Annotated in this window: 40 protein-coding genes (1 of these 40 running past the window's edge); 18 read left to right on the plus strand and 22 right to left on the minus strand. The window is 70.4% G+C overall.

Going from position 1 to position 50,997, the window contains the following annotated elements:
- On the minus strand, positions 1-1,949 hold the 5' portion of the coding sequence (locus tag AB0I81_RS33860) for a TIM barrel protein (RefSeq protein WP_360665014.1). The gene continues 874 nt to the left of window position 1, outside the view; only the first 1,949 of its 2,823 coding nucleotides appear in the window; the start codon lies at positions 1,947-1,949; its stop codon lies beyond the left edge, outside the window.
- A 264-nt stretch (positions 1,950-2,213) separates the two neighbouring features.
- Between AB0I81_RS33860 and AB0I81_RS33865 the strand changes: the two genes are divergently transcribed.
- Complete coding sequence (locus AB0I81_RS33865; protein WP_360665017.1) at positions 2,214-3,773, plus strand: polysaccharide lyase family 1 protein; 1,560 nt, start codon at positions 2,214-2,216, stop codon at positions 3,771-3,773.
- Here AB0I81_RS33865 and AB0I81_RS33870 read toward each other — a convergent pair.
- From AB0I81_RS33870 to AB0I81_RS33880, 3 genes are all read right to left on the minus strand, one after another.
- Positions 3,761-4,411 carry a DUF4386 domain-containing protein gene (locus AB0I81_RS33870; RefSeq protein ID WP_360665020.1) on the minus strand — a complete coding sequence of 217 codons (651 nt, stop codon included), beginning with the start codon at positions 4,409-4,411 and terminating at the stop codon, positions 3,761-3,763. The two genes, AB0I81_RS33865 and AB0I81_RS33870, sit on opposite strands and share 13 nt — an antisense overlap.
- A gap of 98 nt (positions 4,412-4,509) precedes the next feature.
- Positions 4,510-7,257 (minus strand): tetratricopeptide repeat protein, encoded by a 2,748-nt coding sequence (locus AB0I81_RS33875; RefSeq protein WP_360665024.1) that lies wholly within the window; start codon positions 7,255-7,257, stop codon positions 4,510-4,512.
- A 125-nt stretch (positions 7,258-7,382) separates the two neighbouring features.
- The gene (locus AB0I81_RS33880; RefSeq protein ID WP_360665407.1) at positions 7,383-8,321 is read right to left on the minus strand and encodes a GNAT family N-acetyltransferase; all 939 of its coding nucleotides are present in this window, start codon (positions 8,319-8,321) and stop codon (positions 7,383-7,385) included.
- A 216-nt stretch (positions 8,322-8,537) separates the two neighbouring features.
- On the opposite strand from AB0I81_RS33880, the gene AB0I81_RS33885 reads away from it, so the two are divergent.
- Both AB0I81_RS33885 and ilvA read left to right on the plus strand, forming a co-directional pair.
- On the plus strand, positions 8,538-9,671 hold the full coding sequence (locus AB0I81_RS33885) for a ring-hydroxylating oxygenase subunit alpha (protein ID WP_360665027.1): 1,134 nt from the start codon (positions 8,538-8,540) through the stop codon (positions 9,669-9,671).
- A gap of 57 nt (positions 9,672-9,728) precedes the next feature.
- On the plus strand, positions 9,729-10,979 hold the full coding sequence (gene ilvA, locus AB0I81_RS33890; RefSeq protein WP_360665030.1) for a threonine ammonia-lyase IlvA: 1,251 nt from the start codon (positions 9,729-9,731) through the stop codon (positions 10,977-10,979).
- A 16-nt stretch (positions 10,980-10,995) separates the two neighbouring features.
- Here the strand turns inward: ilvA and AB0I81_RS33895 are convergent, their stop codons facing one another.
- Together AB0I81_RS33895 and AB0I81_RS33900 are read right to left on the minus strand one after the other, a co-directional pair.
- Positions 10,996-12,351 carry a gluconate:H+ symporter gene (locus tag AB0I81_RS33895; RefSeq protein ID WP_360665033.1) on the minus strand — a complete coding sequence of 452 codons (1,356 nt, stop codon included), beginning with the start codon at positions 12,349-12,351 and terminating at the stop codon, positions 10,996-10,998.
- Positions 12,352-12,368: 17 nt separating this feature from the next.
- Positions 12,369-14,102 carry an IlvD/Edd family dehydratase gene (locus AB0I81_RS33900; RefSeq protein ID WP_360665036.1) on the minus strand — a complete coding sequence of 578 codons (1,734 nt, stop codon included), beginning with the start codon at positions 14,100-14,102 and terminating at the stop codon, positions 12,369-12,371.
- Between the two features lie 95 nt (positions 14,103-14,197).
- Between AB0I81_RS33900 and AB0I81_RS33905 the strand changes: the two genes are divergently transcribed.
- A complete protein-coding gene (locus AB0I81_RS33905; RefSeq protein WP_360665038.1) occupies positions 14,198-14,833 on the plus strand; it encodes a GntR family transcriptional regulator in 636 nt (211 codons plus the stop codon).
- A 96-nt stretch (positions 14,834-14,929) separates the two neighbouring features.
- On the opposite strand, the gene AB0I81_RS33910 is transcribed toward AB0I81_RS33905, so the two are convergent.
- On the minus strand, positions 14,930-16,069 hold the full coding sequence (locus AB0I81_RS33910) for an NAD(P)/FAD-dependent oxidoreductase (protein WP_360665040.1): 1,140 nt from the start codon (positions 16,067-16,069) through the stop codon (positions 14,930-14,932).
- A 121-nt stretch (positions 16,070-16,190) separates the two neighbouring features.
- Here AB0I81_RS33910 and AB0I81_RS33915 point away from each other — a divergent pair, with 121 nt between their 5' ends.
- Positions 16,191-16,769: a helix-turn-helix domain-containing protein gene (locus AB0I81_RS33915; RefSeq protein WP_360665043.1), complete on the plus strand. Its 579-nt coding sequence runs from the start codon at positions 16,191-16,193 to the stop codon at positions 16,767-16,769.
- 211 nt (positions 16,770-16,980) lie between these two features.
- Entirely contained in the window at positions 16,981-17,979 is a 999-nt protein-coding gene (locus AB0I81_RS33920; RefSeq protein WP_360665046.1) for an LLM class flavin-dependent oxidoreductase, read from the plus strand.
- 58 nt (positions 17,980-18,037) lie between these two features.
- Here AB0I81_RS33920 and AB0I81_RS33925 read toward each other — a convergent pair whose 3' ends face one another.
- The 3 genes from AB0I81_RS33925 to AB0I81_RS33935 all read right to left on the minus strand — a co-directional run bounded on the left by AB0I81_RS33925 (position 18,038) and on the right by AB0I81_RS33935 (position 21,352).
- Positions 18,038-18,925 (minus strand): carbohydrate ABC transporter permease, encoded by an 888-nt coding sequence (locus tag AB0I81_RS33925; protein WP_360665049.1) that lies wholly within the window; start codon positions 18,923-18,925, stop codon positions 18,038-18,040.
- Complete coding sequence (locus AB0I81_RS33930) at positions 18,922-19,848, minus strand: sugar ABC transporter permease (RefSeq protein WP_360665052.1); 927 nt, start codon at positions 19,846-19,848, stop codon at positions 18,922-18,924. The genes AB0I81_RS33925 and AB0I81_RS33930 overlap by 4 nt, the downstream gene beginning before the upstream one ends.
- A 148-nt stretch (positions 19,849-19,996) precedes the next feature.
- On the minus strand, positions 19,997-21,352 hold the full coding sequence (locus tag AB0I81_RS33935; protein ID WP_360665055.1) for an extracellular solute-binding protein: 1,356 nt from the start codon (positions 21,350-21,352) through the stop codon (positions 19,997-19,999).
- 124 nt (positions 21,353-21,476) lie between these two features.
- Here AB0I81_RS33935 and AB0I81_RS33940 point away from each other — a divergent pair, with 124 nt between their 5' ends.
- Positions 21,477-23,099 carry a glycoside hydrolase family 43 protein gene (locus tag AB0I81_RS33940; RefSeq protein WP_360665058.1) on the plus strand — a complete coding sequence of 541 codons (1,623 nt, stop codon included), beginning with the start codon at positions 21,477-21,479 and terminating at the stop codon, positions 23,097-23,099.
- 52 nt (positions 23,100-23,151) lie between these two features.
- On the opposite strand, the gene AB0I81_RS33945 is transcribed toward AB0I81_RS33940, so the two are convergent.
- A complete protein-coding gene (locus AB0I81_RS33945) occupies positions 23,152-24,180 on the minus strand; it encodes a LacI family DNA-binding transcriptional regulator (RefSeq protein ID WP_360665061.1) in 1,029 nt (342 codons plus the stop codon).
- A gap of 84 nt (positions 24,181-24,264) precedes the next feature.
- Here AB0I81_RS33945 and AB0I81_RS33950 point away from each other — a divergent pair, with 84 nt between their 5' ends.
- On the plus strand, positions 24,265-24,573 hold the full coding sequence (locus tag AB0I81_RS33950) for a sensory rhodopsin transducer (protein ID WP_360665064.1): 309 nt from the start codon (positions 24,265-24,267) through the stop codon (positions 24,571-24,573).
- Here the strand turns inward: AB0I81_RS33950 and AB0I81_RS33955 are convergent.
- A complete protein-coding gene (locus AB0I81_RS33955; protein ID WP_360665067.1) occupies positions 24,570-25,772 on the minus strand; it encodes a DUF418 domain-containing protein in 1,203 nt (400 codons plus the stop codon). The genes AB0I81_RS33950 and AB0I81_RS33955 overlap by 4 nt on opposite strands.
- A 3-nt stretch (positions 25,773-25,775) precedes the next feature.
- Entirely contained in the window at positions 25,776-27,434 is a 1,659-nt protein-coding gene (locus tag AB0I81_RS33960) for a CocE/NonD family hydrolase (protein ID WP_360665070.1), read from the minus strand.
- A 162-nt stretch (positions 27,435-27,596) separates the two neighbouring features.
- Here AB0I81_RS33960 and AB0I81_RS33965 point away from each other — a divergent pair, with 162 nt between their 5' ends.
- Positions 27,597-27,941, plus strand: a complete 345-nt coding sequence (locus tag AB0I81_RS33965) for a PadR family transcriptional regulator (RefSeq protein ID WP_360665072.1) — start codon at positions 27,597-27,599, stop codon at positions 27,939-27,941.
- On the opposite strand, the gene AB0I81_RS33970 is transcribed toward AB0I81_RS33965, so the two are convergent.
- Positions 27,919-28,374, minus strand: a complete 456-nt coding sequence (locus tag AB0I81_RS33970; protein WP_360665075.1) for a tetratricopeptide repeat protein — start codon at positions 28,372-28,374, stop codon at positions 27,919-27,921. The genes AB0I81_RS33965 and AB0I81_RS33970 overlap by 23 nt on opposite strands.
- Before the next feature lie 99 nt (positions 28,375-28,473).
- On the opposite strand from AB0I81_RS33970, the gene AB0I81_RS33975 reads away from it, so the two are divergent.
- Positions 28,474-29,655 carry an erythromycin esterase family protein gene (locus AB0I81_RS33975; RefSeq protein WP_360665078.1) on the plus strand — a complete coding sequence of 394 codons (1,182 nt, stop codon included), beginning with the start codon at positions 28,474-28,476 and terminating at the stop codon, positions 29,653-29,655.
- Here AB0I81_RS33975 and AB0I81_RS33980 read toward each other — a convergent pair.
- The 3 genes from AB0I81_RS33980 to AB0I81_RS33990 form a co-directional block, all read right to left on the minus strand.
- Entirely contained in the window at positions 29,652-31,118 is a 1,467-nt protein-coding gene (locus tag AB0I81_RS33980) for an MDR family MFS transporter (protein ID WP_360665081.1), read from the minus strand. The genes AB0I81_RS33975 and AB0I81_RS33980 overlap by 4 nt on opposite strands.
- A 317-nt stretch (positions 31,119-31,435) precedes the next feature.
- Positions 31,436-32,209: an SDR family oxidoreductase gene (locus AB0I81_RS33985; protein WP_360665084.1), complete on the minus strand. Its 774-nt coding sequence runs from the start codon at positions 32,207-32,209 to the stop codon at positions 31,436-31,438.
- Positions 32,210-32,252: 43 nt separating this feature from the next.
- A complete protein-coding gene (locus tag AB0I81_RS33990) occupies positions 32,253-34,544 on the minus strand; it encodes a polysaccharide lyase 8 family protein (RefSeq protein WP_360665086.1) in 2,292 nt (763 codons plus the stop codon).
- Between the two features lie 280 nt (positions 34,545-34,824).
- On the opposite strand from AB0I81_RS33990, the gene AB0I81_RS33995 reads away from it, so the two are divergent.
- Positions 34,825-38,157, plus strand: a complete 3,333-nt coding sequence (locus tag AB0I81_RS33995; RefSeq protein ID WP_360665089.1) for a family 16 glycoside hydrolase — start codon at positions 34,825-34,827, stop codon at positions 38,155-38,157.
- Positions 38,158-38,256: 99 nt separating this feature from the next.
- On the opposite strand, the gene AB0I81_RS34000 is transcribed toward AB0I81_RS33995, so the two are convergent.
- A complete protein-coding gene (locus tag AB0I81_RS34000; RefSeq protein WP_360665092.1) occupies positions 38,257-39,198 on the minus strand; it encodes a LacI family DNA-binding transcriptional regulator in 942 nt (313 codons plus the stop codon).
- Between the two features lie 165 nt (positions 39,199-39,363).
- Here AB0I81_RS34000 and AB0I81_RS34005 point away from each other — a divergent pair, with 165 nt between their 5' ends.
- The 5 genes from AB0I81_RS34005 to AB0I81_RS34025 are packed head-to-tail and all read left to right on the plus strand — an operon-like array spanning position 39,364 to position 44,055.
- On the plus strand, positions 39,364-40,155 hold the full coding sequence (locus tag AB0I81_RS34005) for an ABC transporter permease (RefSeq protein ID WP_360665095.1): 792 nt from the start codon (positions 39,364-39,366) through the stop codon (positions 40,153-40,155).
- Positions 40,152-40,943, plus strand: a complete 792-nt coding sequence (locus AB0I81_RS34010; protein WP_360665098.1) for an ABC transporter permease — start codon at positions 40,152-40,154, stop codon at positions 40,941-40,943. Before AB0I81_RS34005 ends, AB0I81_RS34010 begins: the two co-directional genes overlap by 4 nt.
- On the plus strand, positions 40,940-41,917 hold the full coding sequence (locus tag AB0I81_RS34015) for an ABC transporter ATP-binding protein (RefSeq protein WP_360665101.1): 978 nt from the start codon (positions 40,940-40,942) through the stop codon (positions 41,915-41,917). The genes AB0I81_RS34010 and AB0I81_RS34015 overlap by 4 nt, the downstream gene beginning before the upstream one ends.
- A gap of 24 nt (positions 41,918-41,941) precedes the next feature.
- Positions 41,942-42,985 carry an extracellular solute-binding protein gene (locus tag AB0I81_RS34020; protein WP_360665104.1) on the plus strand — a complete coding sequence of 348 codons (1,044 nt, stop codon included), beginning with the start codon at positions 41,942-41,944 and terminating at the stop codon, positions 42,983-42,985.
- The gene (locus tag AB0I81_RS34025) at positions 42,982-44,055 is read left to right on the plus strand and encodes a hypothetical protein (protein ID WP_360665107.1); all 1,074 of its coding nucleotides are present in this window, start codon (positions 42,982-42,984) and stop codon (positions 44,053-44,055) included. The genes AB0I81_RS34020 and AB0I81_RS34025 overlap by 4 nt, the downstream gene beginning before the upstream one ends.
- A gap of 103 nt (positions 44,056-44,158) precedes the next feature.
- Here the strand turns inward: AB0I81_RS34025 and AB0I81_RS34030 are convergent, their stop codons facing one another.
- A complete protein-coding gene (locus AB0I81_RS34030; RefSeq protein ID WP_360665110.1) occupies positions 44,159-45,679 on the minus strand; it encodes a CYTH and CHAD domain-containing protein in 1,521 nt (506 codons plus the stop codon).
- Between the two features lie 210 nt (positions 45,680-45,889).
- Here AB0I81_RS34030 and AB0I81_RS34035 point away from each other — a divergent pair, with 210 nt between their 5' ends.
- Both AB0I81_RS34035 and AB0I81_RS34040 read left to right on the plus strand, forming a co-directional pair.
- On the plus strand, positions 45,890-46,453 hold the full coding sequence (locus AB0I81_RS34035) for a SigE family RNA polymerase sigma factor (protein ID WP_360665113.1): 564 nt from the start codon (positions 45,890-45,892) through the stop codon (positions 46,451-46,453).
- Positions 46,450-47,481, plus strand: coding sequence for a hypothetical protein (locus tag AB0I81_RS34040; RefSeq protein WP_360665116.1), 1,032 nt, complete (start codon positions 46,450-46,452; stop codon positions 47,479-47,481). The genes AB0I81_RS34035 and AB0I81_RS34040 overlap by 4 nt, the downstream gene beginning before the upstream one ends.
- A gap of 5 nt (positions 47,482-47,486) precedes the next feature.
- On the opposite strand, the gene AB0I81_RS34045 is transcribed toward AB0I81_RS34040, so the two are convergent.
- From AB0I81_RS34045 to AB0I81_RS34055, 3 genes are all read right to left on the minus strand, one after another.
- Positions 47,487-48,728 carry a low temperature requirement protein A gene (locus AB0I81_RS34045; protein WP_360665119.1) on the minus strand — a complete coding sequence of 414 codons (1,242 nt, stop codon included), beginning with the start codon at positions 48,726-48,728 and terminating at the stop codon, positions 47,487-47,489.
- A gap of 18 nt (positions 48,729-48,746) precedes the next feature.
- Positions 48,747-49,946 (minus strand): glycosyltransferase family 1 protein, encoded by a 1,200-nt coding sequence (locus AB0I81_RS34050; RefSeq protein WP_360665122.1) that lies wholly within the window; start codon positions 49,944-49,946, stop codon positions 48,747-48,749.
- Positions 49,885-50,997 (minus strand): SGNH/GDSL hydrolase family protein (locus AB0I81_RS34055; protein WP_360665125.1); only part of this gene is annotated, 1,113 nt, incomplete at its 5' end. The genes AB0I81_RS34055 and AB0I81_RS34050, both read right to left, overlap by 62 nt.

The raw sequence follows: 50,997 nt of genomic DNA on the forward strand, positions 1-50,997 counted from the left end.
GTGGTCAGGCGGCGTCTGCGGTGTGCGGCCATGCGTACCGCCGCACTGTCGCGCGCGCCGTAGCCGGAGTAGCCGCCGATCCGCTGCACCACCTCGAAGAAGATCCGCGCGCCGAGCATCTCGGTGTAGAAGTGCAGGTACTCGCCGTGCTGGTCGCGGTCGTACAGGATGGAGTGCTGCCGTAACGCGGTGAGCAGCCGCTCAGGCAGCGCCAGGCGGGCGTCGAGATCGTCGTAGTAGTTGTCGGGGATGTTCAGCAGCGGTGCGCCGAGTGCCCGCAGCGCCCTGGCGCTCGCGATCGCGTCGCCGGTGGTGAAGGCGATGTGCTGGGGGCTCGGCACCGCCGGCGACCAGTCGCCCCGCCGTAGCGGCGCGGTGTTGAGGCTGATCCGTACGTGCTGCTCCGGGTCGGTCGCGGCGCGGCTGTGGATCAGCCCGAACGGCGCGGGCAGCGTGGTGGTCCGCGTCGCCCGCAGGCCGAGCACCGCCCGGTAGAAGAGCGCGGTCTGGTCGAAGTCGTCGACCGACTCGGTGAGCGAGACATGGTCTGTGCCGATCAACAGGCCGTCGCCACGAGCCGTACGACCGGTGAGAGCGAGGTCGTGCAACCGGCCGTCGTCGCCCGCACTGCCGGTGGGAACGAAGTCGTGCAGCCAACTGTCGTCGCCGCCCGTACGGCAGAAGAAGATGGCGGTTCCGTCGGGGGCCGCCACGGAGGCGAGGTCGGCCTCCTCGGCCTGCCTGGCGCGCGGTAAGACGGGCGCGAGCAGCCGTTCGGCGCGCCGGGCCGAGCCGGCCGGGTCGGCGCTCTCCACCGCCAGCGCGCAGATGGCCGCGGTGCCGGCCGCCACCGTCCGCTGCGGCGCGTAGTTCAGCAGCAGCCGGGCCCTGCCCTGCGACCACAGCTGCACCGGCTTGGAGCGGTGCCGGCCGGTGTGAGTGAAGCCGAGCGCGGCGAGCGCCCGCGCGACGATCGGGCCGGAGATCTCGTCCACGGCCAGTTCGGTGAACACGTGGCCGTCGAGCCGGGGAGCGGGCGGCAGGCCGGTCGGCCGGATGCGCTCGCGGGCCGCCACCGGGCCGAGCGTGCCGACCGTCTCCTCCAGCGACAGCAGCGAGCGCATCGCGTCCACGGCGACATGGCGGGGATCGGCCTGCCGACAGACGTCGTTGAACACCTCGACCGAGAGCGGGCCGTCGTACCCGGTGGCCAGCACGTGGCCGACGAAGCCGGCCACGTCGAAAACGCCCTGGCCAGGGAACAACCGGTGGTGCTCGCTCCATTCGAGCACGTCCAGGTGCGGGGGCGGCGCGTCGGCGAGTTGCAGGTGGAAGATCTTGGCACCGGGCACGGCCCGGATCCGGGCGGGGTCGTCGCCGCGGGCGAACATGTGGAAGCTGTCGAGGCACAGGCCGAGCGCGGGATGGCCGGCGCGCCGTACGATCTGCCAGGCGTGTTCGATGGTGTTGACGAACCGGCCCCAGGCCAGGCCCTCGTAGGCGATGCGCAGGCCGCGCCGCGCGGCCCGGCCGGCCAGCGTGTGCAGTTGCTCCGCGGCGAGGTCGTCGTCGTCGAGGGCGTTCGCGGAGGTGGTGGAGCAGACCGCCAGCGTGTTCGCGCCGAGTTGCTCCAGCACGTCGAACTTCCGTTCCGCCCTGCGGAGGTTGGCGTCGAAGATCTCCGGCGGTACCGCCTCGAAGTCGTGGAACGGCTGGTAGAGGTGGATCGCCAGGCCGAGTTCCGCGCACTCCTGCCGGATCCGGCGCGGCGACCAGTCGCACACGATGAGGTCGCCCTCGTAGATCTCGATCCCGTGGAAGCCCGCCGCGGCGGCGGCCGCGAGCTTGTCCTCCAGGGTGCCGGACAGGCAGGCCGTCGCGAGCGCGAGCGGAGGGCTCGTGGAGCGGCGTCCGGCAGGAGTCGTCATGCCGTGGTCGGCGGTGAGCATAGCCGTCTCACCTTCCTAACGAACGAACTAGATACTTACTTATATGTCCTGCCGGTCACCGGCGAAAGAGGCATCAGACGGTCCACTACGTGGATTTCGCGAACTGCCAGGTAGAACCCCTTACGGGCTCGAAATGAAAGTTTCAGCGCGCATTGACACCCGGAAAGCGCTTTCCTACGGTGGCGCGTGAGCGGTGCGCACTCGCTGGGGGGAATCCGGAGCGCAGGTCAATCGGGCCTGCCGGACCAGCAAGGAGTTTCGGCTGTGGAGAGCAGGTTCGACAGGAAGAGACGAGTGGCCGGGTTGCGGCTCGGAGCCGCACTCGCCGCCGTGGCCACCGCGGCGGCGGTCGGCGTGGCCATTCCGGTGTTCCAGGCGTCGGCGGCGGCCGGCAGCGCCACCGGCTTCGCGACCGGCAACGGCGGGACCACCGGCGGCGCGGGCGGGCAGACGGTACGGGCCACCACGGGCACCGCGATCCACGCGGCCCTGTGCAGCCGGGCCAGCAGCAGCACCCCGATCACCATCCAGGTCGAGGGGACCATCAATCACGGCAACACCACGAAGGTGTCCGGCGACAGCTGCAACACCGCAGCCGGCGTGATCGAGCTGAAGCAGATCAGCAACGTCACGATCATCGGCGTCGGCAGCGGGGCCGTCTTCGACCAGCTGGGCATCCACATCCGCGAGTCCAGCAACATCATCATCCAGAACGTGACCATCCGGAACGTCAAGAAGTCGGGCTCGCCCACGTCCAACGGCGGCGACGCCATCGGCATGGAGAGCGGCGTGCGCAACGTGTGGGCCGACCACCTCACCCTGGAGGCGTCGGGCGGCGAGTCGGAGGGCTTCGACGGCCTGTTCGACATGAAGGACGACACCCAGTACGTCACCCTGTCCTACAGCACCCTGCGCAACTCCGGCCGTGGCGGGCTCATCGGCTCCAGCGAGAGCGACCGCTCCAACGGCTTCGTCACCTTCCACCACAACCTGTACGAGAACATCGACTCCCGCACTCCCCTGCTGCGCGGCGGCATCGCCCACATGTACAACAACCACTACGTGAACCTGCACGAGTCCGGCATCAACTCCAGGGCCGGCGCCCGCGCCAAGGTGGACAACAACTACTTCGAGGACTCCAAGGACGTTCTCGGCACCTTCTACACCGACGAGGCCGGCTACTGGCAGGTCGGCGGCAACATCTTCGACAACGTGACCTGGTCCAGCCCCGGCAGCGACAACAACCCCGCCGGGCCGAACCCGCAGTCCAACACCACCGTCAGCATCCCGTACTCCTACGGCCTCGACGGGGCCAGTTGCGTGCCGGCCATCGTCCGGCAGACGGCGGGCGCCAACAAGGGGCTGCAGGTGTCGAACGGCAACTGCACGCCGCAGACCCCCACGGCCACTCCGACCGTCACCCCGACGGTGACCCCGACCATCACCCCGCCTCCGACCGGGACCAACCTCAGCATCGGGGCCGGCTCCGACGGCTCCAGCAAGGCCAGTGGCACGAGCTACGGCAACGTGCGCGACGGCGACGCGAGCACCTACTGGTCGCCGGCCGGCTCGACCGGTGACATCTCGATCAAGTGGGGCTCGGCCACGACGGTCTCCAGGGTCGTCATCCGTGAGCCGTCCGGCTCTGCGGGCGGCATCGGGTCCTGGCAACTCGTCAACGCCGGCAACGGCGCCGTGCTGAAGTCAGGCAGCGGGGCGGGCACCATCACCTTCACCCCGACCTCCCTGAGCAAGATCACCTTCAGGATCACCGGCTCGACCGGCGCGCCCAGGGTCGCCGAATTCGAGACCTACGCCGCATAGTGCCCTGCGTGGCCGGGAGCCGTCAGACCGGCGGCCCCGGCCACCCGGCGCTCGTCGAAGCCTTTCACCAGCAGCCACACGGCCAGGACCAGGCCGTGCAGGGCCGGGGGCACATTCATGCCCAGGTAGAGCGGGGTGACGACCTCGGTCAGCCCGAACAACACCAGGAAGCTTGCCGACATGGCGAATGCGGCCCCGAGAAGTCCCCACACCGACAACCAGCGAGGGATATACCTCGACCGGTAGAGAACGGCGAAGAGCAGCAGATCGCCGAGACTCAGCGCGATGATCAACGCGACATGATTGACCAGGTCGCGGGCCGTCCGCAGCAGCTCGCCCACGGCCGGCTCCTGACCGGGCACGAGGAACAGGGGCAGGAGGATCACGCCGACGAAGTGGAAGGTCGCCGCGATCAGCCTGAATCCGACGAAGCCCAGGCTGAGGGCTTCATTCGCCCTCCGTAACGCCGGATAGAGGCACAGGGCGAACCCGAGATACGCGGGGATCATGACGAACTGGGCCGCCGCACCGGTGAGGATCTGACCCTCGTGCGCGGCTATGAGGTCGAGATGGCGAGGGTCCTCAAGGACGGGTACAACGCTCAGCAGCCCGGCAATCATGCCCACGATGATCAGCACACCGGCAATGGAAGTCGTCCGCACAAACACACCCCGCCCATGTCGGCCTTACGCTTGTAAGGACAGTACCCTTACGAGCGTAAGGCGGGCAAGGGCTCTCACTCGAGCAGCAATGCGAGAAGGCGCTTCAGCCTGCGGCTGTGCGGGAACTCCGCGCCACTTTCCGCCGCCTTCTCCACGGCGTCCCTGGCAGCGGCGACGCACGCGGGTTTCGCCGCCTCGTAGTCCGGCTCCAGGCGAGCCCGCGCGTGCGCCCTCTCCATCTCCTCCTCCAGCCCCAGGTACGCGTATGACCGGGCCACCTCCAGCAACCCGGCGGCGGCATCCTCGCTTCCCGGGACGATCCGCCGCTCCTTGCGCAGCAGTTCCACGCGCATGGCGGCGGTCAGATATTCGGGCTCTTCCGACAACGCGATCGCGTACATCACCTCGAGGGAGCTCGGCAGCCCCAGGTGGTAGAGCCGGTACGCCCAGTCGAACTCGGCATCCTCCTCCTCGGGCCGCCCGCCGTCGAACTGGGCCGCCCGCCTGAGGCCGCGGGCCCAGTCGCGCTCCGGCTCGATGCGCAGGACCTCATCGAGATCCGCCAGCACCGCCCGGTAGCGGCCGGCCGCGCGGTGCAGCAGCGCCCGGGACGCCAGTGCGACCACATCGCCGGGGTCCTCCGAGATCTCCTGGCTGAGGGTTTCGAGTTCCTTGGCGCACGCCTCCTCGTCCGCGGCGATCTTCCACAGGTTCGCCCAGCCGTCCAGGGCCTCGACGAACTCCCCGGGATCCTCGGCCGCGTGCGACCACGTACCCATCACCAGGGCGTGCGCGCCCAGCGCGAACATCTCGGCGGGACCGAGACACAGCAGAAACACCTGGTCGCGGAGCGACACGGCCACGTCGAGGTCCGGGTTCAGCTCGATCGCCCTGTCGAGGTCCGCGAGTGCCTCCTCGTAGCGGTGCAGGTCAACGTAGGTGAAGGCGCGGGAGACGAGGGCACGCGCATAGCCCGGATCCCGTTCGAGGGCACGGTTGTAATCAGCTACCGCTTCGTCGTGCATCTCCATCGACGCGTAGGACTGGCCGCGCACCAGGTACAGCAGGGTCGTGTCGTCACCGAGCTCGACGGCCCTGGTCAGGTCCGCGCACGCCTCCTCGTCGCGATCCAGCACGGAGTGGGTGAGCCCGCGCTTGCGCAGGGCGGAGCCGTTGTCCGGGTCGAGCTCGATCGCCCGGTCCAGGTCGGCCAGCGCGCTCTCGTAGCGTTCGAGATAGAAGTACGCATCGCCTCGCTCGGTGTACGCCTCGCTGCTGGTGGGGTCGAGCGCGACCGCCCGGTCGAGGTCGGTCAGCGCCTCCGCGTAGCGGCACATGTCCTTCAGCACGGTACCGCGCAGCAGGATGAAGGCGACGCCGTCATTTCCGCGAGCGATCGCCTTGTCCAGCTCGGACAGCGCCTCCTCGTCGCGGTCCTGGAAGTACAGGACCTCGCTGCGAAACAGGCGCGCGTCCGCCTGCTCCGGGTCGAGTTCGATCGCCCGGTCCAGGTCCGCGAGTGCCTCCGGCTCTCTTCCCAGGACCCAGTGGACACGACCGCGGGCCTTGTAGGCGTAGGCCGTCTCGAGGCCGAGTTCGATCGCCGTGGTGAGGTCGGCCAGGGCCTCCTCACCGCGTCCCACCGCGTCCAGCAGAGCGGCGCGCCCGGTGTAACTCCAATAGCGGTCCGGCTCCAGCTCGATCGCCCGGGTGTAGTCCCGCACCGCCTCCTCCTGGCGGTCGTCCCAGCAAATGCCTCCCCGCTCCTCGTACGCCTTGGCGTCATCGGGGTCGAGCTCGATGGCGCGGTTCAGATCCGCCAGAGCGTCCTCGGTACGGCCCAGTCGCTCGTAGAGGCAGCCGCGCTCGCGATACCCGTCACCGTCGTCGGGAACGCGGGCGATGTAGTGGTCGTAGTCAGCCATCGCCTCGTCGTGACGACCCAGCTCAGAGTAGACGTCGCCACGGTACAGGTAGGACGTGTCGAAGTCGGGGCGGAGCTCGATGGCGCGGTTCAGGTCGGCGAGCGCCTCCCCGTGATTCTCGACGCCGCTGAACATGAGAGAGCGTTCGACATGTGCGCTGAGATGATCCGGTTCGAGGTCGATCACACGGGTCAGATCCATGATCGCCTCTGGGCACCTGCCGATCATGGCGAAAGCCCGCGACCGTCCGAGGTGGGCCCCGACGTGGTCAGGGCTGAGCCTGATCGCCCGGGTGAAATCGGCCAGCGCCTCCTCCATGCGCTCCAGGAGCCGGTTGACGCGACCGCGTTCCACCAAGGTGGACACATACTCGGGGTCCAGTTCGAAGGCGCGGTCGAAGTCGGCGAGCGCCGGCTCGTACCGCTCCGCGAACGCGTGCATCCTGCCTCTGTCGTAGTGCGCCATGACGTCGTCGCCATCTAGCTCGATGGCCCGGGTCAGCTCGGCGAGCGCCTCCTCGTCCCGGTCCAGCAGCCAGCAGGCCAGCCCGCGATAGCGCCGGATGAAAGAGTCCTCGTCACCGAGTTCGAGCGCCTTGTCCAGATCCGCGAGAGCGTCCCGGTAATCTTCCAACCGGTAGCGAAGGGCTCCTCGCTCACCCCAGACCCACTGCAGTCCGGGGTCGAGTGCGATCGCACGGTCCAGGTCCGCCAGTGCCTGCGCGTCATGCCTCAGCGCCTTGTACGCCTGACCGCGCGAACCCAGTGCGTAGGCGTATTCGGGAGCGAGCTCGATGGCCCGCGTGAAACAGTCGATCGCCTCGGCGTGCCGCCCTTCCAGGCGGTGGGCCTCCCCCTGCTCCGCCAGCTCCTCAGGCCCCACATTACGAAAAATCATCCCCTTCACCCCCGTCGTTTGAACGATCGCCCGCACGAAATCATCCCCGGCACGATTTCGCTCCAGAAGTTCGTCTGAAGGGTGGCTGAGCTGGGCGGGGAGGTCTTCCCCGCCCATTTCCCGGCTCAGTTCCAGGTCATATGAATTGTTCGCTCAAAATCGAAGTATCCGGCGCGACGGAAGGCGTCAGCCATGGGAGTGTTGCCGAGATCCGTGGCCGCCCTGATGCGCGGCACGTCCTGCGCGGCGAGAATGCGGGTGCCTTCGGCGAGGATCTCGTCGATGTAGCCGTTGCCCCGGTGCGCGGGCAGCACGGCGAGGTAGCCGATGACGGGGTTGTAGTCATTGCGGGCCGGGGTGACGAACCCCACCGGCTCGCCGTCCGGCAGGGTCGCGATCCGCCACCAGTCCCGCGGGCTGCGGTAGTGCGCGAGTTCGTCCTCGTAGTGCCGTACGGCCGCCTCGCGGGCGGACATCCGGGTCAGGTCGTCCCTGCTGTGCGCGTCGAGCGTCCCGTCCAGGACCAGCGTCATCAGGTGGATGATCTCCTCGGTGTCGCGGACCGGCCGGAACGCCAGGCGCCCGCCCGGCCCGGGGATCGGCGTCCCCGGACGCCACTCCAGGCGCAGCCGTTCGACGAACAGGCGGGCGCCGGTCCGTTCCAGCGCGGCCATGCGGTCCTTGACGACGCACTCGGCCGCCACGACTTCGCGCCAGTCGGGTGGGATGTTGCGGATGTACGCGGGCGGCCGGGCCCCCGCCGGGACGACGCCGGCCATGGCGGTCCGCAGCAGCCGCACGCCGGCGTCCACCCGATCCGGGACGCTGTCGTCGAGGTCGAAGACGTCCAGCAGGGAGGGTGTGTCCTCGCCGGTCCGGCCCCACCAGGCGGCCCTGGCCAGCAGGTGGTCGCCGCGCAGGGCGACCCACAACCATTCCGGCCGGCGGCGGCCGGCGTCCAGGTCGTCGGCCAGTTCGTCGTTCAGGACGTAGGGCAGGCGGGAGAAGAGGTCGAGTTCGTCGCGCCCGGTGATCGGGCGGATGGTCAGGTCGTTCAGGTTCACGGTCAAAGCACTCTCCGATGGAGGCGCCTGTCCGTTCCGGGGTCAGACGCGGGTCGCGCCCCGGGAGGAAACAAGCGCAGTGATCATGGACGTCATGGGCTTATCCCTCCTCTCAGATGTCGTGGCCGAAATATCTATCGGATTGCCGGCCGCCGCGCAAACTCCTTGAACCACGACCATCTTGATTATTAGTCTCATCGTGACCCTGGAGGTACGGTGACCCCCGCCTTCGACCAGATCTCCGCCGGATACGACCCCGATCCCGCGCGGTCGATGTCGTTGCACGCCGACGCCTACACCGATCCGAAGTGGTTCGACGTCGACCAGCGAGCCATCTTCGCCCGTACGTGGCAGTGGTTGTGCCACGTGGAGAAGCTGCGGGAGCCCGGGAGCTACGTGACGGGCACGGTGGCGGGCATGCCGATCGTCGCCGTCCGGGACGAGGCCGGCACGCTGCGGGCGTTCTACAACGTGTGCAAGCACCGGGCGCACGAACTGCTGTCCGGTTCCGGGGTCCGGCGCGGCATCGTGTGCCCGTACCACGCCTGGACCTACGACCTGAGCGGACGGTTGCGGCGGGCCCGCAACACCGGCGGCATGCCGGAGTTCGACGCCGGCGCGGTGTGCCTGGACCGGATCCAGGTCGCCGAGTTCGCCGGCATGGTCTACGTCAACCTCGACCCCGGTGCGGCCCCGCTGGAGGTGCAGAGCGGGAGGCTGGCGGCGGAGATCGAGGAGCGGGCGCCGGACGTGGCCAAGCTCACCCTGGCCCGCCGGCTCACCTACGACATCGCCTCCAACTGGAAGAACGTCGTGGACAACTTCCTGGAGTGCTACCACTGCCACGTGGCGCACAAGGACTTCGTGTCCCTGGTGGACATGAGCACGTACCAGGTGACCACGTACGGGATCTACTCCAGTCACATGGCGCGCGCGGGCGCGACGGAGAACTCCGCCTACGACGTGTCGGGGGCGACGGTCACCGAGCACGCGGTCTGGTGGTTGTGGCCCAGCACCTGCCTGCTGCGCTATCCCGGGCGCGGGAACTTCATGGTGTTGCAGATCATCCCCGTCGGACCCGAGCGCACCCGTGAGACGTGGGACTTCTACCTGGAGACCGCCGAGCCCGACGCGGCCGAGCAGGACAGCATCCGTTACATCGACGAGGTGCTCCAGGTCGAGGACATCGCCCTGGTGGAGAGCGTGCAACGCGGGATGCGCACGCCCGCGTTCACCCAGGGGAAGATCGTGTACGACCCCGCCGGGTCCGGGTTGTCGGAGCACGCGGTCCACCATTTCCACGGCCTCGTCCTGGACGCCTACCGGCGTGAGCTGGGCGGTTCTGGCTGAGCGGGGAGCGCGGCAGGAATAGCATGGCCTGGTGGGATCGTTGTGCCAGGAGTGTCCATGAGCAACCGCCTAACCGCCGCGATGATCAGCCAGGCGGCCGACAGGTTGCGGCCGGTGATCCGCCGTACCGCGCTGGAGCCCAACGAGCGGCTGTCCGGCCTGCTCGGCGGCCAGGTGCTGCTCAAGCGCGAGGACGCGCAGGTCTGCCGCTCCTACAAGGTGCGCGGCGCGTTCAACCTGATCGCCTCGCTCACCGAGGAGGAACGGCGGCGCGGCGTGGTCTGCGCGAGCGCCGGCAACCACGGGCAGGGCGTCGCGTTCGCCTGCGCGCGCCTGGGGATCAGCGGTCGCGTGTACGTCCCGTCCACCACGCCACGGCAGAAGCGTGAGCGCATCGCGGCGCTCGGCGGCGACCGGGTGGAGGTCGTGGTCGGCGGCGGCAGCTACGACGAGGCGAGCAGCGCCGCGCACGCCGACAGCGATCTGTCCGGAACCGTCTACGTGCACCCGTTCGACGACGTCAGGACGATGGCCGGGCAGGGCACGGTCGGCCTGGAGCTCCTGACGCAGTGCGGCGACAAGCCGGGCACCGTGGTCGTCCCGGTCGGCGGCGGCGGCCTGATCAGCGGCATCGCCGTCTGGCTGCGCGAGCACTCCCCCGCCACCCGCATCGTGGGCGCCGAGCCCGCCGGAGCGGCCAGCATGCGCGCCGCCCTCGACCACGGCGGGCCCCTCGCCCTGCCCGAGCTGGACACCTTCGTGGACGGCGCCGCCGTCGGCCGGGTGGGCGAGACCACCTTCCCGCTGGTCAAGGACCTGGTGGACGAGGTCGTCGCGGTCGATGAGGGTGCGATCTGCACCGAGATGCTGGATCTCTACCAGACCGACGGCATCATCGCCGAACCCGCCGGGGCGCTGGCCGGCGCGGCGGCCCGCGAGCTGCTGCCGCCCGCCTCGCAGGGTCCCGTGGTGTGCGTGGTGTCGGGCGGCAACAACGACGTCAGCCGGTACAACGAGGTGCTCGAACGTTCCCTCGTGCACATCGGGCTGCGGCACTACTTCCTGGTCACCTTCCCGCAGCGGCCCGGCGCGCTGCGCCACTTCCTGGATGAGGTCCTGGGTGAGGGCGAGGACATCATCGCCTTCGAGTACGTCAAGAAGAACAACCGCGAGACCGGCCCCGCGCTCGTCGGCATCGAGCTCGAACAGGCCGGCGATCTCGACAGCCTGCTGGTCCGCATGAAGGCCGGCCCGCTCACCGTCGAACGCATCCCGCCGGGCTCGCCGCTGTTCACCTTCATCCTCTAGGTGACGAAGGCATCCTCTAGGTCACGAAGGCGCTCAGGACGAGGACCGCGGCGAAGCCCGTCAGCCCGACCGTGGTCTTCATGACCGTCCACGACTTCAGCGTGTCGGCGACCGACATGCCGAAGTAGCGGTTGGCCATCCAGAAGCCGGAGTCGTTGACGTGCGAGTACGCCGCGCCGCCGCAGGCGATCGCGATGGAGGTCAGCGCGACCATCGCCGGGCTCGCCTGCATGGCCTGGGCCAGCGGCGCGGTGAAGGTCGCGCCGGTGACCATGGCGACCATGCCGGAGCCCTGGCAGATCCGCATCACCGAAGAGACCAGGAAGCCGAACAACACCAGCGGGATGCCGGCGTTCTTCATCGCCGCCGCCATCACCTCGCCCAGCCCCGACTCGACCAGGACACCGCCGAAGACGCTGCCGGCCCCGGTGACCAGGATGATCATGCCGGCGGGGGCGAGCGCGGCGGTGGCCATCTTCTGCAGCCGGTCGGGGGGCAGGCCGCGCCGTACGCCGAAGAACCACAACGTGTAGAGGGCGGTGAGCAGCAGGGCGATGACCGGGTGGCCGATGAAGGTGAGGACCGTGCGCGCCGCCGTACCCTCGGCGAGCGCGTTCTTGCCGATCGTGCCGAGCACGATCAGCACCAGCGGCAACATCAGGGCGCCCAGCACCGAGGCGAAGCTCGGCAGCCGCGGTGAGTCCTCGCCGGCGTGATCGGCCGCGGCGTCCAGTTCCTCGGGGACGGGCACGAAGATGCGCTTGCTGATGAAGCGGCCGAACAGCGGGCCGCCCACGAGGACGGCGGGGATGCCGCAGATGACGCCGAACATGATGACCAGGCCGAGGTCGGCCTTGAGGATGCCGGTGGCGGCCAGCGGCCCGGGTGCGGGCGGCATGAACGTGTAGGCGCAGCTCAGGCCGGCGCACAGCGGGATGCCGTAGTACAGCAGGGACTTGCCGGTCCGTTTGGCGACGCCGTACAACATCGGGACCAGGATGACGATCGCCACGTCGATGTAGACCGAGATCGCGACCAGGAAGCCGGCCAGGCCGAGGCCGTAGGCGATGTTGCGGTCGGAGAAGCGGCCGGCCAGCGTGGTGGCGATACGTTCGGCGGCGCCGGACTGCTGTAGCACGGTGCCGAAGATGGCGCCGAGTCCGATCACCAGGGCGAGCTGGCCGAGGCCGCCGCCCATCTCGTCCACGACGACCTCCATCAGCTTGTCCGGCCCCATGCCCACGGCGAGGCCGAACAGGATGCTGGTCACCAGCAGCGCGAGGAATTCCTGGAACTTGAACTTGATGACGAGCAGGAGCAGCACCGCGATCGCGAACACGGCGGCGATGAGCGTCCAGGTGGTGGTGTCCAAGGGGGGCTCCTGAGAGGTCAGCCGGCGGCGCGGGGAACGGTGCCGCGGGGGGTCTCCGCCTGCAGGAATCGGAAGTCGCAGCCCTCTTCCGCCTGGGTGACCTCATCCACGTAGAGCTTGCGGTAGCCGCGTCCCGGCCGGGGCGCGGGCCGCGCGGAGTGCTGCTCGGCGCGCCGGGTCAGCTCGGCGTCGGGCACTTCGAGCCGCAACACCCGGTCGGCGACGCTGAGCCTGATCAGGTCGCCGTCCCGTACGTGCTGGAGCGTTCCACCCGCTGCCGCCTCCGGCGAGACGTGCAGCACGATCGTGCCGGCGGCGGTGCCGGACATGCGGCCGTCGGAGATGCGGACCATGTCCTTCACGCCCTGCCTGGCCAGCTTGCGCGGAATCGGGATGTAGCCGGCCTCCGGCATGCCCGGCGCCCCGATCGGGCCGATGTTCTTCAGCACCAGGATGTCGTCCGCGGCCACGTCGAGGTCCTCGGAGTCGATGCGGGCGGCCAGGTCGGCCGCGTTCTCGAAGACGACCGCGCGTCCGGTGTGCTCCAGCAGGTCCGGGTTCGCGGCGGCCTGCTTGATGATCGCGCCGCCCGGGGCGAGGTTGCCGCGCAGCACGGCGATGCCGCCGGCCGGGTAGATCGGGTCCTGCCTGGTCCTGATGACGTCCTGCGGGAACGCCGCGGGCGCGTTGTCGAGCTCCTCCCCCAGGGTGCGGCCGGTGACCGTGAGCGCGTCGAGGTTGAGCAGGTCACGGAGCTGGTTCAGCAGTTGCGGTACGCCGCCCGCCCGGTGCAGGTCCTCCATGTAGTGGCTGCCCGCCGGCTTGAGGTTGACCAGGACGGGGGTCTCCCTGCTCATCTGGTCGAACAGGTCGAGGTCGAGGGAGAAGCCGAGGCGGCCGGCGATCGCGGCCAGGTGCACCAGGCCGTTGGTCGAGCCGCCGAGGGCGAGCAGCACGCGCAGCGCGTTCTCGAACGCCTCCTGGGTCAGGATCTTGTCGACGGTCAGGCCCTCGGCGGCCAGCTCGACCGCGCGGCGGCCGGTGAGCTCGGCGATCCGCATCCGGTCGGCGGTCACCGCGGGCGGGGTGGCGCTGCCGGGCAGCGCGATGCCCGCGGCCTCCGCGACGCAGGCCATCGTGCTCGCCGTGCCCGCCACCGAGCAGGTGCCGACGCTGCCCACCAGCCTGCCGTTGACCTCGGCGATCTCCTCGTCGTCGATCTCTTCGGCCCGGTAGCGGCCCCAGAACGCGCGGCAGTCGGTGCACGCGCCGACCGTACGGCCACGGTGCGAGCCGGTCAGCATCGAGCCGGTGACGAGCTGGATGGCCGGCTTGCCCGCCGAGGCCGCGCCCATGAGCTGGGCGGGCACGGTCTTGTCGCAACCGCCGATGAGGACGACCGCGTCCACCGGCAGCGCCCTGATCATCTCCTCGGTGTCCATCGACATGAGGTTGCGCAGGAACATGCTGGTCGGGTACGTGAAGCTCTCGTGCAGCGAGATCGTCGGGAACTCCACGGGGAAGCCGCCGGCCAGCATCACGCCGCGCTTCACCGCCTCGACGAGCTGCGGCATGTTGCCGTGGCAGGGGTTGAATCCGCTGCCGGTGTCGACCACGCCCACCACGGTGCGGTCCAGCGCGTCATCGGTGTATCCGGCGCCCTTGATGAACGCCTTGCGCAGGAAGAGAGCGAACTCCTCGTCACCGTAGTTGACGAGGTTGCCGCGCATCCCGGCGGGCTCGGCCGTCATGGCACAACTCCATTATTGATAATGTTGGCGATAATATTCCGGACAGTGAACCACGTCACCCCACATCTGGACAAATGCTGCGAGATGATTGCTCTGTGACCGTGACCCGGCCGGATGTCGCCGACCTGATCGAGGAGGAGATCGTCCTCGGTCTGCGCTACCCCAGGGAGCGGCTCGTCGAGGACGAGCTGATGGCCCGCTTCGAAGCCAAGCGCCACGTCGTACGGCGCGCGCTGCAGGACCTGGAGAGCCGCGGGCTGGTCGAGCGCAAACCCAACGTGGGGGCTTTCGTCAAGGCGTTCACCGCCAAGGACGTGCGCGACATCTACGCGGTGCGCGAACTGCTGGAGGTGCACTGCGCCCGCATGATCGCCTTCCCGGTGGCCGCCGACCGCCTGGCCGAACTGGCCGTCATCCAGGAACGGCACGACGCCGCCGTCGAGGCGGGTGAGCTACGCGCCGTCGTACGCGCCAACATGGCCTTCCACCAGGCCCTCTTCGCCCTGTCCGACAACGCGGCGCTGGTCGCGGCGATCCGCACGCACGCCCAGCTGGCCCACGCCATCCGCTCGGTCACCGTGACCTCCGCCGAGTTCATGCGGCAGGCCAGGGCCGAGCACCAGACCATGATCCGCGCCCTGGCCGAGCAGGACACCGACCTGCTCGCCGAGACCTGCCGCGCCCACCTCCTCCCCTCCCGCGACGCCTACCTGCGCCGCCTCGGTTCCTGACGGCGGCGGCGGGACAGCCGTTATCAGCGGTTCCCGAGGGCGGCGGAACGGCCGCTCTCAGCGGTTCCCGAGGGCGGCGGGACAGCCGTTCTCGCGCTACGCGCCGAGTCTGGTGCGCCTCGCGAGCTGGGCGGCGGCCTGGCGGCGCAGGCGGCGGGCGACGTGGCGGGCGTCCGGGCCGGCCCCCGCCAGCGATCCGGAGAACAACGAGTACTGCCCCTGCAGGCCCACGATGGCCAGGCCGGGATGGGTGGTGGACAGGCCGGCCCGCTGCATGGGCACGCCGTCGGCGTTCAGTGCGCCGATGGGCCGCAGGTAGTGCATCGCCCAGCGGTAGCCGGTGGCCAGGATGACGGTGTCCACATGCTCCGCGGGGTGGGCGGGCCAGTGCAGGCGGGTGCCGTCCGCGCGGGTGAACATCTCCCTGCGGTCGGGGTTGCCGCTGGCGAGCGCGTCCGCGTACCCGCCGGTCTCCAGCACCCCGCCCGTGCCGTTGTGGATCGTGTGCTGGGGGAAGAGGCGGCCGGTCGGCACCCGGCCGAGCTTGCCGGCCACGGTCCAGAAACGTGAGTCGCCCGGCGTCGGCTTGTTGTTGTAGAAGACCACCGGCTTGCGGGTGGCCAGGGTGACGCGGGCGTGCCCGGCGAGTTCGACGGCGATCTGCACGGCCGAGGTCGCCGCTCCCACGACGACGACGCGCTGCCCCTTGTAGTCGTCCGGGTTGCGGTAGTCGGACGAGTGCAGCACCGTCCCGGTGTAGCCTGCCAGGCCGGGCAGGTCGGGGCGGTGGGGGTTGTCGAACGCGCCCGTCGCCGCGACCACGAAAGGCGCCGTGTGCGTACTGCCGTCCCGCGTCTGTACGGCGAAGCCGCCCCCGTCCGCCGCCACCGAGGTCACCCGCCGGCCGGTGAGGATCTCGCAGTCGAGGCGGGCGGCGTAGGCCCGCAGGTAGTCCACGACCTCGTCGCGCGTGGGGAAGCCGTTGGGGTCGCCGGGGAAGGGCAGGCCGGGCAGCGCGTTGATGCGGGCCGGGGTGAACAGGCTGAGGCTGTCGTAGTAGCGCGGCCACGACCCGACCGGCTCCTTGCCCGCTTCCAGGATGACGGGGCGGAATCCGTGCTCGCGCAGCGCGTACGCCGCCGCCAGGCCCGACTGCCCGCCGCCGATCACGATCACCGAGGCCAGGCGGCGGCCATGCGAGCGCAGGATCTCGGGTGCGGGGGACTCGCTATACATCTGGCTCTCCGATCGGGACACTACTGCTAAGTATTGGTGCTTCCGACACCAAAATGGAACACTTCTGCCCCAAAAAATGTCAAGCGAGTTCTGTTCTGGTGGTGCGTGGTATATGTTTCGCATGGTTGTCGAGCGCCGCAGGTTGGAGAGCCGGGTCCGGTCACGGACGAGGCAGGCGATCATCAGGGCCGCCGTGGAGGTGCTGGGCGTCGACTCGGCCGCCTCGCTCAGCGACATCGCCGACGCCGCCGGCGTCAGCCGTACCACCGTGCACCGCTACTTCGCCGAGCGCGCCGACCTGCTGGAGGCGATCAGCCAGGACGCCCTGGAGCGGTTCGCCTTGGGCGCCGAGCGCGCCGACCTGGACACGGGCTCGGCGGCGGAGGCCCTCGACCGGCTGTGCCAGGAGTTGTTCGAGCTCGGCGACGTCGTACTGCTGCTGTTCAGCGAGCCGCAGCTGATCACCGGCTCGGAGTGGGAGGAGGAGAACGACGCCGACCGCGCCATGCGGCGGGTCGTCGAGCGCGGGCACCGGGAGGGCGCCATCGACCAGGAGTTGTCGCCGTCGTGGGTGGCGGAGATCGTCTGGCACCTGCTGTACGCGGCGTGGCGGCACACCAAGGACGGGGCGTCCAAGCACGAGTCGCTCCGGTTGTGCCTGCACAGCCTGCACAAGCTGATCACCCCGGCCACCCGCTGAACGGCGACCTCACGGGCGCGCCGCCGCCGGAGCCCGGTGGTGCGCGGGTTCGCGACGAACTGGTGGCGCGCGACCGGGAAAGCCGGGATATTTCGCTCGTATAGTCGATATAGCGGCTTATCGAGCCTCTCGTGGGGCTTCGGGCGCACGGTCGGCACCGGTGCCCGGCGACCGCGAGATGCCACGCGCGCGCACGATCACGGGGACTTTCATGAACTCATCGGTCTACCTGCTGATTCTCGGGGATCACCTGCCGGATCCACGTACCGGGCGGGCGCCCTCCGAGCCGGATCGTATCCGCGCCATGATCGACCAGGCGGTCGTGGCCGAGGAGGCCGGGTTCACCGGTGTGGCCATCGGCGAGCACCACTTCACCCGCTACATCATCTCCGCGCCCGAACTCCTGCTCGCCGCGATCGCGGCCCGCACGACCACGCTGCGCCTGTCCACCGGCGTCACCCTGCTGGCCCACCACGACCCCGTTCGGGTCGCGGAGAAGCTGGCCACCCTCGACGTGTTGTCCGGCGGGCGGGCCGAGCTCATCGTGGCGCGCGGCGTGTCCCGGGAGACCGACCTCGCCTTCGGCATCGCGCCGTCGGAGTTGCGGCCGCGCTTTCACGAATATCTGCGGCTGCTGCTGAAGTTGCTGCGGGAGGAGAACGTCACCTGGCGCGGTACGTTCCGCAGCCCCCTGGAGAACGTGACCACCATGCCGCGCCCGATCCAGCAGCCGCATCCGACGTTGTGGGTGGGCAGCGGGTCGGCGGCGTCCGTGGACTTCGCGGCCGAGTTGGGGATGCCGCTCATGTTGCCCAGCACCCTGCGCGATCCCGGCATATATGTGGACGTCGTGGCCGGTTACCGGCGTGCGGCGCCCGGCCGGGTGGCCTTACCCAGTCACGTGTTCGTCGCCGAGAACGACGCGCGGGAACGGTGGCGGCCCTATCTGGCGGCGTATGCCGCGTTCGCCAGCCCGTGGCGGGGCGATGGGCGGGCGGTGGACCTCGACAGGTTGATGGAGGGCGCGGCGATCTGCGGGGATCCCAGCGAGGTCGCCGATCGGCTCAACGCCCAGCAGAAGCTGCTGGGGCTGGACGCGCACCTGGTACTGATCGACATCGGGGGTCTGCCCCGGGAGGAGGTGCTGGCCGCGATCCGGCTGTTCGGCGAGAAGGTCATCCCCCAGCTCACCGACTCATCCCCCGCCTGAGGCACAGGCCCCGTACGCGAAGCGCCATCGCACGCGCGGCATGCCTCGATGTCCGCAATCACCCCTTGAGCCCGCCCGCGAGGAGGTCGGCGCGCCAGAAGCGCTGCAGGACCAGGACGAGGATGATCAGCGGGATGACGGCGACGGCCGAGCCCGTGATGACCAGCGAGTACAGGTCGCCGTCGCCCGCGCCCTTGCCCAGGAACGTGTACAGGCCCAGGGTGATGGGGTATTTGTCCTGGTCGGAGAGCATGATGAAGGGCAGCAGGAAGTTGTTCCAGATGCCGACGAACTGCAGCAGGAACACCGTGACGAGCCCCTGCATCATCATCGGCAGCACGATGGTGGTGAAGATGCGCAGCTCGCCGGCCCCGTCCAGGCGGGCCGCCTCCAGCGTGCTCTCCGGCACCGAGGCCACGGCGAAGACGCGGCACAGGAAGATGCCGAACGGGTTGATGATCACCGGCAGCAGCACCGACCAGTGCGTTCCCGCCAGGCCGACGCTCGCCAGCAGCAGGTACTGCGGGACGGCCAGCACGATGCCGGGAATCAGCACGCCGGCGAGGATGGCCGAGAACAGCACCTGGCGACCGCGGAAGCGGAACTTGGCCAGCGCGTAACCGGCCATGGCCGAGACCAGGGTGGACAGGACCGCGCCGAGGCCGGCGTACAGCAGGGAGTTGAGCCCCCACTTCCAGAACTGGCCGCCGCCGTACGCGCCGAGGGCGGCGAGGTTGTCCAGCAGGCCACTGCCGGGGGCGAAGGAGAAGGTGGTGAACAACTCGCGCGAGGTCTTGGAGGAGGCGATGACCACCCAGGCCACGGGGGTCAGGCAGTACAGCGCGCCGAGCAGCAGCACGGTCAGCGCCAGACGCGGGCGGCGCGGTCCTTTCGTGCGGCGGCGGTGGCTGAACTGGCGGTCGCCGGTGCTGGTCACAGCGGTCATGTGTGGTCTCCGAAGGTCCGGCGCTGGAAGAAACGCAGCAGGAGCAGCGAGATGGCCAGGATGCCCACGGCCAGCACCACGGAGGCGGCGGCGGCCCCGCCCAGGTTGTCGTTGGTGAACGCCTCCTGGTAGATCTTCATCAGGGGCACCCAGGTGGAGCTGATCGTGGTGGTCATCGGCCGCAGGGTGGCGGGTTCGCTGTAGAGCTGCAGGGTGCCGATCACGGAGAACAGGCCGGTGAGTACGAGCGCGGGCGCCACCAGCGGGATCTTGATGCGCAGGGCGATCTGCAGTTCGGTGGCCCCGTCGATGCGGGCCGCCTCGTACACGGAGGTGGGGATGGCCCGCAGCGACGTGAAGATGATGATCATGTTGAAGCCGACGCCGGACCACAGCGCGATGTTGGCCAGCGAGAAGTACAGGGCGGGGAAGCCGAAGAAGTCCAGCGGGCCGGCGCCCAACTGCCTGGCCAGGTAGGTGACCGGGCTGGTGCTGGGCAGGTAGAGGAAGCCCCACAGCAGGCTGGCGATCACGCCGGGCACCGCGTACGGCAGGAAGATCGCGGTACGCGAGAAGCCGCGGGCCCGCACCCTCGGGGTGTCCAGCAGCAGCGCGAACAGCAGGGCCAGGCCGAGCACGCTGGGGATCGAGATCGCGCCGTAGAGCAGCACCCGGCCGAGCCCGGCGACGTACTCGGGGTCGCCGAGGGCGGCGGCGTAGTGGTCGAAGCCGACGAAGGTCTCCACGCGCCGCCCGAACGCGCCTCCGCCCTCGACCCGGAAGCCGCGGAAGCTCAGGTAGATCGCGTAACCGATCGGAATGATCAGGAACAGGGTGAACAGCACGATCGCGGGCGAGGCGAACAACCATGGGGTGGCGACGGCACGCAGGCCCGGGCGCCGTCCTGAGGAGGTGGCGGGCATGAGATGTCCAGGTGGGTATCGAGCCGCGGGCGGCTACGGGGTAACGGTGTAGCGGATTTCTGCAGGTCCGGCTACGGGTGACGGTGTAGCCGGACTTCTGCAGGTCCGGCTACGGAGTGACGGTGTAGCCGGACTTCTGCAGGTCCGGCTACGGAGTGACGGTGTAGCCGGACTTCTGCAGGTCGGCGACGACGGCCTGCTGGGTGGCCTGGTACACCGCCCGGAAGGAGCCCTTGTCCAGCGCGGCCTTGTTGAGCGCGTCGCCGAAGGCGCTCTGGGCGACGTTCACGTTGGGCCCCCAGGTCACCGGGATGGTGGTGTTCTTGATCACCTGGTCGGTGACCTGGTAGAAGTCCTTCTGCTGCGGCATCAGCTGCGGCGGCTCGGCGCTCAGCGTCGCCTGGCGGCCGGCGTTCCCGCCGGGGAAGATGTCCACGTCGAGCAGCGACTTGCTGCCCTCATCCGAGGCGCCCAGCCAGGCGGCGAAGGCCGCGGCCTCCTTGGCGTGCTTCGACTTGGCCGGCACCAGGTACGCCGAGCCGCCCATGAACGGCACCGCCGCCTGTCCCTTCGTCCACTGCGGCAGGGGCGCGGACTCCCACTTGCCCGCCGTGTCCGGCGCCACCGAGTGGATCACACTCGGCGCCCAGGCCCCGGCGGCCCAGCTCAGGATCTTGCCGGTGTTGACCTTCGCATTCCACTCCGGCGTGAGCAGCGGCTCGACCTTGACCAGGTCCCGCTCCACGAGGTCCTGCCAGAAGTCGGCGGTCTTGAGCGATGCCTCGCCGCCGATGCCGACCTTCCACGCGCTGCCGTCGGTGCTCCACCACTGCGCGCCGGCCTGGGCGGCGTGGGCGGCGAAGAACTCGAGCTGGTTGGCGGCGAAGCTGGCGATGTAGGCGTCGGGGTCCTTCTCACGGATCCGCTCGGCGGCGTCGGCGTACTCCTCCCAGGTGGCAGGCACCTTGACGCCGTACTTGTCGAACAGGTCCTTGCGGTACGTGAGCACCATCGGGCCGATGTCCTGCGGCACGCCGTAGACCTGGTTGTTGAAGGTGGTCTGGGCCCAGATGTTGGCGTCCACGCCGGACTTGACGGAGGCCACGTCGGCGGTGATGTCCTTGACGGCTCCGGCCACCACCAGGGCGGGCACGCCCCGGTACTCGATCTGCACGACGTCGGGGGTGTCGCCTGCCTGGTCGGCGGCCAGCAGCTTGGCGGCGGTGTCGCTGGTGCCGCCGACCTCCGACAGCTTGATGGTGACGTTCGGGTTCTGCTGGTGGTACTTGTCGACGATCGCCTTGGCGGCCGCGTCGTTGCCCTTGAGGCTCCAGGTCCAGAACTCCAGCGTGACGGGCCCGCCGGCGCTCGCCGTACCCGGGGAGGCGGTGTCGCCTGACCCGCAGGCGGCCAGCGACGCCGTCAGAGCGACCGTCAGGGCGGCGGCGCCCAGGATCGTCCGGCGCCGTCGGCGTCGGGGCGAGGGCAGGGACGGTGGGGTCATGACGATCTCCTCGGACAGGTGGTGCGGCCGGCGGACTGCCGGGTCGTGCGTTGGGAACTAACCTGATGTTAACGTTGTCATTCTGTCAAGACCTCATTTGTAACCCGCCTCGGAGCCCGCCCCCGTGCCCACTTTTCGCAACCCCGTCCTGCCCGGCTGCCATCCGGACCCGTCGATCTGCCGGGTCGGCGCGGACTTCTACCTCGTCACCTCGTCGTTCGCCTACTATCCGGCTCTCCCTCTCTTCCACAGCCGTGACCTGGTGCGATGGTCGCAGATCACGCACGTGCTGAACCGGCCGGGGCAGCTCGCGCTGCGCGGGCTGGACGTCTCGGACGGGATCTGGGCGCCGACCATCCGCCACCACGACGGCAGGTTCTACGTGGTCTCCACCCTGGCGGTGAACCGGCGGGGCAGCCTCACCTTCGTCGTCACCGCCGACGACCCGGCCGGGCCGTGGTCGGACCCCGTGCCGCTGGAGGCCGAGGGCATCGACCCGTCGTTGTTCTTCGACGACGACGGCCGCTGCTGGTTCACCGCCTGCCGCGACGCGGTGGGTGAGGCCGGGCCGGGCGAGTTGTGGATGCGGGAGCTGGATCTGGAGCGGCTCAAGCTCGTCGGTCCCACGCATGTGTTGTGGCACGGCGCCGTACGCGGGGCGTGGGTGGAGGCGCCGCACCTGTACAAGCGCGACGGCGTCTACCATCTGATCGCCGCCGAGGGTGGCACGGAGGGCAACCACAGCGTCACCGCCGCCCGCTCCGGCGCCATCACCGGGCCGTATGTCACCGATCCGCGCAGCCCGCTGCTGACCCACCGGCATCGGGGCGCGGCCGAGCCCGTCCACAACGTCGGCCACGCCGACCTCGTGGAGACGCCGGACGGGGAGACGTGGGCGGTGACGCTGGGCGTCCGGCCGATCGACGGAACCCACACGCTGGGCCGGGAGACGTTCCTGGTGCCCGTCGCCTGGAGCGCCGACGGGCCGGTGTTCGCACCGGAATCGGGCAACGTGCGCCTGTCGGAACGGCTCCCCTCAGTGGCGCGGGAGCAGGGTGGCGTGCGACTGACGTCAGTGGCGGACCGGAAAGTCGGCGACGGCGCGGCGACGCTCAGGGAAGGCGGCGACCGCACGGCGGCGGACCAGGAAGGCGGCGGCGAGGCGGTGGTTCGGGAGCACTTTCGTGAATCGGTGGGTCTGGCGTGGAGCAGCCTGCGCGGGCCGGTCGGTGACCGGGTCAGGTCCACGGCCGTGGGGCTGGAGATCGACCTGTCCCCCGAGCCGCTCGGCTCCACCGGTGTCCCGTCCTTCATCGCCCGGCGCCAGCAGCACGTCCGCTTCCGTGCCCGTACCAGCGTGGACTTCCTGCCCGCGCACCCGTCCGAGGAGGCCGGGCTGGCCGTCTTCCAGAGCCAGGACCAGCACGCCACGCTCGCCGTCACCGAGGGCCCGCGGGCGGTGCTGACCGTCAGGGAGGCGGGCGCCGGCACCCGCCTGGCGTCCGCGCCGCTGCCCGCCACCGGGCAGGCGCTGCTGGAGGCCGAGGCGGACGAGCACGGTTACACCTTCCGCGTGTACGACGGCACCGCCTGGACCGACCTGGCCACCATCGAACGCTCCTTCTTCAGCACCGAGCGCGCGGGCGGCTTCGTGGGCGTGCACCTGGGCCTGTACGGCTCCGATAACGGCCACGCCGGAAGGAACCGCGCCCGCTTCCACTGGTTCGACTACGAGCCGGCCACCTGACCCCAAGGGGTTTCGGCTACGAGCCGGCCACCTGACCCGCAGGAGGTTTCGGCTACGAGCCGACAGCCTGGCCCCGGGGCGGTGCGGTGCTGCGGCGGACCACGAGTTCGGGTGCGATCCGCTCGCTGGAGGCCGCCCCACCCCGCATCATCCGCAACAACTGCTCGACCGACCGCTCACCGAGGCTGAGGAAGTCCTGGCGGACCGTGGTCAGCGCGGGCACCAGATAGGCCGCCCCCGCGATGTCGTCGAACCCCACGAGCGAGACGTCGCCCGGCACCTTGACCCCGAGTTCGGCGAACGCCGCCAGCACCCCCATGGCCACCTGATCGTTACCGGCGAAGATCGCCGTCGGCAGCTCGCCCTCGCGCCGCTTGACGAGATAGGTGGCCAGCCGGTACCCGCTGTTACCGGTGAAGTCCCCCTCGAACAACTCACCGGCCGCCTGCGGCGTCTCGGCCAGCTCGGCCCGCCAGCCGTCCACCCGCGCCTGCGCGTCGAAGGTCCGCAACGCGCCGGTCAGATGAACGATGTGCCGGTGCCCCAGCTCAACCAGATGCCGTACGGCCAGCCGCGCCCCCAGCTCCTGGTCCAGCTCGACGAAGCCCACGTCCGGATTGGGCACGTTGCCCGACATGATCACCGACATCGGCACACCGGTCGCGATGCCGGCCAGCGCGTCCACCACCATCGGCCGGTCACCGATGACCGCGATGGCCTCGACCGCCTGGTCGGTGAGCCGCTGCAACGTCTCGGCCAGGTCCTGCGTGGTGCCGCCCTGCCAGCTCGCCAGGTTCACCCAGTATCCGGCCCGCTGGGCCGCGCCCTGCACGCCGCGCAGGATCTTGGGCAGCTCGTACAGCTCGGCCCCGGCCAGCACCACGCCGATCGTCGAGGAGCGGCGGCTCTTGAGCGCGCGGGCGACGCTGTTGCGCCGGTAGCCGAGCTTCTCGATGGCGGCCTCGACCCGCGCCCGGGTCTCCGGGCGCACGGAGGGATGCCCGTTCAGCACCCGGGACACGGTGACGTGCGACACGCCCGCCTCGCGCGCCACATCCACCATGCCCGGTGCCCGATTCATGTCCATGGATCCTATCGCCTGCCCCCGCGATAGATCGCTTCCCGCCGGGGTAGCGGGGACGGCAGCCGCAGACGGGAGTCACGTATGAGCACCATGGTCGGAAACTGGCGAATGGCGATCAGCGACGGGTGCCGGCCGGGCGACCGGCTCCGCCTGCTCAACCTCAGCTCCGCCAACGCCCACGTCGAGATGACGTTCTGCGCGAGGGGCGGCCGGCCGGTGGGGCCGATCAGCCTGGTCATCCCCCCGCGCCGCACGCTGTCCCCGCTCCTGGCCGACCTGGTCGATGTCAGGCTCCCGGACCTGCCGTACTCCGCCGTGGTGGTGTCGGACGCGCCGGTCCTCGTACATCCGCACCAGGACGCGGCGGAGGTGCGGCGGCCGGCGGCCTAGCGGTAGGTCAGCCGGCGCAGCAGGGTCTCCGCCGGGCCGCGCACGCCGGCCCGGTCCATCCGGAACGCCACCGCCACGGTGAGCAGCCAGGTGGCCACGGCCACCAGCGCCGCCGACCAGCTCGACAGGTACGCGCCCAGGCCCAGCCCCCAGGCCGCCAGGAACGGCCCCCACACCAGCGACTGGCTGAGGTAGCCGCTCAGCGAGCGGCGGCCGAGGGCCGCCAGCGCCCGGACCGGCAGCAGGTCCTGGCTTCCGCGCGTGGTGATGCGGTGCGCGATGAGGCCGAACAGCGCCGCGTAGCCCACCCCGGCGAAGACGCCGGTGTAGAAGTGCAGCGCGGACAGTGTCGTGGCGAAGGGCGAGCCGAGTACGCCCACGTGCCGCAGGCCGAGCACCGCGCCGGCGATCCAGCCGGCGGAGATGCCCAGCACCGCGATCCGGCGCAGCAGCGGCAGGTGCCGGGAGGGCTCCTCCAGGATCCGGTGCCTGGCCGCGAGCAGGCCGATGAGGAACGCGGTCGGCAGGGCGAGGGTGAACATCCCCGAGCCCAGCGTGAACAACCAGACGGGCAGCCGCATCGCGGCGGAGAGCAGGTAGTCCGGCTCGGCGATGCTGAGCCGCTGCAGGTCGGCGGCCACGGTCGCGGACCCGGCGGTGCCCATCAGGTCCGTGACCACCCCGGCGAGGATCGGCAGGGCGCCCAGGACCAGCAGGACGACCACCCAGATCCGCAGGGTGCGATCGCCGCGGCCGAAGAACAGGGCCACCATGACGAGCCCGAGCAGGCCGTAGAACCCGACGATGTCGCCCTGCCACAGCAGCGCGGCGTGCACCGCGCCGAACAGGATCATCCACCAGTGCCGCCGGCGCAGGAGCCTGCGGGCCTGTTTCGGGTCCGTGCCGCGCGACAACTGCCGGGCGTACATCTGCCCGATGCCGTAGGCGAACAGGAAGCCGAACATGGTGTGCGTCCGGGCGTCCACCACGATCAGCGTCAGGACCTGCGCGATCCTGTCGGCGAGGTTGCCCTCGGCGGGATGCAGCAGCGCCGCGCCCACGGGGGCCTCGTAGAGGAACCAGGGCACGTGGGCCAGGGCGATCAGCAGCAGCATCATGCCGCGGGCGAGGTCCGGGGCGAGGATGCGCTCCGAGATCGGGGTCGAACGCGCCGGAGCCGCGGTACCGGATGTCGTCATGGTTCAGCTCTTGACGGCGGGCAGGGTGAACGCCGGGCTGCCGGGGCGCAGCTTCTTCGTCCACGACTTCAGGTAGGTGTCCAGGTACGGCGCCCGCTCGCCCTCGGTGGCGGTGTCGTCGGCGGGGTCGTCCAGGTCCAGGTCGAGCCGCGCGTCGGTGACCTTGATCGTGTTGCGGGTGGGGGTGTCGAGCCAGTCGCCGGCGGGCTGCACGGTGCCGATCTCGACGGCCAGGGAATGGCCCTTGGCCAGGGTCCAGTCGGTGGACTTCAGTTCGAGCTCCGTCCTGCCGGCGTCCACCAGGGAGACCTGTTCGTCGAACATGACGGCGGTGCCGTCCGGGGCGACGTCGTACAGCTTGACCATGACGTTGCCGTGCTGCTCAGAGTCGAAGGAGAGCCGGGGCGTGCCGGTGACGCGCGTCGCCTGGGTCAGCGGCTTGGACCACTTGACGAACGTGTTCTTGTCCGTGACCTTCTCCTCGGCGCCGTCGTCCAGGTAGGAGCCGCCGCCCAGCCGGATGGCGGCGGAGCGGTCGGTGACCGGCCAGGTGTCCTGGGCGCGCCACTTGCCGGTGCTGTCCTGGATGGAGACGGCCGGGTAGTCGGTCGTGGGCTTGACACCCTTGAGGTACTGGTCGAAGAAGGACATCGTCTCCTCGAACCAACCCTCGCGGCCCATCTCCAGGCGGCCGTCGGCGGTGCGGTCGTTGCCGCGCTTGTGGTCCCACGGGCCGAGCCACGCGCGCTGCGGGCCCTTGTGGTTGCCGAGGTACTCCTCCATCGCCTCGGCCTCGGTGTTCCATTCGAGGAAACCCTGGGTGACGAACAGCGGGGTGTCGCTGCCCTTGGCGCGCTCGGCCAGGTCACGCGTCTTCCAGTACGCGGCCTGCGGGTCGCCGGTCTGGTAGCCGAACATGTTCGTCGCGGCGCATTCGGGATGCTTCTGCTCGTACTTGGCGTTGGCCAGGTAGCGGGGGTCGTCGTCCGGCAGCTGCGGCAGAGTGGCGATCTTGTTGTAGGTGTTGGACACGTTGACGCGGGTGGTGCGGGGCACGCCGCCCGAGCTGAAGTTGCGGTACGGGTCCCACATGGGCTCCATGGCGACGACGGCCTTGAGCGCGTCCTGGTTCAGGTTGTTGCCGACCAGGCCGGTGATGGCGTCGAAGGACTTGCCGTACATGCCGACCGCGCCGGTCGACCACGGCTGCTTGGCGGCCCAGTCGATCGCCGCCTTGACGTCGGCCTGCTCACCGGGGCCGACGAAGTCGAGACAGCCGGTGGAGCCGCCGAAGCCGCGCACGTCGACCAGGACGAGGGCGTACCCGCGCTTGAACAGGCCGGCGCCCTCGATGAGGTCGTTGAAGCGGGCGGAGGGGCCGGTCTTCTTGAAGCCCTCGACGTCCATCTGGCCGGAGTGCCCGAAGTAGGCGCCGACCGACAGGATGACCGGCACCTTCTGCCCCTTGGGCAGGTTCTCCGGGAGCAGGACGTCGGCGTGCAGTTCCACCTTGGAGCCGTCGGAGGAGGGGAAGTAGTGCTGCGTCCAGGCCGCGCCCTCGGGAACCCGGTCGTTCTGCTTGTGCGTCACCGGGCCGCCCGCCGCGTCGGCGGAGGCCGGGAGCGCGGCGGAGGTGGTGGCGACGAGTGCTGCGGCGGTCAAAGCTGCGGCTGTACGGGAGCGCTTCATACAGTCGATTCCAGCCGTTGCCGCGCCCGCTCGGCAGTGCGGCCGCGTCACGACCTCGCCATGACATTTACGCGGGTGAAGTCATGACGTGGTGTCACTGGCGACTCCACTGAGCAGGAAGAACAGTGGCACCCCATGAAGAACAGGTCGATGCAGGAGCCGACGTTCCTGATCCTGACGGCCCTGGCGGCCGGGCCTCAGCACGGCTACGGCATCATCGCGGACGTGCTGAGGATCTCCGGCGAGCGGGTACGGCTGAGCGCCGGCACCCTGTACACCGCGCTCGACCGGCTCCGGGGCGAGCGGCTGATCGAGACCGACCGCCAGGAGGTCGTGGACGGCCGGGCACGGCGTTACTACCGGCTCACCGCCGACGGCGCCGCCCGGCTGTCCGCCGAGGCCGAACGGCTGCGCGGGAACGCCGACACCGCCAGCGCCCGCCTGCACCGTTTCCGGCTCAGCCGGCCAGCTTTTCGGTGAGCTCTTCCAGGCCGGTCCTGATGAGCCGGCCGTAGTCGTCGTCGCCGAGCGCGCCCATCCCGGCCCTGGCCTGCTCCAGGTGCTCACGGGCGAGGCCGAGATCGCCCAGCTTGCGGTAGCACTCGCCCAGGTTGAGGTGCAACGACGGGTACAGTCCTGCCGCCGTGTACGGCAGCCCGGCCTCCGCCAGCCGCTCATCGGTGAGCAGGTCGGCGGCGGCGAGCGCGCGCAGGTCCCAGACCAGCTCCTCGCTCACGTCGTCCTGCACGTCGGCCATCGAGTGGGCCAGGACGGAGACGTGCAGCGGGTCGCCGCGCTCGCCGTCGATGTCGTCCCAGATCCGCGCGAACAGATCGCGGGCGTCCTCGCGCCGTCCCTGGGCGTGATGCAGTTGCACCCCTTCGCCGATCCGGGTCATCACCGGGTCGCTCATCCACTGCTCCTCTGCTCTACCGATTTAAGGTTGGTCGCCAGTAAAGCAGGTATTTGCGGGAAAAGGTTAAACCGAAAGTTCAACGATACTGTTGAAGACATGGACATCCAGGACACAGCCCGTCCCCTCGACGGCGCGACCATCTCGGCGTTCCTCCGCTCGCTGCCCGCCCCGCCGCTGCTGCTCGGCCTGGGCGAGGCCACCCATCGCGGGGAGGCGCTGCGCGAACTCCGCAACGAGATCTTCCGCCACCTCGTCGAGCACGAGGGCTACCGGGGGATCACCCTCGAAAGCGACTGTCTCATGGGCCTGGTCGTGCACGAGCACATCACGACCGGCGCCGGCACGCTCGACGACGTCATGGAACGCGGCTTCAGCCACGGCTTCGGCACCTCACCGGCCAACCGCGAACTCGTCCGCTGGATGCGCGCCCACAACGAGAAGCACGACGACCAACTGCACTTCTCCGGCTTCGACGGCCCGCTGGAGTACTGGGCGAAGAGCCCGCGCCAGGCGCTCATGGGCCTCTACGACCTCCTCGAAGGCCCGCTCCCCCGCACCGGGGAGACCCTGGACACGCTGCTGGGCCCGGACGAGCCGTGGGAGAACGAGGCCACGGCCATGGATCCGTCCCTGTCGATCGGCCAGAGCGCCGGCGCCCAGCGGCTGCGCGTGCTCGCCGACGACCTGGTGGCGCTGCTCGACACGCAGGCGCCGCAACTCAGCGCGCGGGACAGGGACCTGGCCGCACTGTACGCACGCACCGCCACCGGCCTGCTGCGCTACCACCACTGGCTGGCCGACGCCTCCCCGGAACGCTGGTTCCGGCTGTCGAGCCTGCGGGACGCGATGATGGCCGCCAACCTGCGTGCCGTCGCCGAACGCGGCCCGGCCCTCGTCTTCGCCCACAACCTCCACCTGCAGCGGAACGAGAGCCTCATGTCGTTCGGCGAGCAGACGCTGCGGTGGTGGAGCGCGGGGGCGGTCGCCCAGACGTCACTGGGCGACCGGTACGCCTTCCTGGCCTCGGCCATCGGCACGGTGGGCGAGGACGTCCCGGCCGCGGACACCCTGGAGGGCGCCCTGTCCGCGCTCCCCCGTCACCGCTCCCTGATCGACCCCCGCCACCTGGCGGAGGCCGCCGGCCGGCCGGGCAAGCGCGTCTCCAAGGACCACGCCTACTTCCCGCTCGACCCCGCCCACCTCGGCCTGATCGACGGCATCGTCTTCCTCAAGGACGATGCCGCCGACAACGATCACCGGTTCCCCGGATGGGATTAGTGCACGCCGCCCTGTGCGACGGGCCGCGGCGCGCCCGCCTTGGGTCGGCGGACGAACAGTGAGGTGACGAACAGGAGCACTCCCAGCACGCCCGCGACGATGAACGCGGTGTGCAGGCCCGCCGCGTCGGGCGCGCCGGACGGGTTGGTGGTGCCCAGGGACGCCACGGTGACGAACACGGCGGTGCCGAACGCGCCGGCGACCTGCTGGAGGGTGGCCATGATCGCGCTGCCGTGGGAGTAGAGGTGGTCGGGCAGCGAGCCGAGCGCCTCGGTCATCAGGGGGGTCATCATCATGCCGAGCCCCGCCATGAGCACCATGTGGATGCCGATCACCAGGGCCAGCGGCGTCTCCGGCCCGAGCGTGGTGAACAGCCACATCGACACCGCGGTGGCCCCCGCGCCGGGGATCACCAGCGGACGGGCGCCGAAGCGGTCGAACAGCCGGCCCACCGGCCGGCCCAGCAGGCCGAGCACCAGGCCGCCGGGCAGCACGGCCAGGCCGCTGACCAGCGGGGTGGCGCGCTGCACGGTCTGCAGGTACAGCGGCAGCAGGATCGCCGCGACCGCCAGCAGGCACATGAACAGCAGCGCGCTCATGACCAGTGCGACGACGAAGGGGCGGTGGGTCAGCGGGCGCAGGTTCAGCAGCGCGCGGTCCTGGCGCTGCAGGCTGAGCTGACGGACGACGAAGACGACGAGCGCGACGGCGCCGACCGCGATCGGGATCCACGGCGCCACCAGGTGCTCCCCGCCGCCGGACTCGCCGACGGAGGACAGGCCGTACAGGATGCCGCCGAAACCGACGGCGGACAGCAGCACGGAGAGCACGTCCAGCGGCACCATGCGCGTCTCGCCGCCGAGCCGCATCCGGGCGGCGCCGAACGCCAGGGCCAGCAGCGACAGCGGCAGGACGATCCAGAACATGCCGCGCCAGCCCATGGCGGCCAGCACCCCGCCGCCGACGGTCGGCCCGATCGCGGGCGCCACGGCGATGACGATGGTGATCGTGCCCATGGTCGCGCCGCGCTTGGCCACCGGGACCAGGCGCATCACCGTGGTCATCAACATCGGCAACATGACCGCGGTGCCGCACGCCTGCACGACCCGCCCGGCCAGCAACACGCCGAACCCGGGGGCGAGCGCGCTGAGCAAGGTGCCCGCGCTGAAGAGCGTCAGCGAGGCCAGGAAGATCTGCCGGGGGGTGAACCGTTCGAGCAGGAAACCGGTGGTGGGGATGACCACCGCCATGGTCAGCAGGAAGCCGCTGGTCAGCCACTGCACGGTCGTGGTGGCGACGCCAAGTTCCTTCGTCAACGGCCCGAGAGCGACACTCAGGATCGTCTCATTGAGGATCATCACGAAGGCCGACGCGACCAAGACGGCGATCATCATCGTGGCTCCCTGGGGAGCCGTGGCGTCGCCGCCGTCACCGCGGGTCTCATCGACCGCGGCGTCGTCCACTGATTGACTGAACGCGGAAATCTCGCACCTCACAAGCAGGAATAGACCGCCCGACGACCTTCGGCCGGAGCCGATCGCGGCGGTACACAACAGTCGGACTAAACAAGGGGCCGGGCGGGGAATGTTCCCTTGATCAGGGGAATTTGCGTTAAATGTCCGTGTCGCCTGGCGGACGTCGCGTTGAACCGGCGCGGCCGCGCCCCCGGGCGGCGTGCCGGGCCGGACCCGCGTCGGCCACCATGGCCACCCCCGTTTGATGGCCCGAGAGGCAACTCTGGCAGGTTGCGGCTTTTGCCCGCAAATCAGTTTTCAGGCGATCATGAGGGTGGTATGTCCGAGAAGCCGTACTCCTTGGCCAGGTCCGCGACGGGAAGCGTGCGCCCGGCGTGCCGGGTCACGTGCGGGTCCGCCAGCAGGGCGCGCACGGCCCTGCCGGGGAACTCCACGGAGTCGCCGCCCGGCACGTCCGCGCCGAGCGCCGCCATGATCGCCTCCGTCCGGGTGAAGCCGGGCGAGAGGGCGAGCGCGGTCGCGCCGTACGGGCGCAGGTCATGGGCGAGGGTACGGGCCAGCCGGCTGACGCCGATCATCGCTAGGTCGTAGAACGCGTGCCCGGCGATCACCTCGGCGCCCGGGTCGGTGTACCCGGTGAGCACGGCCAGGCCGCGCCGCTCGATCAGCAGCGGGGCGGCGTACCAGGCCGAGACGAGGTGGCCGCGGAGCCCGGCGTCGATCATGTTGTGCCAGTGGTCGAGCGGAAGGGTCCAGAACGGGCCGCCCTCGAAGGGCAGGGCGTTGCCGTCGAACGCGTTGGCGACCAGCAGGTCCAGGCCGCCGTGCGCGTCGCGGACCCGCTGGAAGAGGGCCTCGACGGCGCGGTCGTCGGTGTGGTCGACGCGGACGGGGACGCCGTGGCCGCCGCGCCCGTCCACCTGCTCGGCGGTGTCCTCGACCGTGCCCGGCAGGTCGGAGTGGCGGTGCTCGCGGCTCTCGCGGTCGGTGACGTACACGGTCGCGCCGGTCTCGCCCAGGACGAGGGCGATGCCACGCCCGACACCACGCGCGGCTCCGGTCACGACGGCGACTTTCATCACGCCTCCCTGGGAGCCATCCTGGCAACGCCTCTCCGGGACGTCAACGCACGCGCAACACCGCGGTGTGGGCGTGGCCGCGGCTGCCGCCCAGCTCCACCTTGACCGAGCGCTTGGCCTTGCGCACGCCGCGGTCGCTCTTCTCGATCGACCGCACCGGCCAGGGCAGCGTGATCTTCACCTCGCCGGCGGTCCTGGACGGGTCGGAGACCGCCAGCCGTACCCGCTCCTCGTCGCGGCGGACCAGCAGCGTGCACGGGCCGTCGGCGGCCAGCGTCCCGTCCGCGGTCTCGACGGTGCCCGCCCGCCAGAAGACGGCGGCGAGCAGGTTGCCGCGCGAGATGGCCTGCGCCGCGCCGGAGTTGGCGCAGATCCTGATCCGCAGGCCGTACGCCGCGGTCTGCGCGATGGAGGCGTCGGGCAGCACGGCGTAGGCGTAGCGCGCCTTGCGCGGATCGACGCCGTGGTCGACCACGATCGTGGTGTAGTGCCTGGTGACGCGGGTCGTGTCGCCGCCGGTGGTGGCGCCCTTGTCGATGTCCCGCCAGCGGCCGGAGCGCTTCTCGCGGATCACCTTCGCCTCGGCGTCGTCGAGCAGCACGTAACCGGCCACCCCCGACAGGTGCACCCAGCCGTCCCCCTGGGCCAGCGGCGGGTGGCCGTCGTGGGTGTTGCGGTTCTCCACGATGGTCTCGACGCGGCGGCCGTCGGAGGCGTCGATGCCGGTGCCGAGGGCGATCACCGCGTCGTCCAGCAGGAACCACGCCTTCTTGGCCCGCAGCGAGGAGCCGTCGGCGACCAGCTTCATGGCCGCCACGCCGTACTCGCCGTCGAGCGCCACGCCGCCCGCCCACGGGGTGGGCGGCAGGTGGCGCTCGCCGTGCCGGAGGTCGGCGCGCCTGCGCCGGTCCACGGTCGTGCCCGGCAGCCGGTACGGGTCGATCGTCGGCCACAGCTCATCGTTCCAGTGGGTGAGGTCGCCGTTGTAGAGGTAGGTCATGCCGTCGCCGGTGTACCAGCCGTGCAGGTTCTCCCTGTTCATGGCCTCGGCCGCGCCGATCCGCTCTGAGCTCATCGCGATCGCGTACGCCCAGGTGGGCCGGCGGTGCACGACCCGGTCCATGTCGGCGAACACGTACGTGCCCGTCGTGCGCGGGCCGACCGGCACCGACGGGTCGTCCAGCAGTTCCCTGGCCGCCGCGATGCTCGCCAGCGGGGCGAGCGTCTGGTACGGCGTGGCCTGGTTGCGGGTGAGCCAGCCCTTGACCAGCGGCCGCCAGCGCTTGGCGTAGTCCTCGGGCGCCGCCTCCAGCAGGTGCAGGATGGCCTCGATCGTCTTCTGGCCCGAGTGGTGGTCGCGGTGGCCCTGACGCGAGATGGCCCGGCCGCGTACGCAGTCCATCATCAGCCCGTCGAAGATGAGCGGCGTGAAGGAGCGGTCCACGATGTCGTAGACGTTCCCGATCTCGGTGATCTTCCACGGCGACCCGGCGAGCATGGCGATCAGCTTGGCCACGCTCTCCAGGTAGTCCACGCCGTAGCTGCCGGTGTAGGGGTACACGTCGTGCTGGATGAACGACCCGTCGCGGTAGAAGCCGTCGCCCGGCCCCCTGGTCGTCCGCAGCAGGTCGGAGACCGCCTGCCCGGCCAGCTTGATCAGGTGCGCGTCGTGGGTGAGCAGCCCGCGCATCGCCACCGCCATCGCCTTGCCGGCCCGGTTGGCGCCGGTCTCGACCACGCCGGGGTGGCTGACGCGGCGTTCCGGGTTGGGGCACCAGCGGCGCAGCGGGCGCAACCAGCGCTTGAGGTGGTCGCGGGGCAGGCCGTCGTAGAGCAGGGCGCAGGTGTCGGTCAGCGAGCGGGGGACGCCGATCTCCCACCAGTACCAGTTGCTGCCCCGCCGGTCGAGCCCCTCGTGGTAGGCGTGCTCGTACAGGAACTCCAGCGCCCTGGCCGCCGTCTCGGCGACCCGCCCGTCGCCGTGCATGGCGGTGCCCGGGGTGGCCCAGGCCAGCGCCAGGGTGCGCATGCGGTTGTAGGAGCGGTTGAAGTTGCCCGTACGGGGATCCGCGAGCGGCAGGTCGGGCCACAGGCTCGGGCGGCCGGGGTCGAACTTGAGCTTGCGCAGCACCGCGCCGGCCGAGACCTCGACCGCCCGCGTCTTGTCGGCGTAGGCGGCGTCGTACGACCCGCCGGCCAGCAGCCCCACCCATCGTTCGCGCGCCGCGTCGAACGCGGCCTTGCCGATCGCCTCTGCCGGTCTCTCCCACAGGGCGACGCCGGCCACGGCCGCGGCTCCCAGCAGGGCGGACCGCCGGCTGAGGGGGTGGATCATGGGGGCCTTCCGACATACGGGCAAATATCAGACCCCAAAGATCCTATGCCGGGAGGAGACGACCCGATGCGGCCAATGCCGCCCCTTCCGTCCGGCCATGTCGCAGCTTTCTCCGATTTTCGGCGAAAGGCTATGGGCAAGCCGACGATCTCGCTTTATATTACGGCGCAGAGCAGCGTTATCCCATTCACGTTCCAGCGAATGAAGCCCGGCATCCGCCGATGGATGACAACCCGTCCGGCGATGCCGCACCCACACCCTCGCCGAGATGGGACTGGCCATGCGGAAATTACCCCTCTTATCCGTCGTACCGCTCCTCGCCCTCTCCTTCCTGACCTCCCCCGCCCATGCGCGCGCCGAGGTGCCGCCGCAGGAGCCGGGCGTCACCCTGCGCACCTACGACGTCCAGGTCGAGTTGTCCAAGCTCTGCACGCTCAAGGCGGGTCAGACGCCCAACGTGGACAAGCTGATGCCCACGATCGACTGGACCTCCGACGCCGACTTCGGCCTCACCGACCTGTTCGTCACCGAAGTGATCGGCAACATCAACGTCGCCACCGCGGGGACGTACGAGTTCCGGCTGACCAGCGACGACGGCTCCCGGCTGCGGATCGACGACACCGTCGTGATCACCAACGACGGTCGGCACGCGCCGGTCACCATGGACGGCACGATCACGCTGACCCCCGGCTACCACGCGCTGCGCGTGGACCACTTCGAGCACCTGTACGGCCAGCGGCTCAAGCTGGAGTGGAAGCCGCCGGGCACGACCGAGTTCACCCTGGTGCCGAACTCGGTGCTGAGCACGGACGCGGGCGTGGTGCGGGTCACCGCCCCCGGGCGCAAGGAGTGTGAGAGCGGCGCCGACTCCCCCGGCGACGGGCTGCCGCTGCAGTCCGTACACCCTGACCTCACCCTCACCGACCTGCGCCCGGCCGGATTCCAGCCGCAGGTGAGCGCGATGGACTGGCTGCCCGACGGCCGGCTGGCGATCGCCACGTGGGGCGGCTCGCAGAAGAGCCTCGGCGAGGTGTACCTGCTGGGCAATGTCACGGGCGCGACCTCGCCCGAGCGGGTGACCACCAAGAAGATCGCCGGCGGGCTGCAGGAGCCCATGGGCATCAAGTACGTGGACGGCAAGCTCTACGTCTCGGAGAAGTCCCGCCTGGTGGAGCTGAACGACACCAACGGCGATGAGGTGGCCGACAACCTGCGGACCGTGGCGACCTGGCCGTACGGCGGCAACTTCCACGAGTTCGCGTTCGGGCTGCTCTACCGGGGCGGCCACTTCTACCTCAACCTGTCCGTCGCCATCAACGAGGGCGGCGCCACCACCGACCCGCAACCGGCGCGGGACCGGGGCACCACCATCAAGGTCAACAAGGCCACCGGCGCGGTCGAGTACCTCGCGGGCGGGCTGCGCACGCCCAACGGGCTCGGCTGGGGCCCGGAGGATGAGCTGTTCGTCGCGGACAACCAGGGCGGCTGGTTGCCGGCCTCGAAACTGGTGCACATCAAGAAAGACCGGTTCTTCAACCATTACACCAACCCCGACGGCCCGTTCGACGCCAACCTGATCAGCGCGCCCGCGTTGTGGCTGCCGCACAACGAGATCGCCAACTCCCCCAGCACGCCGCTGCTGCTGAAGCAGGGCAGGTTCGCGGGGCAGATGCTGTTCGGCGACGTCACCTACGGCGGGATCCAGCGGGCCTACCTGGAGAAGGTCAACGGCGAGTACCAGGGCACGGTCTTCCGTCTCGCCCAGGGGCTGGAGGCGGGCGTCAACCGGATCAGCCTGGGTCCCGACGGCGCCATCTACGCCGGTGGCCTGGGCGCGGGCGGCAACTGGGGCCAGCCGGGCAAGCTCACCTACGGCCTGCAGAAGCTGACGCCGGGCGAGCACAAGGCGTTCGACATCGTGAAGATGCGGGCGGTGGCGGGCGGCTTCGAGCTGGACTACACCGAGCCGCTGTCGGCGGAGACCGCCGCGTCGCTGGCGGCCAGATACCAGGCCACCCAGTGGCGCTACGTCGCCGCCTCCACCTACGGCGGCCCCAAGGTGGACGAGGAGCCGCTGACCGTGACCTCCGCCACGCTGAGCTCCGGCGGGAAGAAGGTCACGCTCAAGATCGACGGCCTGAAGGCCGGCCGGGTGGTGCACCTGCGCTCGCCGCGCCCGTTCAGCTCGGCCTCGGGGCAGCCGCTGTGGAGCACCGAAGCCTGGTACACGCTCAACTCGCTGGTCGGCGCCCCCGTGACGGACGCGCTGTACGAGGCCGAGAGCGCCTCGCTCAGCGGCGGCGCGCAGCTCGCGACCGACCACCGGCACTACTCGGGGGCCGGCTTCGTCGCCTCCTACCAGGCCGTGGGAGCGGCCACGCAGTTCGCCGTACGGGCGGCCGGGGCCGGCACGTACCACGTGGGCCTGCGCTACTCCAACGGCCCGAACCCCGCGCCCGGACCCAAGTCGCTGAGCGTGTACGTCAACGGCGCCAAGGTCAGGCAGGTGCCGCTGGCCTCCACGGAGACCTGGGAGCAGTGGGCCACCCGCGTCGAACCGCTCGTGCTCAGGGCGGGCGTCAACACCATCGCCTACAAGTACGACACCGGCGACACGGGCCACGTCAACCTGGACTCCCTCACGGTGGCGGCGCGGCCGGTGCTGGAGGCGGAGAACGCCGCGCTGCGCGGCGGCGTGAAGGTGAGCACGAGCTCACCGGGCTACACCGGCAGGGGGTTCGTGGACGGTTACACGGCCACGGGCGCGAGCACGTCGTTCACCGTACGGGCGGACTCGCCCGGCAGGCACAACGTCGGGCTCCGCTACGCGGCCGCCGCCGGCACGTCGGTGAGCGTGTACGTGAACGGGACGAGGGTCAGGCGGGTGCGGCTGGCCGCGACCGGCGGCTGGGCCGTCCAGACCGAGTCGCTCGACCTGCGGCGGGGCCCGAACACGATCGCCTACCGGTACGACTCCGGCGACGCGGGCGGGTTCGGCCTCGACCATCTGACCGTGTCGAAGGCGGAGCGGATCACGTTGTTCGACGGTACCGACCTGGCGGCGTGGGAGCGGCGCTCCGGCGGGGCGGCGAGCTGGCCGGTCGCGAACGGCTCCATGGAGTCCTACGGCGGCGACATCCGCACCCGGCGGACGTTCGGCGACTTCAGGCTGCACGCCGAGTGGTACGAGCCGGAGTACCCGCCGGAGGTGACCGGGCAGCAGCGCGGCAACAGCGGCGTCTTCCTCCAGGAGCGCTACGAGGTGCAGGTGCTGGAGTCGCACGGTGACACCACACCGGCGAACAACGAGGCCGGGGCGATCTACTCCAAGCGTGCGCCCGACCGCAACATGGCCACCGCCTCCGGGACGTGGCAGACCTACGACATCACCTTCCGCGCGGCCCGGTACACCAGCGCGGGTGTCAAGACCGACGACGCGCGGGTGACGGTCGTCTGGAACGGTGAAGTGGTGCACGACGACGTGGCCATCGACGGCGGCACCGGCGACCACATGCCGGAGAGCGCGGCGGAGGGCGGGATCCGGCTCCAGGACCACGGCGACGCCGGCGAGAACCCCCGTTTCCGCAACGTGTGGATCGAACCCATCTCCTGAGACCGTCCGGCGGGCCGTCCCTTCCTGGCCGTCCCTTCGGAGTGGCCCGCCGGACCCTGGCTGACCGGCGGGCCGTTCCTTTGGGCGGCCCGCCGGACGCTAGCTGATCGGGACGTCGAGGCGGTGCCTGGCGGGCCCGCTTTCCCTGCGTTCGCCGAGCAGGGTCATGAGCTGGTCCATGGCCATCTCGCCGAGTTTCTCGCCGTCCACGTCGATCGACGGGACGTCGTTTAAGCCGAGGCTGTCCACGACCATGCGCTCCGAGCTGACCACGATGTCCCTGATCCCGCGCCTGAGCAGGGAGAACATGAGGCCGAGGCCGATCGAGGTGGCGTAGGGGACGACGGCGGTGGCGCGGGCGTCCACCACGGCCTGCGCCGCCTCGACCCCTGCGGCGAACGTCGAGGGGTAGGGGCCGAGCATGGTGAGCGTCGTGCCGCGGGGCCCGGCCGCGGCGCGGATGGCCGCCTGGCGCTGGCGGTCCTGCCAGGAGCCCGCCGGGCCGCCGACGTACACGATGCGCTCGTGGCCCTTCTCGGCGAACCAGTCGACGAGCGCGCCGAAGGCGGTCGCCGTGTCGGCGACCGCGGAGGTCATGCCCTCGATCTCGCGGTCGATCAGCACGGTCGGCTTGAACGACGCGGCGGCGCGGACGATCTCGTCGGAGCCACGGGGCGCGGTGAGCAGGAAGCCGTCCACCTGGTGCGCGAGCTGCTCGACCGCGGCGAGCTGGGCCGCGTGTTCCAGGGAGTGCACCGCGATGGTGAGCTGCATGCCCGAGCCGGCGGCGCGCGCCTGGGCGCCGCCGATGATCGGGGTGAAGAAGGTGTTGTCGAGCGTGGGCACCACGATGGCGACCACCCCGGTCCTGCCGCCGGCGAGCTGGGTGGCCGCCCGGTTGGGCACGAATCCGAGCTGCTCGGCGGCTGCGCGGACGCGGGCCACCGTTTCCGGGGCGGCCAGGTCCGGCCGCCCGAGGGCGCGGGAGGCAGTGGCCTTGGAAACCCCGGCCAGCGCGGCGACGTCCGCGAGTGTCGGCACTGATCCTCCTGAGGTGGTTAACACGGTTTTCACGTTGGGGTTTGTGCGCGAGGCCGCTCATAATCTATGGTCAGGCTCGCGAGACCGGTTCCGCAACCGGTTCCATCAAGCGTAGGGCCACTGAGAAAGGATGCCGACATCTCTCGCAAATCGGCCTTTCTGCTGGTGCCTGGCCTCGTCCTTCTCGTCGCAGGCTTCCTGGTTCCCGCCGCCGCAATGATCTTCGCGCCGCCGGACGTGCCGACCAGCGAGATCTTCGTACGCCTGGGCGAGATGCTCACGGATCCCTACGACCTCGAGGTGATCGCACGCACGGTCGGGCTGGCCCTGGCTGTCACGATCATCTGCGTCGTCCTCGGCTTTCCCATCGCCTACTGGCTGGCCCGCTCGCCGTCGCGCTGGAGCGGTGTCTTCCTGGCTGTGGCGATCTTCCCACTGATGCTGAGCAATGTGGTGCGGACGTTCGGCTGGCTGGTGATCCTCGGCTCCAAGGGGGCGCTCGGCCAGCTGCTCGTCCAGCTCGGCCTGGTCGATGTGGCGCCGCAACTGCTCTACACCAAGCTGGCGATCGTGCTCGGCCTCACCCAGCTCTTCCTGCCGCTGGCGATCATCTCCTGCTACTCGGCCGTCGCCCAGGTCGATCCCGGCCTCGACGACGCCTCGCGCGGGCTCGGCGCGAGCAGGATCCGCACGATGTGGAACGTGGTCATCCCGCTGACCATGCCGGGCATCGTGGTGGCCGCCACCCTGGTCTTCGCCGGGTCCGTCACCGCGTACACCACGCCGTACCTGCTTGGCGGGTCCAGCCAGCGGATGCTCTCCACGCAGTTGTTCAACTACGCGAGCACCACGGTCGACTGGGCCTCCGCCTCGGCGACGGCGCTCATCATGACGGTCCTGGTCTTCCTGGTCTCGGGGCTGTCCTCGCTGATCGGCCGGAAAGGGGCTACTTCGTGAAGCGGCCCATCACGGCGGCGCTCGCGGTCATCGGTTACGTCATCATGATCGTGCCGATCATCTTCGTGGTCGCCACCGCCTTCACCTCGGGCAGCACCCTGCGCTTCCCGCCCGACGGGTTCTCGCTGCGCTGGTTCGGCGAGGCGCTCGGCTACGAGCCGTTCATCGAGGCCGCGATCTCCAGCCTGCAGCTCGCCATCCTCGCCACCGTGCTCGCGCTGCTGATCGGCGTGCCCGCCACGCTCGCCATCCACCGTGGCAAGCTGCCCGGCAAGGGCCTGGTCGAGGGCCTTTTCCTGTCGCCGCTCATCGTCCCCGAGCTGGTCGTCGGCCTCGCGCTGTTCCAGCAGCTGATGATCGGCCTGGGCCTGGGCAACTTCAGCACCCTGCTGGTCGGCCACACGGCCCTGATGCTGCCCTACGCGGTACGCGTCACCGGCGCCTCGCTCGCGCTGGCCGACCCCGGCCTGGAGGAGGCCGCCCGGGGGCTCGGCGCCTCGCCGCTGCGCGCGTTCTTCAACGTCACGCTGCCCGTCCTGCGGCCGGGGATCTTCTCCGCCGGGCTGCTCAGCATCGTCACGTCCTTCAACAACGTGCCGCTGTCGCTGCTGCTGCAGGGACGCGACTTCCGTACGCTCCCGGTGACGATGCTCGACTACGTGCAGCAGTCCTACGACCCGATGGTCGCCGCCGCGTCCACCCTCATCCTGGCCGCGACCGTGGTCATCGCGGTGATCGCCGAGCGCACGGTCGGCTTCGCCAAGATCTTCGGAGGTATCAACCAGTGACCGCCGCCGCCGAGCTGATCGCCGTCACCCAGAAGTTCGGCTCCTTCACCGCCGTGGACGAGATCGACCTGTCCGTGCCGTCGGGGAAGCTGACGACGCTGCTGGGCCCGAGCGGCTGCGGCAAGACCACCACGCTCAGGATGATCGCGGGCTACTCGGCGCCGACGTCCGGCACGATCCGCATCGACGGCGTGGACAGCACCCGCACGCCGCCGGAGAAGCGGGATCTGGGCATGGTCTTCCAGTCCTACGCGCTGTTCCCGCACATGACGGTGGCCGACAACGTCGGCTACGGGCTCAAGCTGCGCAAGGTGCCCTCCGCCGAGAGGCGCGAGCGGGTCATGGAGACGCTCGAACTCGTCGGGCTCGCGCACCTGGCCGACCGCAAGCCGAAGAAGTTGTCCGGCGGGCAGCAGCAGCGGGTGGCCCTGGCCAGGGCGATCGCGATCAGGCCCAAGCTCCTGCTGCTCGACGAGCCGCTGTCCAACCTCGACGCCCGCCTGCGCGTGCAGATGCGGGCCGAGATCAGGCGCATCCAGGCCGAGACCGAGCTGACCGTCATCCTCGTCACCCATGACCAGGACGAGGCGCTGGAGATGTCCGACGAGATGGTCATCATGAACGAGGGCAGGATCGTGCAGCAGGGCGCACCTCAGCAGATCTTCCCCAGCCCGGCCGACCGCTTCGTCGCCGAGTTCCTCGGCTACGAGAACTTCCTCACCGCGGCCGACGGCACCCCGCAGACCATCCGGCCCGAGCATCTGCGGATCGCCGAGGACGGGCCCGGCCTCGACGCGACGGTGGCCGACGTGGCCTTCCGCGGCGTCGATCTGCTGGTCTCGCTCGACGTGGTCGACGCGTCGGGCGCGAACGTCAGGCTGCTGGCCGACGTGCGCGCCGGCACGACCCTGACGCCCGGGTCGAACGTCAAGGTGCTCGCGCCTGACGCGCACCTGGTCTCCCTACCTCGCTAGATCCGGAAAGAAGGAAGTAGTCCCATGCCCACGCGCCGCGCCGTACTGGCCGCCGCCCTGACGATGATCGCCGCGGCCGGATGCGCCGGCTCCGGTGGCGGGTCCAACGAGGACACCGTCGTCGTCAGCACCTTCCCCTTCGGTGTGAAGGAGTTCGAGCAGGCGATCGTCACCCCGTTCACCAAGAAGACGGGGATCAAGGTCGAACTGGACACCGGCTCCAACTCCGACCGGCTGTCGAAGCTCAAGCTCGCCAAGGGCGCACCGGAGGCGGACGTGGTGCTGATCTCCGACTACTTCGCCGCGCTCGGACAGAAGGACGGCCTGTTCCAGAAGGTCGACGTGCCCAACATCAAGCAGCTCGCGACGTTCGCGATCGAGGGCGCCTACGAGGGGCCCGCCTACACCCACCAGCTCAACGGGATCATCTACAACACCGGTCAGCTGACCCAGAAGCAGGCCGCCAACTGGGACCTGTTCGCGAACCCGGCGAACAAGGGCAGGGTCGCCCTGCCCGACATCTCGGTGACCGCCGGGCAGCTCATGATCTCGGGGGTGGGCGAGAGGTACGGCAACGGCCCGTACGACATCGACACCGCGCTGCGCACGTTGTCCGGCTGGGCGCCGAACGTGCTGCAGTTCTACACCTCCACGACCGAGGTCACGAACCTGCTGACCCAGGGCGAGATCATCGCCGCCGACGCGCTGAGCGGCTTCGCCACCAAGCTCGTCACCTCCGGCGAGCCGATCGCCTGGACCGCGCCGGCCAAGGGCCGCTACATGGCCACCAACCGGGCGATGATCCCCAAGGGCGCGCGCAACCAGCCGGGAGCGGCGAAGTTCATCGACTACCTGCTGTCGGCCGAGGCGCAGACCGCCATGGCCAAGACCGTCGGCGACCTGCCCACGAACCCGAGGGCGCAGATCCCCGCCGACATCGCCAAGGTGGCCGGCGACGCCGCCCAGGACCCCGTGGCCGCCGGGTTCACCACCCTCGACCCCAGCCGGCTCGTGGACACCCGCAACGACTGGGTCAACCGTTTCGCCCGGGAGGTGGCCGCCAAGTGAACCTGGACCAGATGCCCAAGGTCGACCTGCACTGCCACCTCATCGGCACCGTGCGGGCCACCACCTTCGCCGAGCTGGCCAGGCGGGAAGGGCTCGACCTGCCCGTACCGCCCGAGCGGATCTACGCGGATGTGAACTCGCTGCCGCCGGACCCGGCGCTCTACCTCGACACCCGCGTCCCGGTCCCACAGGGCAGGAGCGCGGACGAGCCTGAGGTCTCCTACTCGCTGTTCCAGGTGTCCTCGTGGGTCGTGCAGGTGCTGCGCGACACCGACGACCTCACCAGGATCACCTACGAGGCGTTCGAGGCCGCCCACCGGACCAGCGCGACCAGGCATCTCGAAGTGTCCTTCGACGCGCTGACCGAGCACCAGAAGAGGCTCGGCTACGCCGCCGTGGTCGAGGCGTACGCCGAGGGCATCAGGATGGCGGAGCGCGACTTCGGCATGACGGGCCGGCTCATCGCGGCGATCGACCGGAGCGGGTCCGGCGAGGACGCGCTGTCCTGGATCCGCACGGTCGTGGACCACCCGCACGAGTACGTGGCCGGGATCGGGCTGGACAACCTGGAGACCGCCGGGCCGCCCGAGCGGTTCGAGGCCGCCTTCCGGCTCGCCGGTGAGGCCGGGCTGCGCCGTACCGCGCACTCCTCCGAGCACGCGCCCGTCGCCGCCAACACGATCACCTGCCTCGACGTGCTCGGGTGCGACCGGATCGACCACGGCTACTTCGTGCTGGAGGACGACGAGGTCGTCGCCAGGGTCAGGGACGAGCAGGTCCCGTTCACCGTCGTCTCGACCACCTCGCGGCGCTCGTGGCGGCCGTGGCGGCGGGCGTCGATCGCGGCGATGGTCGAGGCCGGGCTCAACGTCATTCCCGCCTCCGACGATCCCGGGATGTTCCCGACGTCGCTGGCCAACGAGTACCGGATCCTGTCCGAGCAGGTCGGCGTGCCGGATGAGCGGCTGCGGGAGATGGCCCTGGCCGGGGTGGAGGCGTGCTGGCTGCCCGAGCCCGAGAAGGACCTGCTGCGCAAGCGCTTCGAGAGCGAGCTCGCGACCGAACACTGAGCGCCACAACACGCTCGCGACCCGGACGCTGAGCCGCCGCAACGCGCTCGCGGCCGGACACTGAGCACCGCCGCCGCCACCACGGCTGGGGGTGTCGGGAGGGTTATTTCTTCAGTGCGCGCAGGTGAGCGCGGGTCTTGGCGGCGTGCTTGCGTGCCCGTACCAGGTCACGCCGGGCGTCGGCGGCCTCGCCGCGTTCACCGCCCAGCAGGTAGCCCAGGGAGAAGGTGTCGCCGGTGGACAGGCCGGGCCAGCCGGCGATCTCGGTGAGCTGCTGCTGGGCGACGACCGAGTCCTGGTAGCGGCCGAGCTCCTCCTGCAGTCCCTCGGCGCGTTCTGCGACCTTGGCCGCCGGCTTGCCGAGCGCGGGGGCGGCGGCTTCGGCGGTGTAGCGGGCGCGCTTGGCGGCCTTGCGGGTGGAGTGCAGGGCCCGGTCGCGCTCGGCGCCCTCGGGCAGCCGTTCGGCCTTGGCGTACTTGTCCAGCGCCTTGCGCCAGCTCTTGACCACCAGCCGGGACGACTGGCGGCGGGCCTTGCGCCGGGCCCGCCCGGTGAACGGCGGCGCGGCGATGAAGTCGTCGAGGGCGGTGAGCAGCGCGAAGTAGCGGGGCGTGGTCATCGCGCGTCTGAGCGACTTCCTGGCCTCCCGCTCCCGGCCGGCGAGCTGGTCCAGCCATCCGGCGTCGCGACCCGGGCCGACGGGGTGGTCGGTCAGCCGGCGGTCGAAGCGGGCGGCGAGCACCTCCAGGTCGCGTACCTCGCCGAGCCGGTCGGCCAGCCATTTCAGCTCCGTGTCCAGCGCGGCGGCCCGGTCCTTGTCGAGCAGGCGGCCGTGGGTGCGCAGGAGGCTGCGGGTACGCCGGACGGCCACGCGCATCTTGTGCACCGAGTCGTCGTCGTGGTCGGCCAGCCGTACCAGCGGGTCGTAGGTGAGCAGCCGGTCGCGCTGCTCGTCCAGATAGCTGACCAGGACGTCGCCGGCGGTGCGCACGGCGGTGTGCCGGTGCGGCGGCGCGAGGTCCTCCCCCAGGAGGCGGGCGAGCTTGGAGGAGCCGTCGGCGGGCACGGCGCCCGCCTCGCGCAGCACCGGGTCCAGCGCCTTGAACAGCTTGCCGGAGCCGTTGACGAGCTCGACCTCCACCTCGCGCCACGACACGGATTCCGGCGGGTCCTGGGTCAGGCGGCGGCCCGCCACCAGGTCGTCGGCCACCTCGGCGACGACCTCGCCGTCGCGGTCGCGCAGCCGCCTGGTCGTCCTGTTGGTCTCCACGGTGGCCACGTGCACCAGTTCCCTGCCGCGCACGCGGGCCGCGACCAGCTTGGACAGCCGGGCGGGCACCTGGTGCACGCCCGCGCTCAGCGGCTCGTGCACCTCACGGCGGGCGCCCTTGGCGGCGGGCAGCTTCAGGTGCCATCCGGCGTCCTGCCCGCCCTCGCGGCGGCGCAGCGTGATGCCGTGCGCGGCCAGCGCCAGCGTGGGGGTGTCGACGTAGTCCGCGACCAGCCGTGAGGTGTGGGGCTCGTCCGCCACGATGGGGCCGTGGGGGCCGGCGACGTCCTCGATGACGATTTCCGTGCCGCCGTCGACATCGTATTTGCGTTCGATCTCTGTGTGCTGGGTCATTATCGGTTCTCCTGTACGACGGAACCAGGCGAAAGGAGCCTCCTGCCCGCGTACGGCCCGGTGGAACGCGCCGGACGATGCACATCCCCTTAAGTCCCGGAAACTTTTCGTGAATACGGAATTTCCGGCCCTGACGTCGGTGGGCGTGGCAACTATCGACGGCTCCCAGCGGGTCATAAGGGGTGCCGACACGACGGAAAGGCAGGGCTGATGCGAGATAGGGCGGACTTCGTGGCCTTTGTCGAGGCGCGGTCGCCACGGTTGTTACGCACCGCGTACCTGCTCTGCCACGACTGGGCGCAGGCGGAGGACCTGCTGCAGACCGCGCTCGTGCGGGCGTGGCGATCGTGGGGGCGGGTCGGTGAGCATCCGGACGCGTACGTGTCCCGGATCCTGGTCAACGCGTACCTGTCCTGGCGGCGCCGGTTCTGGCGGCGCGAGCTGCCCACGGACGCGCCGCCCGAGACGGCCGCGCCGGGCGACCTGATCGGGCTGACGGACGAGCGGACCGTGTTGTGGGCGGCGCTGCGGCGGCTGCCGCCGCGCCAGCGGGCGGTGCTGGTGCTGCGCTTCTTCGAGGACCTGTCGGAGGTCTCGGTGGCGCGGGCGCTGAACTGTTCCGTCGGCACCGTCAAGAGCCAGACCAGCAAGGCGCTGGCCAAACTGCGGATCGACCCCGAGCTCGTACCGCCGGCCGCGGCAAGCACCGTGAGGGCAAGCACTGTGAAGGCGAGCACCGTGAAGGCGAGCACTGTGAACAGGGAGCTGCCATGACGCGCACCGTCCGGGACCTGCGTGAGCTGTTCGACGACATGAGCGCCGACGCGCCGGCCGACCGGCCGCGGCGCATCGACGAGCTCGATCGGCGCATCCGCCACGACTCCCGCCGCCGGAGCACGACCTTGGCGCTGGCCGGGGTGGCGGCACTGACCGCCGTCACCGTGCTGATCCCCACCGTCCTGCTCCCCCGGGCCCCCGAGAAGCCACAGGAGACGATGGCCACGCCCGAGTTACCGCCGCGGTTCACCGCGAAGGACGGCGCCGAGTACCGCCGCCTGGTCACGACCACGCTCAAGACGAAGACGAAGGGTGAGAAGAAGAAATCGGTCACGATCCCGGTCTCCGGCAAGCCGCTGGACGTGGCCGGGCTGTGCGACGCGGCCACCGGCCTGACGGAGAGACCGATGGTCCTCGTGAACGGCAAACCCAACCACAGGGGGTTCAGCGACTGCACGGGCAAGGCCGACCTGATCTCGCTGAACGTGCCCAAGGGCGCCAAGGAGGCGACGGTCACGTTCGACACGACCGCCTGGGGCTGCGGCCGGAAGAAGGGCGAGCCGTGCCCGAGCATCCCCATCATGAAGCCCGCCGACTGGGCTCTGGCGATCTACGAATGGACGCCGCCCGCCCGGCCGGTCGAACCGGAGCGGTTCAAGGCCCTTCCCCGCGAGAGGGAGGGCATGAAAGTGGCGGGAGACGCTTCGGGGGTGTGGCCGCGGCAGAAGTCCTTCAAGCTGACCGTCACCAGCCGGGGCGGCAAGCTCGGCATCAACCACGTGTGCACGGGCGAGCTGGCGGAACGGCTGCTCATCAGATACCGAATAAGCGGCGACAGGCCTACCTACACGAGCAGATGCTATCCCTTGGACGGGAGCACCGACCCGGCGCTGGGCAGATGGGTGCTGACCGAGGTCAAGGTCCCCAAGGGGAAGAAAATCACGATCCGCGGCACCATGATGATGCAGGGAGGGCACCCCAACCGTCCGGTCCGCTGGTCGGCGGCCGTGTACGTGCTGCCGTGAGAGGCTCAGTCCGCCGCCAGCGCCTCGGCGAGGTGCCGGTGGCCCACCGTCTCGAAGCCGACCACCGTCACGGCCGGCGCGAACATCAGCACGACCAGGCACCATGACATGTTCAGGCCCAGCTCGGCGCAGACCACGGCGAGCACGAGCACCCCGGCGGTGCCCGCCATGAGAAGCAGGTGGAACGGGTCGCGGTGCCGCATGAAGATCATGTAGAGGACGTACAACATCACGATGTAGCACGACACCGGCACCGCGACGGTCAGCACCGTCGCGGTGCTGTCCAGGGCGGCGGCGTCTTCGAGGAAGTACGCCGCCACGTGCAGCCCGGCGCCCGTGGCGGCGATGGAGCCGAAGAGCAGCAGGTGGCCGGCGCTCCACACGTACGCCCGCCCGCGGAAGCGCTCCAGCACCTCGCCCCAGGGCACGGCGAAGTACATCCACCAGTTGCCGAACGTCAGGCCGATGCCGGCCACGGCGAGCAGCGCGGCGTCCGTGGTCCAGCCGTGCTCGGTGTGCACCAGCGCGTTGAGCGCCGCGACCGTGCCGAAGATGCCCTCGCCCAGCGTGATCAGCACGAGCAGGCCGTGCCGCTCCGCGATGTGGCGCGCGTGCCAGGGCGTGGGGCTGCGGCGCTGGGCCAGCACGGGGCCGGTCAGTTCGAGGGCGAACAGGGCCACGCCGGCCGACAGGAAGATCGGCAGTGACGGTCCCAGCAGGGCCAGCACCACCCAGCCGACCTGCGCGACGCCGATCGTCCACAGGAATTTGCGGGCCGCCGGCGCGCGGGCCGGGTCGTGCCGGACGACCAGCGCCCACAGGAAGACCATGGACACCCGCATCACGACGTACCCGAGCACCATCACGACGACGTTCACGGCCGTGCCGCGGTCGATGGAGGCGAACAGGTCCTCGATGCCGAGCGCCAGGACGATCACGCCGACCATCTGCACCATCGTGGCGACCCGGAACACCCAGTCGTCGTTGTCGTACGCCGAGGCGAACCAGGAGTAGTTCATCCAGGCCCAGGCGACGGCGAGGATCGCGAAGCCGAAGCCGAGGACCGCCGTGCGGAGGTGGCCCTCCGCCAGATAGTGCGCGAGCTCGTTCGCGGCAGTCCCGAACGCGACCACGAACGTCAGGTCGTAGAGCAGCTCCAGCGGAGTCGCGGCGCGGTGCGTCTCCTCCGGGTTCCGGCCCGACAGCGGCCGGTGCCGGTGGTCCCTGCGATGGACTGCCTCAGCCATGGCACTCCAGTCGGGCGGCTAGGACAGGCGGTCGATGCTGATCGGGTGCGGCGGCCGGTGGGACGCGGGCCGTCCCGGCCATGGTCGCACGGCCTCTCCGTCCCGAGGAGGCCCATCACTCCCCTGGCGAACGGGCCGCGTGCCCGGGTCTGTGGCGCCGATGGCCGTGTAGTGCCGGATCAGCTCGTCGCAGACCGCCGTCCAGGTACGGCCCGCGACGGAGGCTCTGGCCTGCCCGGCCATCCGGCGCAGCAGCGCCGGGTCCCCGGCCAGCGTGGCGACGGCGGCGCGCAGCCCTGCCGGGTCGTCGGGCGGGTAGAGCAGGCCGTTGACGCCCGGGGTGACGAGGTCGAGCGGCCCGCCTGCGGCGGGGGCCACCACGGGGACGCCGCAGGCGAGCGCCTCCTGCACGGCCTGGCAGAAGGTCTCGTTCCTCCCGGTGTGCACGAACACGTCGAACGAGGCCAGCAGGCGGGTCAGCTCGTACCCGGTGCGCAGGCCGTGGAAGCGCGCCTCCGACAGCAACCGGCGCAGGCGCGGCTCCTCCGGGCCCGTCCCGACGATGGACAGCCGGACGCCGGGCAGTTCGGCGACGGCGGCGAGCAGGTGGGGGCGTTTCTCGGCGGCGAGCCTGCCCACGTAGCCCACGGTGATCGGGCCGTGCGGCGGGCCGGCGGCGCGGTGCCGAGGGTGGAACAGTTCGAGGTCGACGCCGCGCGGCCACAGAGCCAGCCGGGGGATGCCGTGGGCGGCCAGTTCGCCCATGGTGGCGGTGGAGGGCGCCAGGGTGAGGTCGGTGCGCCGGTGGATGCGCGCGAGCCAGGCCCAGAAGAACCGCCCTGCGGCGGGGACGCCGTACTGGCGGGCGAACCCGGCGAGATCGGTCTGGAACACCCCCACGGAGGGGACGCCGAGCCGCCGCGCGGCGGCCGCCCCCGCCGCGCCCAGCAGCACGGGCGAGGCCAGGTGGACGACGTCGGGCTTGAAGTCGCGCAGGATCCGCGTGACGGGCCCGGCGAAGGGCAGGCCGACGGTGACGGATCGGTAGAAGGGCAGGGTACGGCTGCGGACCGGATGGACGGTGAAGCCGGCATAGGTGCCGGGGGCGGGTTCGGGGGCGATGACGATGGCCTGGTGGCCGGTGGCGGCCAGGTGCTCAAGGACGCGGCAGACGGAGTTGGTGACCCCGTTCACCTGGGGCAGGAACGATTCGGTCACTATGGCGACCCTCATATGGCCGTTCATCCCATCCGTTCGCGACGGCCGGCTGCCCGGCAGGGTTCCGCCAGGCGAATTCCGGGTCAACGCGCTGCCCAGGCTGCGGAAACCACAGTTCCTTGGCGACGAGCAGCGCGAAGGCCGGTAGGAAGTCGAAGCAGCGCCGGGTCAGCCAGGCGGCTCCCCCGGCGGTCACGCGCAGGACGCTCCGCCACGCGGCGGGCTCGGCCGCGCCGGGTTCGAGAGGTGGCAGTTGTACGGGGATTCCGTGATTGCCCAGTTCGGTGGCTGCGAGGCGGGCGAGCATCCGGTGGCCTCGTTCGTTGGGGTGGAGCCGGTCCATGCCCCACAGGCTCGGGTCGTACAGGGCCGGGAGCCTGGCGAGGTCGAGGTGCACGGTGTGGTGCAGTTCCGCGAGGCCGGTCACGATCTCGTTGATCAGCCGGACGCGGCGGGCCAGCGGGCGGCGTAACGCGTCCGGGACGCGCAGCAGCAGGCCGGGGTCGGGCAGGGTGGCGGTCACCACGACGCTGCCGGCGCGCCCGAGTGCGGCGATCACCTGCTCCAGGTCGCGGGCGATCGCCGGTGGGCTGAACCGGCCGCGCAGGGTGTCGTTCACGCCGATCAGCAGCGTGCACACCGACGGGCGCAGTTCCAGGGCCCGGGGAAGCTGGTCGCGGGCCACGTCCGCCGAGCAGGCGCCGCAGACGGCGAGGTTGCTCAGCTCGACCGGACCACCCGCGGCCAGCGCCCCGGCCAGAAACCCCGCCCAGCCACGCCCAGGCACGGGATCCCCGATCCCGACCGTCACGGAGTCGCCGAGCGCGACAAGCCGCAGAGCGTCCGTCGTCGCGGCCTCACCGGCACGTCGATCAAGGGCGGCCGTCACCGCGGCCTCACCGGCACGTCGATCAGGGGCGGCCGTCACCGCGGCCTCACCGGCACGTCGATCAGGGGCGGCCGTCACCGCGGCCTCACCGGCACGTCGATCAGGGGCGGCCGTCACCGCGGCCTCACCGGCACGTCGATCAGGGGCGGCCGTCACCGCGGC

Origin of the sequence: Nonomuraea sp. NPDC050404 (assembly GCF_040655495.1) — a bacterium.
Classification (GTDB): domain Bacteria; phylum Actinomycetota; class Actinomycetes; order Streptosporangiales; family Streptosporangiaceae; genus Nonomuraea.

Excerpts from the sequence above, each read along its gene's own strand:
- AB0I81_RS33925 (WP_360665049.1), bottom strand. The coding sequence starts at position 18,925 with ATGACCGCTGTGACCAGCACCGGCGACCGCCAGTTCAGCCACCGCCGC.
- AB0I81_RS33995 (WP_360665089.1), top strand. The coding sequence starts at position 34,825 with ATGCGGAAATTACCCCTCTTATCCGTCGTACCGCTCCTCGCCCTCTCC.
- AB0I81_RS33945 (WP_360665061.1), bottom strand. The coding sequence starts at position 24,180 with ATGAATCGGGCACCGGGCATGGTGGATGTGGCGCGCGAGGCGGGCGTG.
- AB0I81_RS33975 (WP_360665078.1), top strand. The coding sequence starts at position 28,474 with ATGGACATCCAGGACACAGCCCGTCCCCTCGACGGCGCGACCATCTCG.
- AB0I81_RS33970 (WP_360665075.1), bottom strand. The coding sequence starts at position 28,374 with ATGAGCGACCCGGTGATGACCCGGATCGGCGAAGGGGTGCAACTGCAT.
- AB0I81_RS33965 (WP_360665072.1), top strand. The coding sequence starts at position 27,597 with ATGAAGAACAGGTCGATGCAGGAGCCGACGTTCCTGATCCTGACGGCC.
- AB0I81_RS34035 (WP_360665113.1), top strand. The coding sequence starts at position 45,890 with ATGCGAGATAGGGCGGACTTCGTGGCCTTTGTCGAGGCGCGGTCGCCA.
- AB0I81_RS33910 (WP_360665040.1), bottom strand. The coding sequence starts at position 16,069 with ATGTATAGCGAGTCCCCCGCACCCGAGATCCTGCGCTCGCATGGCCGC.
- ilvA (WP_360665030.1), top strand. The coding sequence starts at position 9,729 with ATGAGCAACCGCCTAACCGCCGCGATGATCAGCCAGGCGGCCGACAGG.
- AB0I81_RS33915 (WP_360665043.1), top strand. The coding sequence starts at position 16,191 with ATGGTTGTCGAGCGCCGCAGGTTGGAGAGCCGGGTCCGGTCACGGACG.
- AB0I81_RS33955 (WP_360665067.1), bottom strand. The coding sequence starts at position 25,772 with ATGACGACATCCGGTACCGCGGCTCCGGCGCGTTCGACCCCGATCTCG.
- AB0I81_RS33900 (WP_360665036.1), bottom strand. The coding sequence starts at position 14,102 with ATGACGGCCGAGCCCGCCGGGATGCGCGGCAACCTCGTCAACTACGGT.
- AB0I81_RS34030 (WP_360665110.1), bottom strand. The coding sequence starts at position 45,679 with ATGACCCAGCACACAGAGATCGAACGCAAATACGATGTCGACGGCGGC.
- AB0I81_RS33950 (WP_360665064.1), top strand. The coding sequence starts at position 24,265 with ATGAGCACCATGGTCGGAAACTGGCGAATGGCGATCAGCGACGGGTGC.
- AB0I81_RS33985 (WP_360665084.1), bottom strand. The coding sequence starts at position 32,209 with ATGAAAGTCGCCGTCGTGACCGGAGCCGCGCGTGGTGTCGGGCGTGGC.
- AB0I81_RS33930 (WP_360665052.1), bottom strand. The coding sequence starts at position 19,848 with ATGCCCGCCACCTCCTCAGGACGGCGCCCGGGCCTGCGTGCCGTCGCC.
- AB0I81_RS34020 (WP_360665104.1), top strand. The coding sequence starts at position 41,942 with ATGCCCACGCGCCGCGCCGTACTGGCCGCCGCCCTGACGATGATCGCC.
- AB0I81_RS34040 (WP_360665116.1), top strand. The coding sequence starts at position 46,450 with ATGACGCGCACCGTCCGGGACCTGCGTGAGCTGTTCGACGACATGAGC.
- AB0I81_RS33935 (WP_360665055.1), bottom strand. The coding sequence starts at position 21,352 with ATGACCCCACCGTCCCTGCCCTCGCCCCGACGCCGACGGCGCCGGACG.
- AB0I81_RS33990 (WP_360665086.1), bottom strand. The coding sequence starts at position 34,544 with ATGATCCACCCCCTCAGCCGGCGGTCCGCCCTGCTGGGAGCCGCGGCC.
- AB0I81_RS33875 (WP_360665024.1), bottom strand. The coding sequence starts at position 7,257 with ATGATTTTTCGTAATGTGGGGCCTGAGGAGCTGGCGGAGCAGGGGGAG.
- AB0I81_RS33920 (WP_360665046.1), top strand. The coding sequence starts at position 16,981 with ATGAACTCATCGGTCTACCTGCTGATTCTCGGGGATCACCTGCCGGAT.
- AB0I81_RS34045 (WP_360665119.1), bottom strand. The coding sequence starts at position 48,728 with ATGGCTGAGGCAGTCCATCGCAGGGACCACCGGCACCGGCCGCTGTCG.